General features: G+C 41.9%; 59 protein-coding genes and 1 pseudogene (2 of these 60 only partly in view). 22 read left to right on the forward strand and 38 right to left on the reverse strand.

Translation table 11 applies throughout. From position 1 onward, the window contains the following. From secF to BLU58_RS01400, 3 genes are all read right to left on the reverse strand, one after another. Positions 1-482 carry the 5' portion of a protein translocase subunit SecF gene (gene secF / locus BLU58_RS16710; protein ID WP_255404531.1) on the reverse strand. It extends 436 nt beyond the left edge of the window, so 482 of the gene's 918 nt are visible here — the first part of the coding sequence; the start codon lies at positions 480-482; the stop codon falls past the left edge of the window. Then, positions 472-1,704, reverse strand: a complete 1,233-nt coding sequence (gene secD / locus BLU58_RS16715) for a protein translocase subunit SecD (RefSeq protein ID WP_255404532.1) — start codon at positions 1,702-1,704, stop codon at positions 472-474. The genes secF and secD overlap by 11 nt, the downstream gene beginning before the upstream one ends. A gap of 107 nt (positions 1,705-1,811) precedes the next feature. Then, entirely contained in the window at positions 1,812-2,111 is a 300-nt protein-coding gene (locus BLU58_RS01400; RefSeq protein WP_093290440.1) for a post-transcriptional regulator, read from the reverse strand. A 154-nt stretch (positions 2,112-2,265) separates the two neighbouring features. Between BLU58_RS01400 and spoVB the strand changes: the two genes are divergently transcribed. Then, positions 2,266-3,855 (forward strand): stage V sporulation protein B, encoded by a 1,590-nt coding sequence (gene spoVB / locus BLU58_RS01405; RefSeq protein ID WP_093290441.1) that lies wholly within the window; start codon positions 2,266-2,268, stop codon positions 3,853-3,855. 49 nt (positions 3,856-3,904) lie between these two features. On the opposite strand, the gene BLU58_RS01410 is transcribed toward spoVB, so the two are convergent. Further along, complete coding sequence (locus tag BLU58_RS01410; RefSeq protein ID WP_255404555.1) at positions 3,905-4,582, reverse strand: DUF421 domain-containing protein; 678 nt, start codon at positions 4,580-4,582, stop codon at positions 3,905-3,907. Positions 4,583-4,841: 259 nt separating this feature from the next. On the opposite strand from BLU58_RS01410, the gene BLU58_RS01415 reads away from it, so the two are divergent. Next, positions 4,842-5,237, forward strand: coding sequence for a TIGR04086 family membrane protein (locus tag BLU58_RS01415; protein ID WP_093290443.1), 396 nt, complete (start codon positions 4,842-4,844; stop codon positions 5,235-5,237). A 45-nt stretch (positions 5,238-5,282) separates the two neighbouring features. Here BLU58_RS01415 and yajC read toward each other — a convergent pair whose 3' ends face one another. The 9 genes from yajC to BLU58_RS01460 all read right to left on the reverse strand — a co-directional run bounded on the left by yajC (position 5,283) and on the right by BLU58_RS01460 (position 12,892). Then, positions 5,283-5,582, reverse strand: a complete 300-nt coding sequence (gene yajC, locus BLU58_RS01420; protein ID WP_093290444.1) for a preprotein translocase subunit YajC — start codon at positions 5,580-5,582, stop codon at positions 5,283-5,285. A 29-nt stretch (positions 5,583-5,611) separates the two neighbouring features. After that, entirely contained in the window at positions 5,612-6,751 is a 1,140-nt protein-coding gene (tgt, locus tag BLU58_RS01425; RefSeq protein ID WP_093290445.1) for a tRNA guanosine(34) transglycosylase Tgt, read from the reverse strand. A gap of 76 nt (positions 6,752-6,827) precedes the next feature. Then, positions 6,828-7,862: a tRNA preQ1(34) S-adenosylmethionine ribosyltransferase-isomerase QueA gene (queA, locus tag BLU58_RS01430; protein WP_093290446.1), complete on the reverse strand. Its 1,035-nt coding sequence runs from the start codon at positions 7,860-7,862 to the stop codon at positions 6,828-6,830. 193 nt (positions 7,863-8,055) lie between these two features. Continuing rightward, positions 8,056-9,060, reverse strand: a complete 1,005-nt coding sequence (ruvB, locus tag BLU58_RS01435; protein ID WP_093290447.1) for a Holliday junction branch migration DNA helicase RuvB — start codon at positions 9,058-9,060, stop codon at positions 8,056-8,058. 11 nt (positions 9,061-9,071) lie between these two features. Then, positions 9,072-9,707: a Holliday junction branch migration protein RuvA gene (ruvA, locus tag BLU58_RS01440; RefSeq protein WP_093290448.1), complete on the reverse strand. Its 636-nt coding sequence runs from the start codon at positions 9,705-9,707 to the stop codon at positions 9,072-9,074. After that, complete coding sequence (gene ruvC, locus BLU58_RS01445; RefSeq protein WP_093290449.1) at positions 9,707-10,210, reverse strand: crossover junction endodeoxyribonuclease RuvC; 504 nt, start codon at positions 10,208-10,210, stop codon at positions 9,707-9,709. Before ruvC ends, ruvA begins: the two co-directional genes overlap by 1 nt. A 67-nt stretch (positions 10,211-10,277) precedes the next feature. Further along, positions 10,278-10,850: a hypothetical protein gene (locus BLU58_RS01450; protein ID WP_093290450.1), complete on the reverse strand. Its 573-nt coding sequence runs from the start codon at positions 10,848-10,850 to the stop codon at positions 10,278-10,280. A 221-nt stretch (positions 10,851-11,071) separates the two neighbouring features. Then, entirely contained in the window at positions 11,072-11,869 is a 798-nt protein-coding gene (locus BLU58_RS01455) for a polysaccharide deacetylase family protein (RefSeq protein ID WP_093290451.1), read from the reverse strand. 195 nt (positions 11,870-12,064) lie between these two features. Then, entirely contained in the window at positions 12,065-12,892 is an 828-nt protein-coding gene (locus BLU58_RS01460; RefSeq protein WP_093290452.1) for a polysaccharide deacetylase family protein, read from the reverse strand. Between the two features lie 289 nt (positions 12,893-13,181). Here BLU58_RS01460 and BLU58_RS01465 point away from each other — a divergent pair, with 289 nt between their 5' ends. The 4 genes from BLU58_RS01465 to BLU58_RS01480 are packed head-to-tail and all read left to right on the forward strand — an operon-like array spanning position 13,182 to position 17,051. Further along, on the forward strand, positions 13,182-14,105 hold the full coding sequence (locus BLU58_RS01465) for a metal ABC transporter solute-binding protein, Zn/Mn family (RefSeq protein ID WP_255404536.1): 924 nt from the start codon (positions 13,182-13,184) through the stop codon (positions 14,103-14,105). Positions 14,106-14,123: 18 nt separating this feature from the next. Beyond that, positions 14,124-14,888 (forward strand): metal ABC transporter ATP-binding protein, encoded by a 765-nt coding sequence (locus tag BLU58_RS01470; RefSeq protein ID WP_093290454.1) that lies wholly within the window; start codon positions 14,124-14,126, stop codon positions 14,886-14,888. A 13-nt stretch (positions 14,889-14,901) separates the two neighbouring features. Next, complete coding sequence (locus tag BLU58_RS01475; RefSeq protein ID WP_093290455.1) at positions 14,902-16,173, forward strand: metal ABC transporter permease; 1,272 nt, start codon at positions 14,902-14,904, stop codon at positions 16,171-16,173. Continuing rightward, positions 16,173-17,051: a metal ABC transporter permease gene (locus tag BLU58_RS01480; RefSeq protein ID WP_093290456.1), complete on the forward strand. Its 879-nt coding sequence runs from the start codon at positions 16,173-16,175 to the stop codon at positions 17,049-17,051. Before BLU58_RS01475 ends, BLU58_RS01480 begins: the two co-directional genes overlap by 1 nt. Positions 17,052-17,104: 53 nt before the next feature. Here BLU58_RS01480 and BLU58_RS01485 read toward each other — a convergent pair whose 3' ends face one another. After that, entirely contained in the window at positions 17,105-17,296 is a 192-nt protein-coding gene (locus BLU58_RS01485; protein ID WP_072330497.1) for an alpha/beta-type small acid-soluble spore protein, read from the reverse strand. Between the two features lie 73 nt (positions 17,297-17,369). Next, positions 17,370-18,197 carry a sporulation protein gene (locus tag BLU58_RS01490; RefSeq protein WP_176786434.1) on the reverse strand — a complete coding sequence of 276 codons (828 nt, stop codon included), beginning with the start codon at positions 18,195-18,197 and terminating at the stop codon, positions 17,370-17,372. Between the two features lie 406 nt (positions 18,198-18,603). On the opposite strand from BLU58_RS01490, the gene BLU58_RS17100 reads away from it, so the two are divergent. Both BLU58_RS17100 and BLU58_RS17105 read left to right on the forward strand, forming a co-directional pair. Beyond that, positions 18,604-19,017 (forward strand): collagen-like triple helix repeat-containing protein, encoded by a 414-nt coding sequence (locus BLU58_RS17100; RefSeq protein WP_218122167.1) that lies wholly within the window; start codon positions 18,604-18,606, stop codon positions 19,015-19,017. Continuing rightward, the gene (locus BLU58_RS17105) at positions 19,014-20,120 is read left to right on the forward strand and encodes a collagen-like domain-containing protein (protein ID WP_218122168.1); all 1,107 of its coding nucleotides are present in this window, start codon (positions 19,014-19,016) and stop codon (positions 20,118-20,120) included. The genes BLU58_RS17100 and BLU58_RS17105 overlap by 4 nt, the downstream gene beginning before the upstream one ends. A gap of 227 nt (positions 20,121-20,347) precedes the next feature. Here BLU58_RS17105 and BLU58_RS01500 read toward each other — a convergent pair. Continuing rightward, positions 20,348-20,824: pseudogene (locus tag BLU58_RS01500) on the reverse strand (IS110 family transposase); the annotation flags it as partial. 3 nt (positions 20,825-20,827) lie between these two features. Between BLU58_RS01500 and BLU58_RS01505 the strand changes: the two are divergent. Next, positions 20,828-21,475, forward strand: coding sequence for an alpha-helical endospore appendage domain-containing protein (locus tag BLU58_RS01505; RefSeq protein WP_093290458.1), 648 nt, complete (start codon positions 20,828-20,830; stop codon positions 21,473-21,475). Between the two features lie 427 nt (positions 21,476-21,902). Here the strand turns inward: BLU58_RS01505 and BLU58_RS01510 are convergent, their stop codons facing one another. The 6 genes from BLU58_RS01510 to BLU58_RS01535 form a co-directional block, all read right to left on the reverse strand. Next, on the reverse strand, positions 21,903-23,333 hold the full coding sequence (locus tag BLU58_RS01510; protein ID WP_093290459.1) for a hypothetical protein: 1,431 nt from the start codon (positions 23,331-23,333) through the stop codon (positions 21,903-21,905). 196 nt (positions 23,334-23,529) lie between these two features. After that, positions 23,530-29,601 (reverse strand): delta endotoxin C-terminal domain-containing protein, encoded by a 6,072-nt coding sequence (locus BLU58_RS01515; RefSeq protein WP_176786435.1) that lies wholly within the window; start codon positions 29,599-29,601, stop codon positions 23,530-23,532. Positions 29,602-30,018: 417 nt separating this feature from the next. Further along, positions 30,019-30,876: an NAD+ synthase gene (locus BLU58_RS01520; RefSeq protein ID WP_093290461.1), complete on the reverse strand. Its 858-nt coding sequence runs from the start codon at positions 30,874-30,876 to the stop codon at positions 30,019-30,021. A 3-nt stretch (positions 30,877-30,879) separates the two neighbouring features. Further along, positions 30,880-31,725 carry a nitrilase-related carbon-nitrogen hydrolase gene (locus tag BLU58_RS01525; RefSeq protein ID WP_093290462.1) on the reverse strand — a complete coding sequence of 282 codons (846 nt, stop codon included), beginning with the start codon at positions 31,723-31,725 and terminating at the stop codon, positions 30,880-30,882. Between the two features lie 53 nt (positions 31,726-31,778). Then, complete coding sequence (locus BLU58_RS01530; protein WP_176786436.1) at positions 31,779-32,723, reverse strand: phosphotransferase; 945 nt, start codon at positions 32,721-32,723, stop codon at positions 31,779-31,781. A 22-nt stretch (positions 32,724-32,745) separates the two neighbouring features. Then, a complete protein-coding gene (locus tag BLU58_RS01535) occupies positions 32,746-33,465 on the reverse strand; it encodes a LysM peptidoglycan-binding domain-containing protein (protein ID WP_176786437.1) in 720 nt (239 codons plus the stop codon). 168 nt (positions 33,466-33,633) lie between these two features. Here BLU58_RS01535 and BLU58_RS01540 point away from each other — a divergent pair, with 168 nt between their 5' ends. From BLU58_RS01540 to BLU58_RS01565, 6 genes are all read left to right on the forward strand, one after another. Further along, entirely contained in the window at positions 33,634-34,443 is an 810-nt protein-coding gene (locus tag BLU58_RS01540; protein ID WP_093290465.1) for an SGNH/GDSL hydrolase family protein, read from the forward strand. Next, positions 34,440-35,369 carry an ABC transporter ATP-binding protein gene (locus BLU58_RS01545; protein ID WP_093290466.1) on the forward strand — a complete coding sequence of 310 codons (930 nt, stop codon included), beginning with the start codon at positions 34,440-34,442 and terminating at the stop codon, positions 35,367-35,369. The genes BLU58_RS01540 and BLU58_RS01545 overlap by 4 nt, the downstream gene beginning before the upstream one ends. Next, complete coding sequence (locus BLU58_RS01550) at positions 35,366-36,349, forward strand: ABC transporter permease (RefSeq protein WP_093290467.1); 984 nt, start codon at positions 35,366-35,368, stop codon at positions 36,347-36,349. The genes BLU58_RS01545 and BLU58_RS01550 overlap by 4 nt, the downstream gene beginning before the upstream one ends. 311 nt (positions 36,350-36,660) lie before the next feature. After that, a complete protein-coding gene (locus tag BLU58_RS01555; RefSeq protein WP_093290468.1) occupies positions 36,661-37,935 on the forward strand; it encodes a Tle-like phospholipase domain-containing protein in 1,275 nt (424 codons plus the stop codon). 122 nt (positions 37,936-38,057) lie between these two features. Then, positions 38,058-38,702: a hypothetical protein gene (locus tag BLU58_RS01560; RefSeq protein ID WP_143123656.1), complete on the forward strand. Its 645-nt coding sequence runs from the start codon at positions 38,058-38,060 to the stop codon at positions 38,700-38,702. 344 nt (positions 38,703-39,046) lie between these two features. After that, the gene (locus tag BLU58_RS01565) at positions 39,047-40,198 is read left to right on the forward strand and encodes a nucleotide disphospho-sugar-binding domain-containing protein (protein WP_176786438.1); all 1,152 of its coding nucleotides are present in this window, start codon (positions 39,047-39,049) and stop codon (positions 40,196-40,198) included. A 61-nt stretch (positions 40,199-40,259) separates the two neighbouring features. Here the strand turns inward: BLU58_RS01565 and BLU58_RS01570 are convergent, their stop codons facing one another. Next, positions 40,260-41,078, reverse strand: a complete 819-nt coding sequence (locus BLU58_RS01570) for a sugar nucleotide-binding protein (RefSeq protein ID WP_093290471.1) — start codon at positions 41,076-41,078, stop codon at positions 40,260-40,262. Between the two features lie 244 nt (positions 41,079-41,322). Beyond that, complete coding sequence (locus BLU58_RS01575; protein WP_093290472.1) at positions 41,323-41,529, reverse strand: hypothetical protein; 207 nt, start codon at positions 41,527-41,529, stop codon at positions 41,323-41,325. A 206-nt stretch (positions 41,530-41,735) separates the two neighbouring features. On the opposite strand from BLU58_RS01575, the gene BLU58_RS01580 reads away from it, so the two are divergent. After that, positions 41,736-42,188: a hypothetical protein gene (locus tag BLU58_RS01580; protein WP_093290473.1), complete on the forward strand. Its 453-nt coding sequence runs from the start codon at positions 41,736-41,738 to the stop codon at positions 42,186-42,188. Positions 42,189-42,305: 117 nt separating this feature from the next. On the opposite strand, the gene BLU58_RS01585 is transcribed toward BLU58_RS01580, so the two are convergent. After that, positions 42,306-42,659: a hypothetical protein gene (locus BLU58_RS01585; protein ID WP_093290474.1), complete on the reverse strand. Its 354-nt coding sequence runs from the start codon at positions 42,657-42,659 to the stop codon at positions 42,306-42,308. Positions 42,660-42,945: 286 nt separating this feature from the next. Beyond that, positions 42,946-43,398 carry an ACT domain-containing protein gene (locus tag BLU58_RS01590; RefSeq protein ID WP_093290475.1) on the reverse strand — a complete coding sequence of 151 codons (453 nt, stop codon included), beginning with the start codon at positions 43,396-43,398 and terminating at the stop codon, positions 42,946-42,948. Between the two features lie 190 nt (positions 43,399-43,588). On the opposite strand from BLU58_RS01590, the gene BLU58_RS01595 reads away from it, so the two are divergent. Then, complete coding sequence (locus BLU58_RS01595) at positions 43,589-44,065, forward strand: low molecular weight protein-tyrosine-phosphatase (RefSeq protein WP_093290476.1); 477 nt, start codon at positions 43,589-43,591, stop codon at positions 44,063-44,065. Positions 44,066-44,241: 176 nt separating this feature from the next. Here the strand turns inward: BLU58_RS01595 and BLU58_RS01600 are convergent, their stop codons facing one another. The 11 genes from BLU58_RS01600 to BLU58_RS01650 form a co-directional block, all read right to left on the reverse strand. Next, positions 44,242-44,526 (reverse strand): ferredoxin family protein, encoded by a 285-nt coding sequence (locus BLU58_RS01600; protein ID WP_072330529.1) that lies wholly within the window; start codon positions 44,524-44,526, stop codon positions 44,242-44,244. After that, positions 44,523-45,833, reverse strand: coding sequence for an FAD-dependent oxidoreductase (locus BLU58_RS01605; protein ID WP_093290477.1), 1,311 nt, complete (start codon positions 45,831-45,833; stop codon positions 44,523-44,525). Before BLU58_RS01605 ends, BLU58_RS01600 begins: the two co-directional genes overlap by 4 nt. Positions 45,834-45,886: 53 nt before the next feature. Next, positions 45,887-46,954: an electron transfer flavoprotein subunit alpha/FixB family protein gene (locus tag BLU58_RS01610; RefSeq protein ID WP_093290478.1), complete on the reverse strand. Its 1,068-nt coding sequence runs from the start codon at positions 46,952-46,954 to the stop codon at positions 45,887-45,889. 13 nt (positions 46,955-46,967) lie between these two features. Next, positions 46,968-47,801 (reverse strand): electron transfer flavoprotein subunit beta/FixA family protein, encoded by an 834-nt coding sequence (locus BLU58_RS01615; protein WP_093290479.1) that lies wholly within the window; start codon positions 47,799-47,801, stop codon positions 46,968-46,970. Positions 47,802-47,843: 42 nt separating this feature from the next. Next, on the reverse strand, positions 47,844-48,206 hold the full coding sequence (locus BLU58_RS01620; protein WP_093290480.1) for a hypothetical protein: 363 nt from the start codon (positions 48,204-48,206) through the stop codon (positions 47,844-47,846). A 308-nt stretch (positions 48,207-48,514) separates the two neighbouring features. Then, positions 48,515-49,825: a GTPase ObgE gene (gene obgE, locus BLU58_RS01625; RefSeq protein ID WP_093290481.1), complete on the reverse strand. Its 1,311-nt coding sequence runs from the start codon at positions 49,823-49,825 to the stop codon at positions 48,515-48,517. A 25-nt stretch (positions 49,826-49,850) separates the two neighbouring features. Continuing rightward, entirely contained in the window at positions 49,851-50,576 is a 726-nt protein-coding gene (locus BLU58_RS01630) for a Spo0B domain-containing protein (RefSeq protein WP_093290482.1), read from the reverse strand. A 195-nt stretch (positions 50,577-50,771) separates the two neighbouring features. Next, entirely contained in the window at positions 50,772-51,080 is a 309-nt protein-coding gene (gene rpmA, locus BLU58_RS01635; RefSeq protein WP_072330541.1) for a 50S ribosomal protein L27, read from the reverse strand. A gap of 26 nt (positions 51,081-51,106) precedes the next feature. Beyond that, positions 51,107-51,436, reverse strand: a complete 330-nt coding sequence (locus tag BLU58_RS01640) for a ribosomal-processing cysteine protease Prp (RefSeq protein WP_093290483.1) — start codon at positions 51,434-51,436, stop codon at positions 51,107-51,109. Next, entirely contained in the window at positions 51,436-51,747 is a 312-nt protein-coding gene (gene rplU / locus BLU58_RS01645) for a 50S ribosomal protein L21 (protein WP_093290484.1), read from the reverse strand. Before rplU ends, BLU58_RS01640 begins: the two co-directional genes overlap by 1 nt. 168 nt (positions 51,748-51,915) lie before the next feature. Further along, positions 51,916-52,326 (reverse strand): hypothetical protein, encoded by a 411-nt coding sequence (locus tag BLU58_RS01650; protein WP_093290485.1) that lies wholly within the window; start codon positions 52,324-52,326, stop codon positions 51,916-51,918. 177 nt (positions 52,327-52,503) lie between these two features. Here BLU58_RS01650 and BLU58_RS01655 point away from each other — a divergent pair, with 177 nt between their 5' ends. From BLU58_RS01655 to BLU58_RS01665, 3 genes are all read left to right on the forward strand, one after another. Beyond that, the gene (locus BLU58_RS01655) at positions 52,504-53,448 is read left to right on the forward strand and encodes a TDT family transporter (RefSeq protein ID WP_093290486.1); all 945 of its coding nucleotides are present in this window, start codon (positions 52,504-52,506) and stop codon (positions 53,446-53,448) included. 145 nt (positions 53,449-53,593) lie between these two features. Beyond that, a complete protein-coding gene (locus BLU58_RS01660) occupies positions 53,594-53,977 on the forward strand; it encodes a hypothetical protein (RefSeq protein WP_093290487.1) in 384 nt (127 codons plus the stop codon). Between the two features lie 39 nt (positions 53,978-54,016). After that, positions 54,017-54,421, forward strand: coding sequence for a hypothetical protein (locus BLU58_RS01665; protein WP_093290488.1), 405 nt, complete (start codon positions 54,017-54,019; stop codon positions 54,419-54,421). 77 nt (positions 54,422-54,498) lie between these two features. Here BLU58_RS01665 and BLU58_RS01670 read toward each other — a convergent pair whose 3' ends face one another. Beyond that, the gene (locus BLU58_RS01670) at positions 54,499-55,467 is read right to left on the reverse strand and encodes a peptidoglycan recognition protein family protein (RefSeq protein ID WP_093290489.1); all 969 of its coding nucleotides are present in this window, start codon (positions 55,465-55,467) and stop codon (positions 54,499-54,501) included. A 253-nt stretch (positions 55,468-55,720) separates the two neighbouring features. Between BLU58_RS01670 and BLU58_RS17235 the strand changes: the two genes are divergently transcribed. Together BLU58_RS17235 and BLU58_RS17110 are read left to right on the forward strand one after the other, a co-directional pair. Next, entirely contained in the window at positions 55,721-55,939 is a 219-nt protein-coding gene (locus tag BLU58_RS17235) for a DUF6022 family protein (protein ID WP_369813677.1), read from the forward strand. Positions 55,940-56,198: 259 nt separating this feature from the next. Continuing rightward, on the forward strand, positions 56,199-57,671 hold the 5' portion of the coding sequence (locus BLU58_RS17110) for a collagen-like domain-containing protein (protein ID WP_143123657.1). It continues 462 nt past the right edge of the window; only the first 1,473 of its 1,935 coding nucleotides appear in the window; its start codon is at positions 56,199-56,201; the stop codon falls past the right edge of the window.

Genomic DNA, 57,671 nt, shown 5'->3' on the forward strand with positions numbered 1-57,671 from the left:
AACGTAGCTACCGTTGCCATCGCAAATCGATACTCAAAGCGGAAAGCGATGTAAATCCCAATAATGGCACAGGCAATCAGTACACCGATGATGGCATTACGCGCCAGTTCACGCCCGATAATCGGGTCTACTTTCTGTTCCTGCACTGTTACCTTCACATCAAATTCCTTTGACAAATCCCTTGCGAGTTTATCGATTTTCGGCTTATCTAAAATACTTTCCGTACGAAATACGACAATTTCCTTTTTGTCCCCAGCCGCACGTGCATTCGGATGCTTAAAGCCATTGTTCTCTAGAACGCTTTTTGCCTTTTCCACATCAACGTTTTGCTTTACCGTAAAATCAAGGCGTGTACCACTCACAAAGTCTACGCCTAGATTTAATCCTTGGACAAAGAGGGAACCAATCCCGATTAAAACGATGATGAGAGAGGCTAATAGGAACGGTTTGCGGTATCGAACAAAATCAAATTTATAGTTCACCAATCTCATCCTCCTTCACACGGAACAGCACAGGATTTTTCACTAGATTTGAATTAACTAAGAGTGACATCAACCAACGCGACAATCCCACTGCGGTCACAAAACTACACAAAATCCCGACGATCAATGCTACCGAGAATCCTTTTACCCCAGCCGTACCAAAAGCAAATAAGACGGCACCGGCTAAAATGGTCGTGAAGTTCGCATCAAAAATCGTTAAGAATGAGCGCTTGGAACCTGCCTTCAATGCACTCTTCATCGTACGACCCACACGTAATTCTTCACGGATACGTTCTGACATAATGATATTGGCATCTACTGCCATCCCAATCCCTAAGATAAAGGCGGCAATCCCCGGTAGGGTAAGAGTTACTTTTAAGAAAGCAAAGACAACCAAGTTTAGGTATGTGTATGCGATCAGCGTCATAACAGCCACAAGACCTGGTAGACGATAAAAACCAATTACAAAGAAAAAAATCATGAGAACAGAGAGTCCACCTGCTATTAAGGTATCTCTCATCGATTGATGTCCCAAACTCGCATCAACGGCGAAGCTCTGCACTTCTTGAAGCTTGATCGGAAGGGCCCCCGCATTTAGAAGGCTTGCTAATTCCTTAGCCTCTTCTGGAGTCTTCTGTCCACTGATGGTTGCTTTCCCACCACTGATCACATTTTGAACGACAGGGTTACTTAACTCTTTTTCATCCAAATAGATTGGTAAAGGTTGCCCTATGTATTTCTTCGTAACCTCTTCGAATTTTTTTCCATCTTTAAATTCAATGGCCACAACAGGGCTATTGTATTCATCAAAGCTTAATTTGGCGCTGCCTGGCTTCAGGTCGGCCCCTTTAATAACAGCTGTTTTTCCTGTTGGATCCCGGAATGTTAATTCAGCTTGTTTCCCTAAGAGTTCCCGGGCCTTCGCAGGATCCTTTACCCCTGCTAACTGCACCCGAATTCGATTATTTCCTTCAATCGAAATCTCAGGCTCAGACACACCTAGTACGTTAATTCGTCGCTCAAGTGCATTTGCTACATCAAGGAGAATGGCTTTATCTACTTTTTGATCTTTGGGTGCTTCATATAAAACTTCAAAGCCCCCTTGCAAGTCCAACCCCTTTGTAATTTTGTTCCACACTGGAAGAGCGGTCGTACCAGCAAGAGCGAGGATCGCCACGACGATGATGATAAAAATCGCTACTTTTCCTTTTTTGACCTTCATGGACTGTCCTCCTTATTCCATTACCAATTCCTATTATCCCAAGTGAAGCCCTGAGAGTCAATTGTGAACAAAGAAAGCCATCAGCATGGCTGATGACCTTCAAGACTTTACTCACTTTTATAGATATTATGTAGCATTAACCAGTTCATAAAGCGGCTCGCTTTTAAAGACATAATATCGTTCACTAAGCGGTTTAGTCTCGGGGTGCCCTGACGATGTTCATCTGAAACACAAGCCCATATTTGTTCGGGTGTTACATTTTCATATCCATATAAATGAAACTCAGATGCTTTACTTCTACAAAGATCTTCGAGACATTCATCTAATTCCTCTGATGTTAAATATTGAATCGCATCTTCATCTTCTTCGAAGTCATATTCCTGTTCAGGCAAAGCCAGTATCGACATCGTATCCCTCCAATCTTACTCATTCGACATCTTTTGAATGTATCAATTCTGCATGCGGAACCTTCTTTCCTTCTATCTACGAAAAAGAGTCATGAGCCTATCGGACAAGGCATAACTTGTACTAAAACGTAGTGGACGGAAGAAGGGAGTTACCATGCACAAACAGAGCTTCCTCGCTGGCACCCTCATACTAGTAGGGGCTGGATTTTTAACGAAAATTCTTGGCTTTATCTATCGAATTGCTTTATCTCGTCTGATCGGGGACGAAGGAATGGGCCTTTTTCAACTTGCTTTTCCGATTTTAATCTTCGCAGTTGTCATCACTTCTGCTGGAATCCCCGTGGCGATCTCAAAGCTAGTATCCGAAGCTGAGGCTAAAAATGAAGAGCACAAGATCCCACACATCATTATTGTAGCAGGGATTGTAGTCGGAATCACCAGTACAATCGTTACCAGTTTGGTATTTGTCTTTGCTCCAATCTTAGCAAAAACCCTACTAACTGATCCTAGAACACTCTATGCCCTTTTGGGAATCACTCCCATCATTCCTGTTATCGCCGTATCCAGCATCTTCCGCGGTTACTTCCAAGGTCGACAAAATATGAGCCCGTATGCACTTTCTCAAATTATCGAACAAGTAGTGAGAATCTTTACTGTCCTCATGTTAGCTAAATATTTGTTACCATACGGTGTAGAGTATGCCGCTTCTGGGGCGATGATCGGAATGGTGATCGGAGAGTTTACAGGGATGTTATTTCTCTATTATCGATATCGCAAAGATCCAAAACGCCCTATTTTACGCCAAATATGGAAAAGACGTAAAAACCAGAAGGACGAAAAAAATATTGTGAGTCGATTCAACACGATAACCGACTTCTTCCGGGTCGCTGTTCCCGTTACATTGAGTAGGACCATTGGTTCCCTTACCTATGCGGTAGAGCCTATTATTGTATCACAAAGTTTAGCCATTGCTGGGATCGCTGCTGCCACCTCTACAGCCCTATACGGTCAACTGGAGGGGATGGCGTTACCGTTAGTCTTCTTCCCTGCTTTTATTACCTATGCCTTAACCGTCTCCCTTGTTCCAGCCATAAGCGAGGCCGCAGCACAAAATAACACCACCTTAATCGAGCGAAGGCTGCAACAAGCGATCCGACTTTCTTTCATTATCGGTGCTCCCTGTACCATGTTGGTCTATGTGTTAGCAGAACCACTTGCTACCTTGCTCTATCATCAACCCAGTGTTGGTCAAATGATACAGATCATGGCTCCCATTTCTTTATTCCACTACTTACAAGGCCCTTTTGCAGCTGTGCTTCAAGGGTTGGATAAAGCAAATATCGCAATGCGGAATTCCATTATCGGTGCTGTCATTAAAATGGTATTTATCTGGCTTCTCGCCACTCAGCCATCACTTGGCATTATGGGTGTGGCCATCGCTATCAATATCGGCATATTCGTTGTAACCTGCTTGCATTTTCTTAGCATCATTAAATTTGTCCCCTACATGATTAATGCTAGGGAACTAGTAAAATTGAGTATCAGCATTGGTGGGATGGGGTTCGTCTGTTATTACTTAGGGACCCAGGCTCATAGCCCATTATTACAACGCATATTATTAACCATCTTATGTGGATTCGGAATCTACCTCATTTGCCTCGTTCTCTTTTCCTTAATTCGAAAAGATGACGTGGCTCGCCTACCATATGTAGGAGCTTGGGTGGCTCGATTCCTCCCGAGATAAATAATCATGCCTTTGCTTAAAATGATTCTTCTCATCTTAGGCAAAGGCATTATGTATCTCTTAAATCGATATAGATGTTTCCGTATTGATCAACACTCGCATAAAATACATTTTTAAAGTCTTTTACTCCCTTTTTTCGTAACTCTTGCTTAAGCCATATATGATTGTATCCGGAATCCGTCAGTTCTTGCTCCTGCACCCTTCCTTCGATAATAACGGGGATAGGCATGCGAAATGGGCGCAACTTAGAGCCATCATTTTGCACATCCCCCTTCGTTAGTCGGGCCTTTTCTACTTTAGGAAACACACTTAATTTCCCTGAAGTCTCTAATATCGCAATCTCTACATCCGATACATCAGGAATGTCTTTTTCACGTAATTGCATTAATAAATCATCAAGATTATATCTTGTTTTCGCCATCATGGAGTCAATAATTTTGCCATCCCTGACGATAACAGCAGGCTCTCCTTCAATCAGGTTGCGCGCTTTGCGACTCTTGAGCAACAAGTATGACATCCCAATCTGTAATAAAACTAGAGCAAGAATGGGTACAATGGCATCCACAAGCGGCCTTTCAATATCATCTAATACGATTGCACTTAGATCCGCGATCATAAAGGATACAATTAAATCGAATATCGATAATTTGCCAATCTCTCTTTTGCCCATTAGTCTCATCATGAGAAAAAGAAAGACATAGATGAAGATAGTGCGTAGTACGGACATCCAGAGCAAGTAGTCTCCTCCTTTCAGGTGATAATCAGATTCGCTAACCCGGAGCATGACACACTGCCCACGTTCCAATTCCTTTACTGGTTTATCTAAAAGTCTTGTTGTTATTTTGACCGTAAGCCGAATTTTTATGATCCCCTGACACTGTGATTCCAATTCCTTTTGATCAAATTCCTACTATGAAAATAGAATCATATATGAATGGACTTGCTCATAAATTGTACAAAGATGAATAGAAAGGAGAGGTATCCTTATGAAAACAACGATCTTTCATTCCAATCGCACTGGCTTAAACTCTCCGTGGATCATGGGTCAATGTGTAATTTGGTCATCTGTGCTCATTCTTTCTCTTAGTACAGCCGTCGTACTCCGCTACACGGATCTCCAAACCAGTAGCTTGCCATGGATTACGTTTCTGATTAACGCTAGCTCGATTTTTACAGGCGGTCTGATTTCTGGAAAACGAACGGAACGAAATGGCTGGATTATGGGAGGGATTCAAGGTATTCTCTATACGCTTATACTGATGATCATCGGATTTCTCGCCTTTGATACCTCACTACGTGTGGAGCCGTTGATCTTTGGTATATGCTCATTTGGGCTAGGCGCATTAGGCGGGATGATTGGGATTAACCTATCCAAAAAATAAAAAGCTATTTATCTCCTTTGATCGGAGAAAATAGCTTTTTATCCTTTACTTTTCTTCTTCAGTTGTAGTGGCTGTTACCTCTGCACCAACGGTTTTCTTTTCATTGATCGCAGCACGTTCAAAAACAAGACGAGTATTGTCGTTTACTTTAATGGTAATCGTCTGATCATTTAAATCGACGATCGTACCATGAAGGCCGCCAATCGTTACAACTTTATCTCCCTTGCTTAAAGAAGCAATCATAGCATTACGCTGTTTACGACTCTTGTTTTGTGGGCGGATTAGCAAGAAATAGAAAATCGCGATTAGCAAGACGGGGAAAATAAATGCTTGGTACTGTTCCATAGGTATTCCTCCTAAATGTGGTTTGAAATCTAAAATTTTTGGACCGGATTTAAGGTACCATAGTACTTCATCATAAATTCATTACGAAAATCGAGAAGACGATCTTCCATGATGGCTTGACGTACTTGGTGCATCAAGTTAAGTAGGAAATACAGATTATGGTACGTTGTCAATCGAAGCCCAAACGTTTCATCTGCCTTAATAAGATGACGAAGATAGGCACGAGAATAGTTGCGACAAGTGTAACAATCACAATTGGGATCTAATGGACCGAAGTCACGCGTAAATTTAGCATTCCGCACGACAAGCCTACCTTCACTCGTCATCGTAGTCCCGTTTCTCGCGATCCGAGTAGGTAACACGCAGTCAAACATGTCAACCCCCAGAATAGCTCCTTGAATCAGAGCTTCCGGCGAACCGACTCCCATTAGATAACGAGGTTTGTCCTTAGGAAGAAGAGGTGTTGTATATCCTAGGATCTCAAACATCATCTCATGTGGTTCTCCTACGCTTAACCCGCCCACCGCATAGCCTGGCAGATCTAAGTCTACTAACTGACGAGCACTCTCTTCGCGAAGCTCGCGGTATTCGCCTCCTTGGACAATACCGAATAACGCTTGATCCTCTGGGCGGCTGTGAGCTTCTTTACATCTTTTTAGCCACCTGTAAGTACGTTCAGTCGAGTTTTTCACATATTCATACTCTGCCGGATAGGGAGGACACTCATCAAAGGCCATCATAATATCCGCACCGAGGGCATTTTGAATCTCCATCGCTTTCTCAGGAGATAAGAACAGCTTCTCACCGCTCAAATGCGAACGAAACTGAACCCCTTCCTCGGTAATCTTACGCAGATCACCTAGGCTAAAAACTTGAAATCCACCGCTATCAGTCAGAATCGGACGATCCCAGTTCATGAACTTATGTAATCCACCTGCTTCTTTTACAATCTCATGACCAGGACGAATAAATAAATGGTATGTATTACTCAAGATAATCTGTGCATCCATCTCTTTTAACTCTTCGGGACTCATTGTTTTCACCGTCGCCAGAGTACCTACTGGCATGAAGATCGGGGTTTCAATGACACCGTGTGGAGTATGAAGCCTTCCAAGTCGTGCACCAGACTGCTTACATTGCTTCAACAGTTCGTAACGTACAGCCAATATTCTAGTTCCTTCCTAACTTATTATCCATTATAACGAAAAAACCTTTACCACTGCCAATATTATAGAAGACAAGCTATCATATAAGCAACATCGCATCTCCAAAACTAAAGAACCGATATCGCTCCCGCACCGCTTCTTCATAAGCATGAAGCAAGATATCCCGACTGCTAAAAGCACTTCCCAGCATTAATAGAGTGGATTGCGGCAAGTGAAAATTCGTCAATAACCCATCTACTATCTGAAACTCATATCCTGGATAGATAAAGATATCCGTCCATCCACTACACGCTTGCACCTCTGACGCAAATCTTCCCGCGATAGTCTCCAAGGTACGAATCGAAGTCGTTCCGACAGCAACCACTCGCTTTCCTGCTTTTTTTGCTTCTCTGATAGTGGATGCTGTCTCTTCGTTCATCTCATAATACTCTGCATGCATCTGATGCTCTTCGATTTTATCTACCGTGACAGGTCGAAATGTGCCTAATCCCACATGAAGGGTAATAAAAGCAACTTGTACACCTTTTTCGCGAATCGCGGTCAAAATCTCATCTGTAAAATGAAGCCCTGCCGTTGGAGCGGCCGCAGAGCCGATCGAACGGGAGAAGACGGTCTGATAACGTTCAGGATCATCTAATTGTTCATGGATATAAGGAGGCAAGGGCATCTCGCCTAATTGAGTAAACAAGGCTTCTATATCATCTACTTGATACTCTAAACGAAACACACGCCCCCCTGCCACTTCGGTCGATTCCTCCGCAATAGCTCGCAGTTCTCCATTTCCAAATTGGATAACCGACCCTTGCTTTACTCTCTTAGCTGGCTTCACTAGAGCTTCCCAGCGATCTGTGCCCATCGGTTGCAGCAATAAAAGTTCAATCTTCGCCCCCGTATCTGCTTTCGTCCCAATGAGTCGTGCGGGCCGAACCCGGCTATCATTTAAGACCAGTACATCCCCTGCTTCTAGATAGCTCACGATCGCAGGAAATTGCGAATGCGTTAACTTCCCTGTCTTGCGGTTTACGATCATTAATCGAGAAGCGGTTCGATCGGATAATGGAGTCTGTGCGATTAGCTCTTTGGGTAACTCAAATGTAAAGTCTGCTACGTTCATATATGCTCACTCCAAAATGTCATTACAAAAATACGAAATCCATTTCATAGCGTAGTTATATTGGAACAATCCTAGGTCCTATATCTACTCACAGCTCAAATTGTGAGCCTGCGAAAATGTGGAAAAGCAAGCCGCTATGGGTAATTACATTGCCCCTAATCTGTCTCGAATTAACTCGTTTCATCGTCAAACCTTAGTTTTCAGGCCACTGTACTCCAAAGTGCTCACAGCAACGCAACGTCACCATCCGACCACGAGGAGTTCTTTGGAGGAAGCCGATTTGCATAAGATAAGGCTCGTACACGTCCTCGATGGTACTTGGCTCCTCGCCAATCGTAGCGGCGATGGTATCCAGCCCCACGGGCCCTCCGCGGAATTTCTCGATAATCGAGAGTAGCAATCGATGGTCGACATGATCTAGTCCCAGTCTATCCACTTGAATTCGGTCTAATGCATCTCGGGCGGCATCTCCGGTGATAATACCATCCCCTTGTACCTGAACGAAGTCACGTACCCGCTTTAGAAGTCGATTCGCAACACGAGGTGTCCCACGGGATCGAGTCGCAATCTCGAGAGCCCCTTCTTCTCGAATCCCTACTTGTAGCAAATCAGCCGCTCTCATCACAATAAAAGCTAACTCTTCCTGAGTATAGTACTCCAAACGGCTCACTACACCAAATCGATCTCGGAGAGGAGCAGAAAGCGAACCCGCTCTTGTAGTTGCCCCTACCAAGGTAAAAGGAGGCAGATCCAACCGAACAGAGTGGGCACTGGGTCCCTTGCCAATCATAATATCTAGTGCAAAATCTTCCATCGCTGGATATAGTACTTCCTCCACAGAACGATTTAACCTATGTATTTCATCAATAAATAGAAAATCATGCGGTTGTAAATTCGTCAAAATCGCCGCCAAATCCCCGGGACGCTCGATTGCAGGACCTGAAGTTGTGCGAATCTGTGCTCCCATCTCATTGGCAATAATATGAGAAAGTGTCGTCTTCCCTAGACCTGGGGGGCCATATAACAATACATGATCAAGCGTTTCACTTCTCATCTTGGCTGCTTCTATGTAGACTTTTAGATTCTCCTTGGCCCTAGACTGCCCGATATACTCCCGCAGAGATCGAGGGCGTAGACTAAACTCAACCATCTCATCCTCTTCTATCATCATCTTGCTTGAGATGATCCGCTCTTCCATCCGTCACCCTCCTATCTTTTTACAGACATTTGTAGAGCCAAACGAATCCATTCTCCCGTGGAAAGCTCTTTTTCAGTCGATTCTCTCGCCTTTCTTACAGATAACCTAGCTTCCTCTTCATGATAGCCTAGCCCCGTTAATGCTTCTACCACATCTCGCATATGGTGGTCATCATCCGTTGCACTACGAATCGGAGGCTCCACCATCTGGTCTGGCAACGACAAAGTTAATTGGAATCTACGATCCCAGCCTAATTTCTGTAATTTATCCTTCAAATCTAACACAATCCGCTGTGCGGTCTTCTTTCCAATCCCAGGTAATGCGGTTAGAAATTTCAAATCTTCTAACTGAATCGCCGATACAATCTGTCTAGGCGTCCCTCCTGCTAAGATCGCAATCCCTGCTTTAGGACCTATGCCAGAAACCTCTAGTAATAAACGAAATAAATCTCGCTCATCTGTTGTTTGAAAGCCATATAGTAAATGAGCATCCTCTCGGACTACCTGATGAGTATAGAGAAAGATCGACTCTTGCTCCTCATAGGAAAATGGATTGGTTACCGTGACTTGATACCCAACTCCACCTACTTCAATCGCTATATAGTCGGTTCCTCGGTACACCATCGATCCCCGTAAAAAATCAATCATCACGAAATTCCTCCTCGTCCTACTTGAGATATCGACTTGGAAGAATGTGCCTCACAGATTGCGATTGCCAGTGCATCTGCTACATCATCTGGCTTCGGAACCTTAGACAAACGGAGTAGCACCTTCACCATTTCTTGAACTTGGCGCTTCTCTGCCTTCCCATATCCCACAGCGCCCAATTTCACCTGCGAAGGGGTATATTCTGTAATCGGGATTCCTGCCTCTTCCACTGCTAAGATGATAACACCTCGTGCTTGAACCACAAGCAATGCATTGGTTACGTTTTTATTAAAAAATAATTTCTCAATCGCCACTACTTCAGGCTGAAAGCGATTTAATAATACCTTCATCGCATCATAAACCTGTTTCATTCGGGTCGGGATGGAGTAATGAGGCTCTGTTTGAATCGCACCATAGTCAACCGCCTCCAACCTACCACTTTTTTGGTCAATCACTCCATACCCCACAAGTGCATAGCCCGGATCAATCCCCATAATCCGCAAAAAACTGTCCCCCCTTGCGCCAAGCGAACACACATTCTAGGAATTTTCATTATATCATAACTTGAAGTTAATCTTCATACTCTTCGTAGTGATTCTCACCGTTTTGTCCCTTATCTTTCTTCTGCTCTACATTTCGATTAAAACGTTGTAAGTCCTCTTCTTTCATAGATTGGGCAAACATCATTAATTCGTTGCTCAAATCCTTTGTCTGCTTAATAGAGAGAAATGTACCATCCATTAACTTGACAGCAACTCCCTTTTTCACAGGTACCAATTCTACATGCCCCACATGCTTTTGATTCGTTCGTGACGCTTTTGAATACTCCCGTGTTAACCGTTCACGAAATGGCATAGATCTCTTTTCAATCGATTTTAGAGTTTCAAATAAATCCTGATAATCCAGTTCATTTCGTTCGTTAAAACGGATAACTCCTAATTCCGAGATCTGTGAAAACAATTCCGCAATCGTATCTCTCGAGAATCCCGTTGCCTCTTCAATCTCCACAGCATCATGTAACTGAATACTTGCTTGTAATAAGATCAATTGTTCATGATTCATGCCGATTATACGGTGATAACGTAGCAACATCTCACTCATACCATGCATAGATGTTAGCTCAGCCATTCCTATATTTGTCATGAGAAAACTTCCTTTCACCTAAAGAATGATCATCACCAAAATCATTTATTCTATACACCCATTCATTTTAATGTAACCTCACGTTCTTCAAAATGGGATTATATGAAAACATATGCAACGTTTCATTCTAAAAGGCATAAAAATGATCAAAAAAGAGGATTGATCTATGGTAAAAATAGATCAATCCTCTTTTTTGGATACACCCTCATACCAAACAGCACTTATTTTTTCCTTACTTTCTCATAAGGTGGTATCTTTAGTAACTCTTGTAATGGGACAATCTGATACTTTTCCTTACGGAGATATTCAATAATTTGGGGTAGAGCTTTAATCGAACCATCTAGATAAGGCTCTCCTCCACCCGAATGCAACAAAATAATAGAACCTGGCTTCACTTTTTCCTTTACCCAGTTAAGAATACGATCTGCACTCCTGCCGTCCCAATCTTTTGGATCGACATCCCAGTGGACTAATGTGTAATGATATCGAGATGCTACACGACAAATTTTTTCGTTGATCCTCCCAAAAGGGGGACGAACGAAGAGTGGTTTAATACCTAACTCTTCTTGTATGTATTTCTCATTTTTCAAAAGGTCATTCTCAATTTCTTTTTCGGAAATAAGCTGAAAATCACTATGATGCCATGTGTGGTTTCCTACTGTATGCCCATCCCTCACGATCCTCTTTAGTTGTTCCGGATGATTCACCGCGCTTTTTCCCATGACAAAAAAAGTAGCTTTCACATTATATCGCTGTAAGATATCTAATACTTTAGGAGTATATATGCCATCTGGACCATCATCAAACGTAATCACTACCTTCCTTTGGTTCTTAGGAAGGTTGAACGAATAGTAAACAGGGTGTTGATTCGCACAACCGCGAGCTGAAATATTTTTATTTGTTGACTTTTGGGGATCAGGGTTTCCTTCAGCATGAGTGGTATAAATAGTGAAATCAAGCAATAAACCCCACACCAGACTGATTACCAGGACTCCTAACAAACCTCTCCATTTCTTCATCTTACCACTCCTATCCTCATGTAGTATGAGACAGTAAGAGCAATTTCTTACATGAATTGAATAAAAAAGTCATGATATTTTTCTATCATAATTAACTAAAAATACCCTCTCTTCGTGAAAAGAAGACGTACAAAAAAAACACAATCCTTCAGATATCCCGAAGAGGACTGTGTTTAAACGACTTTGAGTTTATAGCTACTGATATGCCTTTATTCCGATAAGTTTATCCACCGTCACAAAGCTATAGCCTTTACTCTTAAGATCGCGAATCATTTCTGGCAAGGCTTTTACCGTTTCCTTGAGACCTTCATTTCCAGAGCTATGTTGAAGAATGATACCGCCAGGCTTGAATTCTTTATGGTAAGCTTCCATTATTTGATCTTTTGACTTATGATTCCAATCTAATGTATCCACACTCCACAAAATTACTTTCATATTTAACTGTTGCACTTTATCCCGAACTCCTTGATTAAATGCACCGTAAGGGGGGCGGAATAAAGTAGGTGTTTTCCCAATGACATTTTTAATAACGTCATTCGTACTCGTAATTTGTTGATTAATCGTCGCTTGATCCTTTTTTGTTAACTGCGGATGGTTCCACGAGTGATTTCCAATAGAATGACCTTCTTGATCAATTCTCTTCACTACTTCTGGGTGTGCTTTTACATTGTTACCACAGAGAAAAAACGTAGCAGGTACCCCTTCTTTTTTTAAGATATCCAAAACTTGATTCGTAAAATGAGTATCCGGGCCATCATCAAATGTAAAGGCAACTTGCTTGTGTAGAGATGATCCTTGACTCATTACTAATTTAGAACGAAGTGTATTCATTTCAGCAAGTAATTTATCATTTGTCGTCATTTTCACCGACGGTAACGTTCTCTCCGACATAGCTAATAATTTTTCTTGAGACAAGTCCTTCACAGGAATCAGGTTGGACTCTGCCGCCCCCACAAAATTCGTACAACCCGTTAAAACTACTCCACCTACCAGGATGGCCCCTATCGAACGAGCTATTTTCACCCTTTCACCCCTCTCTAAATCTCTAACCCCATGATTTTCGTTTAGTCTATTTATCTTCTATAATACCGTCCATCCTATCACATATCCTTTTTTTCTACAGCATTGAATTCGACAATTCTTTGATAAATGTATGCAATGATCATTGACAGAAGCATACAGAGATGACAGAATAGAGCTAATTGAATTTTGCCCTAGGGAAAAATTGATGACTATACCAAATAGATTTGATGAATAGCATATTTTATAGGTTGAGCAAACAATGTACTTACATAACTTAGGAGGAACTACCATGGTTCACAAATGTTTTCGTATCCTACTTATTAGTGCCCTATGCTTCACTTTATTAGTAGGGTGTAATCCGTCCCTTTCAAAATCAGAGAGCAAAAAAATTCAAGTTACCACGACTACTGGCATGATCGCCGATATCGTAAAAAATGTAGGAGGAACCCATACCGAAGTATCTGCACTGATGGGTACTGGAGTGGATCCACATCTCTATAAAGCGTCACAAGGTGATATTCGGAAACTGGATCAATCCGATCTTATCTTCTATAACGGACTTCATCTAGAAGGAAAAATGACAGATGTTTTAAACAAAATTGGTAAAAACAAACCTGTAACGGCTATATCCGACAAGATCGATCGATCAAAACTTCTCGAGATTGGTGCTAACTTACACGATCCACACATCTGGTTTGACGTACAACTATGGATGTCTGCTACTGAGGTTGTTCGCGATACCTTGATCAAACAAGACCCTAGTCATCAAGCAGACTATGCAAAACAAGCGACTGACTATCTAACCAAGCTAAAACAGCTAGATGAAGATGTAAAGAAACAAGTAAATAGCATTCCTAAGGAACAACGTGTGCTTGTAACCGCCCATGATGCATTTAATTACTTTGGAAAAGCATATGGAATCGAAGTAGTTGGCTTGCAGGGGATTAGTACCGCAGCAGAATATGGATTGAAAGATGTTCAAAACATGGTTGATCTCATTTCCAAACGAAAAATTAAAGCCGTTTTCGTTGAATCAAGTGTTCCTAAGAAATCGATTGAAGCAGTGGTCGAAGGATCCAAACAAAAAGGTCATGAGGTAAAAATTGGCGGGGAACTCTACTCAGATGCGATGGGTAAAGCAGGTACACCAGAAGGAACTTATATCGGAATGGTGCAAGCCAATGTCACAAAAATAGTGAATTCTTTAAAATAGCATCCTGGAGGGAATACGATGACAACGAAGACTCCACCTCTTTCGATCGAAAATGTATCAGTAGCCTATCATCGAAAGCCCGTCTTACGAAATATTACCTATCAGTCTCCAGAAGGAGAATGTGTTGGTATCATCGGGCCAAACGGGGCAGGTAAATCAACCCTGATTAAAGCAGCACTCGGACTTCTCCCACTAGCAGGGGGCGAGGTTTCGATTTATGGAAAGCCCTATTCACAGCAACGAAAATTAGTAGGATACGTCCCCCAGAGAGAGTCCGTTGATTGGGACTTTCCTACCAATGCGCTAGACGTCGTATTGATGGGGCTATACGGACAGCTTGGCTGGTTTCGCAGACCGAAGTCCGAGCATAAAGATCGTGCATTAGAAGCACTACGAAAAGTAGGAATGGAGTCGTTTGCGAAGCGACAAATCAGTCAACTTTCTGGTGGACAACAACAACGCGTCTTCCTCGCTCGCGCTCTTGCTCAAGAAGCTCAAATCTATTTTATGGACGAACCATTTGTAGGAGTCGATGCGGCAACGGAAAAAGCAATCGTTCAAGTCTTGCACGAACTAAAAGAGCAGAAAAAAACCGTTTTTGTCGTACACCATGATCTCCAGACCGTCTCGGAGTACTTCGACTCTGTGATGTTGCTCAATCTTCGCCTAATCGCATCTGGCCCTACTAATGAAATATTTACAACCGAAAACTTACAAAAAACATATGGAGGACGCCTCGCTATCCTACCACCGCAAACAAATGATTTGCTATCTACCCAATAAGGAGGAGTAACGGGTGTTAGAACTATTTCGTGATGCCAATGCTTTATGGGTTCTTGCCGGAACAACCTTACTTGGGATTAGTAGCGGCGTATTAGGAAGTTTCGCCTTTTTACGAAAGCGTGGATTGATGGGCGATGTACTAGCCCATGCGGCACTTCCTGGAATCTGTTTAGCATTTTTATTTACTGGATCGAAAAATCCACTTTGGCTCTTGATCGGAGCTACATTAACTGGTCTCTTAGCTTCTCTCTTTCTTAGCTGGATTACCCGATTTTCTAAGATTAAAGAAGATACTGCATTAGGATTGGTTTTATCTACTTTTTTTGGATTTGGCATCGTCTTGTTAACTCAAATTCAACACAGTGATTTTGGCAATCAAGCCGGATTAGATAAGTTTTTATTTGGTCAATCTGCATCTTTAGTTGGAGCAGACGTAGTGATGATGGGTTCCATTGCTTTGGTGTTAATCCTTTTGGCTTCTCTATTCTTTAAGGAATTAAAACTCTTATGTTTTGATGCAAACTACGGAAAAAGTCTAGGTTTCCCGATGGTAGGACTTGATTTTTTCCTCATGTTGCTCCTAGTCGTTGCTGTGGTAATTGGCCTACAGGCGGCAGGAGTGGTATTAATGGCATCTCTTTTGATTACGCCAGCCGCAACAGCTAGGTATTGGACGGAACGATTAGATCACATGATACTCATCTCTGCCTGTCTAGGGGCTCTATCTGGACTAGTCGGGACGATCCTTAGTTCCGTTGCCACTAAGTTATCGACTGGACCCCTTATTGTCTTGGCAGTCACCCTTTTGTTCTTTGTCTCCATGCTATGCGCACCGAAACGAGGTTTGATTGCAAAATGGTTACGCCTCATTCAAACCCGGCAAAAAGTACGCCAAGAGCAAATCTATGTAGCATGGAATCAACTGGGAAATCAAACTGTTACGTTGACTGCCTTATCGAATCAATCAAACCTATCCCCCGCTCAAATTCGCCGTTGGATCAAACAACAAAAGCGAGGTGGGCAAGTGATGGAGAGCGCCCAAGATACTTTTACCCTCTCGAATGCTAGTTGGAAAAAGGCAAATGACACAGCCTTGCTTCGGCTTTATATGGAGATGTGGCATATGTATGAAGATATTGAAACGGACTGTTCGATTCAGGATATCGAGCAATTATCTGACCTTCCTGAATCCCTTCGATCACAACTTCAATCCTATCTACAAAAACACATCCCAGAAGAAGATCAAACAAACTATTATGTAACGAGAAAGGCAGGGATGGAATGATGAGTAGTTTATGGATTATCCTGACTGGCGCTCTCATCGCTTCTTCCTGTGCGTTTCTTGGATGTTTCCTAATTCTCCGCCGCATGGCTATGTTAGGAGATGCCATTAGTCACTCCATCCTTCCTGGAATCGTCATCGCGTTTCTCGTCTCAGGAAGTCGTGATCCCTTGCCAATGTTTATCGGTGCAGCAGTCTTTGGACTCCTTTGCACCATTATCATTCAACTTTTGCGAAACCAAGGCGTACAGGCAGATGCTGCGATGTCGGTTAGTTTTACAGCACTCTTCGCCATCGGGATCATCTTAATCTCCCTTTTTACTCAACAAGTAGACTTAGATTTAGATTGTGTGCTCTACGGTGAGATTGCATATGTCCCTTATGATACATGGACATGGAGTGGAGTCGATATGGGACCTCGAGCGATGTGGGGAGCAGGAGCGGCCTTCTTGCTTAGTCTGATCATCGTAAGGTTATTTTACAAACAGTTTAAGCTTACATCCTTCGATCCAGCCTTAGCGATGGCGATCGGCATACCTGTAGCGATTTTCCATTACCTGCTTATGGGGCTTGTTTCGATCACAACTGTTGCTTCTTTTGAAAGTGTAGGCGCAATCCTCGTGGTAGCGATGCTTATCGTCCCCGCCGCCACTGCTTATCTATTAACAGAACGGCTTGGAGTTATGCTCGGATTAAGTGTACTTATCGGAGCCATCTGCTCAATCTGTGGTTATCTACTATCCGTCATGTTAGATGCATCCATCGCTGGATGTATGACGATGGTGGCAGGTGGGTTGTTCGCCCTTGCTTTCCTGTTTTCTCCTCAGCAAGGAGTCGTGACCCGTTGGTGGATTCGCAAGAAATTACGAGCTCAATTTTAAACGTTAGCAAACAAAACCCCCCACTACGAATCGAGTAATGGGGGGTTTTGCTTTTATTTATTCCGAGCAAGTTGTTGCTGAGCCAAGGCGACAAGTCGCTTGGTCATCTCTCCACCTACAGAACCATTGGCTCTGGCGGTAGTGTCAGCCCCTAATTCTACTCCAAATTCCTGTGCGATTGACTGTTTCATCTGCCCCAAGGCAGCAGCCGACCCAGGCACTACGAGTTTGTTGCTTCTTGACATCGCAATCAGCTCCCCTCATAGAACATTGGATGAGAACTCCTTGCACATTTAGAGTAACCGAATCAAGCTATTTTTATTCGTTTGACGAAAGCTCTTTTGTTACCTTATTTTGGATTAACTGAATTTGTTCTGCTAAGTACTCCGTCAAATGGATACCCTTATCTTCTATGTCTTCTTCATGAACCACAAAGCGAATTTTCCGCTCATTTACATCTAGCATCTCCATAATAGAGCGATAATCTGGCTTCTGCGTTTCAATTCGTAATACAAAATGCCCATTTCCGAGATGTACAAGTGATGCCTCACTAAGCCAATTCTTCATATCGTGCTGTGCAAAAAGAAACTCCTGGTAAAACGTCCGATCCATTGGATAATCCATGCTATTTGGCTCTACCGATGTCACTGAAAACCCTAAACGACTCATGGATTTAAGTACTTCTTCCACAAACGGATGGGGAGCTATCTGAATTTCATCATGATCACTCGGATCGATGGAATGTTCGATATCGATTCCTGTTTGCAAGTATACCTGAAAACAGTACGGGGAGACTTTTGGTTTAGCGAACAAAAAATGACCTTCATAGGGAAACGAAATCGGTGTTACATCTGGCAGAGTAAAAGAAAACGGAATTTCCTTCGTTTCTTTAGGTAATACCGTAATTTTGTCTGCTATTTCATGTGTGTGCCACAAGAAGTCCCGAAATCCACTTACTCCTACTCCTCTATCCCTCAGTCGAACTTTAAGCTGAAATAGGATACGATTTATTTCCTGCTGTACCGAGCTACCTTGGATTAAGACCCGACCATGGATGGTTTCCCCTTGTCGGTATTCTCCTTTTTCTAAGGTAGTATCAACCTTAATTCCACCGACGCGTATACTGGCAAGCAATTTCTTTAACAACCCACTAACCTCCTTTTCATCTACTGAGAACACCAGATATTACGTGAAGTTTGTATATATACAGAATCATCCTGACATCTATTCACTCAAGTAATCTCATTATACAACCAAATCTAATAGGCCTTTTTATCAAAAAAAGAACAAAAAAGGAACAAAGTACTGACGAAACCGTGTCCGCACTCTGCTCTATATCATCATATTAGGTCATATCTGCGCTATCTAGAACAAATAAATCCCTTTTCTATCTGATCCTGCTATGTTGAGGCATTTATCTAAAACATATAGGAGGACTCATTCCACATAAGATCGTTTCTAAATATATATTTACAACAGAGTGAGTATCGAATTGTGATTTATCTGAATACTAATGATAAGAGCATCTACTATTTAGATAAGGAGTGAAGAGATGTCACAAGCAAATATCCCCAATATTTCACCCAATATTTCCATCACAAGAGAAGATGCAGTAAACCTATTGCTATCATCTATTGCATTAGAAGAACTGGGCTTAAGTCATATTATTAATGCCGAAGGCGAAAAGCTCCAATACGTACTAGGAACCCTCCCCGGGGTATCCACCACTTTTCAACCCACGATTACGGACCTACTTACAATCAATGAAAGTGTTCGTGACACGATTAATGTAATTGGAAAGAAAGAATGGATTTTAAACGAGAAGTTAGAAAACGTGTTAGGAACAGATGTCACAAGGGGGCCGACGGGACCTCAAGGACCGGCGGGAACCACAGGCTCCTCAGGAGGCCCACCTGGACCTCAAGGAAATACGGGCCTCAAGGACCAAACGGACCTCAAGGCGTGACTGGACCTCAGGGCAATACGGGGCCTCAAGGAAGCACGGGACCTCAAGGGCCTACAGGGGCTGATGGGGTGGCTGGCTCTACTGGACCTCAAGGTAACACTGGACCTCAAGGACCTACCGGGACTTTTGTTACAGGTGATTTCTTATTTTTGGTTCAAGGGAACTCAGGCTCTGATGGTACTGTTCCACTAAACTTCGGAGATACACTCAACTTTATATCTGATACGTTAGAAATTACAGTAACACCTGGTTCTGCCAATGTGAGACTCGAAGTTCCTACGGGCGCAAACGGGGCTACGGGACCCCAAGGAAATACTGGGCCTCAAGGACCTACGGGCGCAGATGGCGCAGACGGCGCTTCGGGACCTCAAGGCAATACGGGGCCTCAAGGACCTACGGGCGCAGATGGCGCAGACGGCGCTTCGGGACCTCAAGGAAATACTGGGCCTCAAGGACCTACGGGAGCGGATGGCGCAGACGGCGCTTCGGGACCTCAAGGAAATACTGGACCTCAAGGACCTACGGGAGCGGATGGCGCAGACGGCGCTTCGGGGCCTCAAGGCAATACTGGACCTCAAGGACCTACGGGAGTTAACGGCACTACGGGACCTACGGGGGCTACCGGTCCAACAGGAGTGAATTCCTTAGGAAACTTCATTCAAATACGAAGAAATGCTGGCGGAGTTGTCCCTACCGGAACCCAAATCTTCTTTCAGTCTGTAGTCGCTCAGGGCGGGAATTTAGGTCCAGCCGTGGGTGGTACCGATCATATCAATCTTCAGCCACAAACCTCATATTTTGTTCTTTACAACATAGAATATTTCTCACCTTTTCAAAATGCCACTGTTACGTCTACTATCAATCTTATTACAGATACTACTGCACCGACGGGGACATTAGTTGCCAATAGTGTGACAAGGAATACGATGCCAGCCGGATTAACAGGCAGTACCCCACTTGCAAATAATATCTATGGGTTCATCGTGACTACCCCAAACCAAGCAAATCCGAGAATAGGCTTGGTGTTTGATATAAATCCGGGTCCCACTGGTGCAATGGAAGTACAACCGAACACTACAATCGATGTATTCCAACTATCATAACTCTCTATTCATTTGCCCACTAAAAACCACTATTCTGATGCTTGTAAAGAATGGTGGTTTTTATTCGTTTTTTATTACATTCTCCTATCGCGACCTTCACCCGATAGGCATATCACACATTATAATTACTATTCATACAATTAGTTAGGAGAAGATTCCTCCCTTTTAAAATCCGTGTAGTGTGATGACATGGGCTTCTACTCATTAGGTTGGAACCCCTGATTTTTTATTTCTGCTAGGATTCCAGCACAAAATACAGGATCAATCCCCGGGATGGTTTGAAGTGTGTTGGGTATCCCATCTAGTAGTTTTTGAATTGCCTTGTCTAGTTGCTTGATTTGCGCTTTAATACTGCAGATCGACTGAATAGAAGTTCCTAGAAGAAGATCACTTGAGTCCTCCACACACTTCGCAAGACGGTAAGAAGAACGTGCCGCCTTCTGAATCGACTTGGCTACATACTCTGGGTCAGAGAAACGGTTTCTACTTTTTTCTCTAAGGAAATCTGCTAGTTGCTCTAGCTCCATGGAGCCGATTTCTTCAAGTGTGAGCTTCTCCAGCAGTAAGTCCAATATGGCGGCGCCATATACCGAAGAAGCTTCTACTTCTATGGTAAATGAACTGCATTTGTAAGAGAGATGTTGAAGAAAGATTTGCTTCTCACGAACGAGAGTTTTTACGAGATGGTATCTCATTCGAGTTAATCATTGTCATCCATTGCATTAGAAGAACTTGGGCTGAGCCATATTATTAATTCGGAAGGAGAAAAGCTTCAATACGTTCTAGGGACTCTCCCTGGAGTGTCTACTACCTTTCAACCTTCTATTACCGACTTACTTACGATCAATACAAGTGTTCGTGACACCATCAATGTAATTGGGAAGAAAGAAAGAATCTTAAACGAGAAACTAGAAAATGTATTGGGAATCGATGTTACGAGGGGGCCAACAGGCGTTGCAGGATCGACGGGGGCTACGGGGGTCACTGGACCTACGGGAAGCAATGGAGCTAATGTGCCCTATGATACCATTACAACTCAGGTAGGTTCTAATATAGCACTCGATACCGGAAGTGGAGGAGCTACAGGGACCATCCATGTAGCAGGAGGGCATGTTTACAAAGTAATTTATAATGTAGGAGCTACTATTAATAGCCGTACATTTAATCTAAATTTCAACGGATCTCCAGTTCAAGGAACACAAACGCAAGTTTCCAGCAACGCTAATACTCCTTTCACTTCATCTGCGATTATTGAAGTTCCTCCAGGTCCTTCTGGGACTTTCACAGTTACCAATGCGAATGAGACCGGATTCAGAATACCACAATGTGGAATTACTGTGATTATGTACAAATAATCGAATCTGGATGTTTTTCCTATCCAAATTATGAAAAATATAAGCCATCCATTGACATGATTATCAATGGATGGCTTATAGGCATATCCTTATCTAAGGAGGGAATTTTTCTAACTACATTCCCCAATCTCCTCCTGATGATAGGGTGACGTTTTCATTATGAAGGAATTGTTGCACAAGAGCTATTTGTTTATCATCTTTTAACTAGCACTACGAGTATAGTATATATATTTATTTCGATAATGAAGAGAAATGTAGAAAAAGAAGATACCCCTATTTTCGGTTTGCGATATCTTCTTTTTCGTATTAGCTTGATGGAGCTGTCTTATACCTATATTTAGACGGGTATCCTAATTTAGAATGAGACAGATGGTATAGATTTTTTCTCTTATATACTTGTTGTACTAGAACCGAAACAGATTTATCTCTAACTACAACAATTACAACCACATGGTGTATCTGTATCTGCTATCTGTGTTTGTTCAACTGGTACATAGTGTCCATATGCATCTAGGCGCATTTCCTGTATTTCTATCCAATCGATTGAGAAGTCGGGATCTTCAGAGCTTATAAGCGGCTCTATATCCGGTACATGTGGATAAAAATCCAAAGTGTATATATTAAATCCTGATGAATCACAAAATAACATATAGTCTTGATCTCCTGGAGGCATAATAGAAATGGTTCCTGTTCCCATTGAACGAACGCGAACACGATGTGCTGCGGTATGATTAGGTAAACAAATTTCTTGAGAGACTGTAGTATCTCCGTCTAATAGATTTAAAATAGGTTTATTCGTGTTTTGTCCGAGAAAATTAACCGATCCGTCTACCGTCCAATTGAGAGACTTGTGTAAAAACAAAGGATTTTTCACTAAATTGCACTTTTGTAATGCGTTAAAAATGCGTAAAAAAATGGAAGTCACAAGGGATTTTTGGTGTTCCAAAAATGTCACTGTAGGTGCAAAGAAAATCCGTTCTATTAGAGAAAACTCTTTTTGTAACATCGTTATCTGTTGTAAATCCGTATATGTTGTATGTGACTTTAGTATTATATCTTGACCAGATACATGATAGAATGTTTCTAGTTGTTTCGATGCATCTTCTAAACTTGTGATAATTTGTGTGATTTCGTCAATATAAGGTTGTTCCGCATTTTGTATTTCTTGTTTTTCAGAGGCTGTTAAAGGACGTTTTTTCGTTAATGAAACATGACTGATTTTTGATAATTTAGATGATTGATTCACAAAACCAATCACCATCCCATCTTTCATATAGGGTTGTAGTGCCCCTACCTTAATTCTATATGTGCGGTAATGTGCATTTGTGGTGACTTGTTCTAAAGACGTCGGCATTGGTTCAGAAACAGATATGTTTACGGTGTCATTAAGTTGATTGATATAATTTGTTGATGCGAAAATGCACAGCTCAGCAGCTTGTAAACAAAAAACTGTCAATTCATAAGAGGTGTATGCTTGTAGTTTAGACGATGCTACCGTTTGATAAGCAACAGCTGGTTCTATAGAAGTAGCTGGCGGTAAAACTAAGTGAGGATTTCCATATTCTGAATCTCCTGCTGATATAAAAGTCCTACCACTCAGTTCCCATCCGGTACCGTTCGGCGTAATGTTCATTACTAAATTATTTGAATCTATTATTTTTTTTGCTTGAATGACTGTATTTTTCAAAATCCGTTTCTCGACTGCGTAACTATTAGATAACGATTCAATTAAATCCTGTAGATGATCAATCCAAAATCTTGTTGTCCCAGGCTTAAGGGTTATATGATCAGCTGAAGTAAACAGATTATCTACTAATTTTTGAATATCGTTTAATGTTGGTAAACAATGTGTATCCATATTCATATCTCCTTTGGTCTGTAATTAGATTCTGATGGAATACATGCATTCGTACCCATTTGCGTGTTGCCTCTGTCTAGTATCATTACAAATACTCCCTCCTCCTGATGAAATAGTAGGAGGGAGTGGCTGTGAAGAGTTCTAGATTGTACTCATATTGATTGTTTCTAACGCTGAAAATGATATAGATACAACACTACTGTGCAACATCGTAGATGGAGCCCCCTACATACGCATTCAGTCCATAGGCATACTGGTTAAAGTTAGGGTTATCAGCATTGACAATTTGGATTTCATCAAATTTTTGCGGGACAAGAGCATAGAGTTTAGTTCCCAATTGTAATGGTTGACTAGATTGTACGACACCTTTTAAGAGAAAGGCTATCGTCAGCATGCTTAGGTCAGAGTGGGGCTCAGATTCATGTTCTATTGTTAATGTAGCTTGTGCAGCGAGTATATTTGAGTCTTTCCATATCGTATAAACTGGAACTATATCATTTATAATATGCTCTGGAATGACATCTAGGACGGGTCTCTCTAGTGTATAGACAGTGCCCTCCATTAAATTAATCGGGGCTACGTCGTACAATTGGATTTCATCAAACCCTTGTGGGACTGGATCATAGAGATATTCTCCATAATGTAATGGTTGAGTAGATTGTGTGACACCGTTTGAGAGAAAGACTATATTCTGTCCTACCACAGGCAATAATGCGGTGAATGTTAAGCTAGCTTGCACAGCCAGTTCGTCCGCCTGTGTTGCTTTCCATAAGGTAATCGAGGCGTTGGGGTTATACAGTTGATGCTGCTCCGGAATAGTTTCTAGGACTGGTCTGTCCTGCGCATAGATTGTAGCCTTTACATCTAGATTTAGAAAGTCGCCGTAACCACTTATAATAAATATTTGATCAAATGAAGATCCTTGTGGCATAGGGTCATAGAGATATTCTCCATATTGCATTGGCTGTATGGAAACGAGTGAACCGTCTGACACAAAGTGTAGAACATCCCCGGGAACATTACCAGGACCATCTGAGGTTATTGTTAATTTAGCTTGCACAGCTGGAATGTTTGGTCTTGGGTTTTGCCATAGTAACTCTTGATACACTGCCTCGTCAATTCCCTTGTTGAAAGTATCTAAAACTGGGTTGGATTGTGATAATGGCGGTTGCGGTATTCGATAGAGTTCCCCTTCCACATTTGCAGATAGTATATTCGTCGTGTCAGAACTGAGAATTTGGATTTCATCAAATCCTTGCGAGACCACAGCATACAGATATTCTGTAAATTGAAGTGGTTGACTGAATTGTTGTACACCTTTTAAAAGAAAGGCTACGGTAAACGTATTTTCGGTCGCACTAATTGGACGTACTGTTAACTTAGCTTGCACAGCCGAAACGCTTGAATTTTTCCATATACTATAAGCCTGCAGATTATCAACAATATATTTTACAGGAAAGCTATCTATGACTGGGTCTTCTGGAGGAAAAAGTGCTTGAGGTATTTGATAGATCATACCACTCATAGTCCCATACAGCATATTCGTCGTGTCAGAAGTAACAAGTTGTATTTCATCAAATCCGGTCAGTATAGCGTTATACATATAGTTTCCATATTCCACTTGTTGACTGTATATCGAGGCACCTTGGAAGAGATAGTCTAGTCTAAACGTATTGTTTATCCAATTCTGTGGCATAAAATTAAAGCTAGCTTGCACAGCTACACCATTTTGTTTTTGATTTTTCCATATTGTCACCGCATCACTGTTAGTAGGAATAGTTTGTTGTGAAATGGTATCTATGACTGGGCTTGGAAATGGAATTGGTTTTTGTGGTACGTCATAGATGGTACCTTCCAAAGTTCCAGACAGCTTATACGTAGAGTCAGTAGTAACAATTTGGATTTCATCAAATCCTGCTGCGACAGGATTATAGAGATATTCTCCAAATTGCAAGGGTTGATCATCTTGTTTTTCACCTTTTAAATAAAAGTCTAGCCTAAACGGCGCGTTTGGTATGGGTTCACTTGGAATGATTTTGAGCTTAACTTGCACAGTCGGGACGGTTGGGTTTCTCCATATCCTATATACTGTTTCGTCTATCTGAACATAATGTGGCGGAATAGAATCTACAATATCTGGTGAGCCTGGAACATTGGGTTGTGCTACTCGATAGAGCGTACCCTCTACATCCCCGTCTAGTATATTTGTCGTGTCAGAATTGAGAATTTGGATTTCATTAAATCCTGGTGAGACAGAACTATAGGGGAAAGTTCCAAATTGCAAGGGTTGAGTGGAAAGTGTAGCACCATTTAAAAGAAAGGCTAACGTAAACGTATTCTTTGCCATATATTCTTTTGGCATAATTGTTAATTTAGCTTGCACAGCTGAAATGCTTGGATCTTTCCATAGACTAAACCGTGCATCAGTATCCTGAAAATCGTGTTTTGGAATGGTAGCTGCAATTTCTGATGGTTGTGGTAGTCGATAGAGTGTACCCTCTACAGTCCCCTTTAGTATATTTGTCGTATCAGAATTGAGAATTTGGATTTCATTAAATTCATTCGAGACAGAATCATAGACATATTCTCCAAATACCAAGGGTTGAGTGGATTGTGAGACACCATTTAAAAGAAAGGATAACCTAAACGTGTTATCTGCCATATAGTGATCTGGTGTAATGGTTACTTTAGCTTGTATGGCCGAAATGTTTGAATTTTTCCATATAGTAAACTGTGCATCGGTATCCTCAAAATCGTGTTCTAAAATCGTGTCTGCGTATTCTGTCCCTGATGGATTTTGTTCTTGTGAAAGTTTATAGATAGTGCCCTCTACCGATCCATGTAGTCCATTCGCCGTGTCAGAATTTTGAATTTGTATTTCATCAAATGTTTGCAGGATAGGATCATAGAGATATTCTCCGAATTGTAAGGCTTGAGTGGATTGTGTGACACCTTTTAAAAGAAAGGCTACCGTAAACGTGTTATCTGCCACATAGTTATCTGGTGAAATAGTTAATTTAGCTTGTATAGCCGAAATGTTTGAATCTTTCCATACGCTATAACTCGCGCTATCCATATCAAAATGTTGGTTCGAAATGGTGGCTGCGACTTCTGTTTGTTGTGGAAGAGGTGGTTGTGGTATTCGATAGACAGTACCGACTATACGCGCCTCTAGTGGATTCGAAATATCAGTAGTAACAATTTGAATTTCATCAAATGTTTGCGGGATAGGATCATAGAGAGTTTCCCCAAATCGTACGTTTTGAGTGGATTGTACGGAACCATTTAAAAGAAAGTCTACCTTAAACGTATTGTTTGTATAATACTTCGCTGGAACTATTGTTAAGTTAGCTTCTACAGCAGGTGTAGTGGTTGGATTTTTCCATATACTCAAACTCTGGTTTTCTACATCAATATGTTGCTCGGGAATGAGCCCTATCACATCTGATGTTTCTGGAAGAGGTGGTTGCGGTATTTGATAAAGAGTGCCATTTATATTTGCCTTTAGTATATTTGTTGTGACAGAATTGAGAATTTGAATTTCATTAAATCCTTCCTTGACAAAGTCATAAAGATGCGCTCCGAATTGCAAGGTTTGCGTGGATTGTGTGACACCATTTAAAAGAAAGGCTAGCTGAAACGTGTTATTCTCATAATATTGATCTGGTAGAATCATTACCTCAGCTTGCCAAGCCGTAACCTTTGAATTTTTCCATATACTAAACTGTGCATCAGTATCCTGAATATGTTGGTATGAAATGGTATCTACGACTGGGTTTGGCTTTTGAATTTTTGGTTGTGGTAGTCGATAAATCGTGCCCTCTATACTTCCATGTAATGAACTCGTCGGGTCAGAATTGATAATTTGAATTTCATCAAATCCTCTTCGGACAATATCATAGATGTATTCTCCGAATTGCAAGGTTTCCCTGGATTGTTCGACACCTCTTAAAAGAAAAGATAGAACAAACGTATTTTTCACATAATCATATGGCCTAATGGTTAATTGCGCTTGTATCCCACCCGACACATCTAGGTTCTTCCATATAGTAAAATTGGCATCATCATCCTGAAAATCTTTTTTCTCAATCTGATCTACGACGGGGTCCACAGGGACAGGTTTAGGTACAATCTCAAGACGATCAATTAATATTGCTGGATCGCTCGCCGCTCCTTGTGGTGATAAAGTCACAGTAACATCACCTGAGGGTACCTGGAGAAAATTCAGTGTCATATCTTGTAATACATAGTTTACATTATCACTTGCACCGATTACAAAAACTCGGTGTAATTCCTGTACATTTTCGTCCGAAGTACTAGGGAATAGTACAGGCCCCCTTAGGGTCGGATTGCCCGTTGCAGTCATAGAGAACATAACCTGGGCATCGTTTCCTGGATTGGCAAAACGTACTCGAAAACGATATTGACCGGCCGTTAGATTAGTAAGTTTAAACTGTAGACCATCACTAGTAAGTGGTACAGCATTGGCACCGTTTACCCATTCTTTTACAGTTGAAGGACGGTTACCGTTCAGAAGAGTTGCTTTTTCCGCAGGAATTCCTTTTCCGACTATCTCTTTTGTGTCTGTGTCTTGTTCACCAAATACATTATTTACATTTAAATCTTGTGAAACATAAGTGGCGATTAACCCTATTTTATCGGTATTCCTAGGGTTATTGGTTTGTCTAAACGCGTATAAAGCATTTAGTTTTTGGTCCTCGAGCACGATATTACAACTGGTTCTATATGAACCACCTGGACTAGGCTTACAGCTTTCTCCAGGTGGACATGGACCAGGAACACCATAATCACTATAACAACTACCAGGTAAAATGGGACCTATCTGAGCTGGACGATCCTCCTTACCAGCAGACCATATAGTTAGGCCTTCTCCATCAACATACATACTATATTGGGTTTGTGCATCAATCTTTAGTATAGGCATGTCAGATACCATTACTGACCCGGACACATCTGAAAAACCACTCGGTACAAAGCTGTCAAATTGTTGTTGATCTGTATAAGTTATCCTAACTTTATAAGGATAGTTATAAAAACCAAGAGTATCCGAGTCATGCTGTTTGTGTCCCCGACCGACAGAAAATTCGACTTGCTGTAAGTCACCATGAAAATAAGAAGGGGCATCATATTTTATCTGGTTATTATTATCAAAAATATCGTAAATCGTTACTGTTCCATCGGAGGCTTGGTTCTGTCCGACCATATCAGCAACTAGTACACGTGTTTGTTCTATTGTCATTTGATCACTATAATCATCCGGAAACATCGTTGGCCACGTTGCAACTACATCCAACACATTTAAAATCATTGTTCGAATATATACATTCTGTTTATTGATTTGAGCTTTAGTAGGAGAATCTTTTGAAACGGGAGGCATTTTGCCTTGATCTGTGGTGTTACTGTTTTTGCCGTAATAGCCGTTAAACTGTATCATAAAGTCATTTGTAGCCCTCCAGATTATATGCCTCATGTCCAGTTTAAGCTGATCCAATGTTTGATGCCAAGTATTATTGTTGTCCGACTTACTATCAACAGGATAAACAATGTCAATCCATTTTTCTAAAAATCTTATCCACGATTGGTATGCACCAAGTCTCATTGTTACTCCCATAGCAAAATAAGGTGCAGAAGGCACAGTCAAGTAATCGATCTGATTAAGCGATTGGTTTTGAGTAAGGTCTAACACTCCATCAGCGCCTCGAAAAATCTGTGCAATATTATCAAAATTACCTGGGGTCGGTACTTGAGGAGTTCTAACAGCATCATCTTCAGTACCTGTAAATTGTGCTCCTACAATCGCAGTTGCCAAAGTTTCCATTTGGTCTCTACATGCGTTTAAATAACCTGCCCACGTGACTTGATGTGTTTCAATCATTGCTTCCTGTATTTGTCTTGTTATTTCTTTATTGATTGTATCCATTAAATCTTTTGTTGTGCTGCTTCTCTTATTCGGCCAAAGCCAGCCTAGCAGGAAATTAAGAAGTGGTGCGACAAACTCGCCACCTGGAATTAATGAAGTACCTAATCCGATTCCGGCTTTAAATAATGTTAAATAATTAAATGCTCCTCCCTGAGCCAGGGCCATACCTTGTTGAAAAGCTGCGTACGAAAGTTTACCAGTCTTTTGGAATTCTTGCCACGCCGCTGATATGTCTTTAAATACATCGGTAAAGCTGTTTGTCTCTAATGGTGGATTTGCTAATGTGTTAAAGGGAATCAAAGGTGTTACTTGTACGGGGCCATTCATAAAATCCCTCCTGAAATAAAAAATATACATATATCATACAATCAGTTAGATATGATGTGTATATCTGTTGTGTCGTAGACAATTTTTTAAAGAAATAACAGAAAAACATGTCTAACTCACTGTCTGATATACTATACAAAACAAGTCTTTTTGGTGAAAAAAATAGTTTTATCCAAAAATAGGTTTACTTCCTGCTCGTATGATGTTAGACATGCGAATGTAGGAACCACACTAGATATCTACTCTCATGTTCTTCCTAATATGCATACATGTAGGCAAAAAGTGATCAAATCCCAATACGTATTCAAAAGAGTAACATCTAAAATTGCTTTGCTCCTGTGAAAAACATTGACCAAATTGAATTACCACAAATAAAAAAAGCCCTGAAATACTGCTTATATCAAGGCTTTTTTCTATCTACATGCCCCAATCTCGAAGATAACGGAAATCAATCCCCACTGTACGATTGGATACCTTTAGAATAACGGGCATCACTCGTTTAAATTGGTTGCGGATGATTCGCTTGTTGACCGCATTGATGAGGGCATCGGAAAAACCTTGCTTATGAAGTGCTTTGCGATCCCATTTTAAATCTAACATGTGATATAAGACACGATCCATGTCAAAGTAAGAAAAGCCGATCTCCCCTTCATCTGTCTGGTTTTCCCATAAATCCGCACTAGGAGGCTTCGATAAGATGGAGTTAGGAACCCCCAAATAACGAGAAAGTTGACGAACCTGTGTTTTATATAAATCCCCGATCGGATTAATCGCAGAAGCCGAGTCTCCAAATTGGGTACCGTAGCCAAGTAAAAGTTCCGTGCGATTGCTTGTACCTACCACAAGGGCTTCATAGTAAGCGGATAAATCATATAAAATCGTCATTCTTTCCCTAGCCATTTTATTTCCTCTACGAAGGGGGCTAGCATCAGGAAAACTTTCAAAGTACGCATCAATCTGAGGGGTGATATCCACTGTGAGTGACTGTACGCCTGTATCTTGAATCGCTTCCGCAGCATCATCTAGGCTATTTTGGCTACTCTGTTTATAAGGCATCCGAACGGCGATTACATTTTCAGCCCCAAAGGCCCTCACTGCTAAATAAAGAGACAGGGCAGAGTCAATTCCTCCTGATAATCCCAAGATCACACGGCGAAAGCCTACTTTGTTCACTTCTTCACGTAAAGCTGTAGTCAATATCTGGGTAGTTAGTTCTTCATTGAGAGATAGATACGGAGCTTCTGTTAATTGATCCGTTAACCATTGTGTAGACATGTCCTACTCTCCTCTACGATGTTGTTGAATTCGAGTAAGTTCTCGAACCACGAGATCTGTATTTTCATCACGTAAAATAGGGGTTGTAAAACGGGCCTGTCGAACCATATCGAGATCTAAATCAAAGGTCACAAGAGATTCTTCAAAAAGAGGTCCCTGAACCAATGTATCTCCAAATGGGTCCACTGCGGTAGAATTACCAAAAAAGGTGATCCCATCCTCCGTTCCGACACGTTGTGTACAAGCGATACACATTCCATAAAATTGAGCTTGGCTCGTTAGAATCAAGTCCCATGAGTCCTGTGTTCCCAATCCTTTAGCGTGTACACCACGTGCTGGAGAATTAGCAAGTACAATCAGAAGCTCTGCTCGATCCTGAGCAAGGAGATACGGAGCTGATGGATGCCACATATCTTCACAGACTAGCATCCCCACACGACCAAACTTCGTGTCAAATGCTCGAATCTTTTCTCCTCGACCAAAATAACGTGCCTCATCAAACATTCCATATGTAGGTAGATATACTTTGCGATGTACGGATTGAATACTGCCATAGCTTGCATAAATCGCCGAATTGTACAAGATGTGATCGGGTGAACGTTCTACGATTCCAAAAGCGATATCGATCCCCTTCGATTCGGAGACAATTTCTTGTACTTCCTCACTATCCACAGTGCAAGCCACATCGTAAGTTAAGTCGAGCAGATTATATCCCATTAAGCTTAACTCTGGAAATATAAGCAACTCGACTCCTTCTTCTTTTGCCTGTTTCATTATCTGTTTGTGAATTTCAATGTTTTTAGCCACATTACCCAAATGTGGTCGAATTTGAGCTAATCCAACTTTCATTCTAAGATGCCTCCCTAAGGCGAACTATGGGTGATTTGGCCTTTATCATACCATTACCAGTAACGCAATTGCGAGAGAAACTCCCGATGGTGCTCGATATCATCAATAATTCTTTCCAAGTAAGGGCCTGTATAATCGAGGCGATAACCGGGCTTCTTTTCCAACACTCCTATCGACTCGCGAAAAAATTCATTGGGAAATCCATACATCACTTTGATAAAATATTTCTCCCAATCTGATAAAGGTTGGTGGTGTTCATAACATGCCATCATCTCAATCCATAGCGCTTGATCCCAATGGTTTTCGGTTAAGATCCGGGTGCTAATCTGCCATAGATCTCCCCACTGGGCATCATAGCTTGCTGTATCGAAATCGATTAACCACGCCCGATCCCCTTCGATCATCCAATTATGACTTGCTAAATCGCGATGGCATAGATGATGATGAAGATGAGATTGTTCGTTCATTTCGTAAAATGTAGGTGTATATAGCTGATTCCATGCATTTACGCCCATCCGATACATCTCGTAACCCGCTAGCCGCATCCATTTTTCAGTCTTACCTGTCGATCGATCGTATTGATACAGATACTTTTCAAACTTCTTTAGACGTTGTCCAAGTCTCTCCCATAAAAGGAACGCCGTCTGACGAGTAGACGGCGTAGTACATCCACGTCCCACTTGATGAAATCGAGCTAGTTGTTCTAATACGAGCTTGCTTTCTTTGCGAGACCGATACTTACATGTTTCCCCGTTAATGTATGTGGTTAATGTTAACCCATCTCCTGCATGTATAAACCTAGGCATATCATCAAACCCACGATGCCTGATCTCTCGATCAACTTGACTCCACCACTCTTGTTGGTAAGCCGAACGACATTGCTTCGCTACCCATGTTTGTTCCTTTGTATAAATGAGCCATATTTTTTTCCCTTTTTCCATGTCGATAACCCGAGTCTGAAGAGCTCGTTCCATTTTTCGCAAGCTTGGCTGGGACATATTAACCCTTCCTTTATCTGAATTAAAACTCTGCAGAAGAGCTCTCAAAAGCATCATTTTTATAATCAGGTTCTTGATTCATCATCATTTCAGGTTGCCAGTATGCTGGCTGATGATTACCGTATGGAGTCCAAAACGGATATGGTGGTGTCGTCATGGCTGTTTGGGGCGGATAAGGCTCAGGTGATCCACAATCAGAACAAGGATAGTTTGGATACGGTGTAGATGCATGTGAAAGATGCGGGTAGGAATAAAATCCGGGTTCAGTTGGATAAAATGGTGCAAACTGATTAGGGTGAGAAGGCGGATAGGCATAAACAGAAGAAGACTCCCATTCATCTAATGACACTTCACTTGATTCATCATAGTCGTCATACTGATCATAACGAGCTGGTTCGTTTTGATATTGGTTGTAAAATGGAACATCCTCCACCCGAATTGGCTTTGCAATCGTTAATTGTAGATCTCGTGGCGAACCAACTGGTCGCTCTGTAAGTGGCCACTGAGCATCCATTGGCTTCTGAGGTTTTAATGATTCGCGGTCGGTTCTGTCTTTTAGATAATCTCTCTTTACAGGGGAAACAGGCACTCGCCCCGACGGGATTCGAACCTTACTACCAACTTCCAACTGTTCTGGCTCCATAATATTGGGATTTGCCTCTAGTACTCGCTCTAGCGGAACATTATACTTTTGTACCAAGTCCCATAACTGTTCTCCAGGACGTACGATATGAATTTTCAAACCCGGTACCTCCTCTATTGCAAATGGAATATTCTATCCTATGCGCCTATGGGCTATTAGTTGCCTTCACATCATCGACAGACGATCATTCAAGAAAATATATTCATTTTTCAAGGGTAATATGTAAAACTAAAGTTAGTAACGAATCTATATTTAGGAGGATAATGTATGCATTCGAATCATCGCCTGAGGTGGATTAGTATCTTTGCCATCGCTATCGCCTCATTCTCCATCCTATTAATTGGTTCCATCCTGTCTCTTATTGAGCTTTTTAGGCCTCAAGTATCCGACCTCCAATCGTCTACTTCCCAAAAAGTAGCCTCGCCGACCAGTCCTACTATCGGACGAATCGTCAGCATAGGTGATTCCCTCACTCGAGGAATCGGAGACGATAGCGGAAAAGGATACATCCAACTTTTTCGGGAGCAACTACAAAAATCAAGCAAAGCAGAAGTAAGCCTTGTCAATTTAAGCGTTAGTGGTGCCACTTCGACTGATCTTCGTAAACAGATCTCGCAACCTGAAACAGCTACCTTGCTAAAAAGTGCCGAGATCATCCCTTTCACCATCGGTGGAAACGATCTATTTCGAGGAAGTGGTCGCCTTGAAAATACGGATCCCAAAACGGTAGAAAAAGCACGCCTTACCTATCAAGAAAACATGGACTTCATCCTAAAGGAAATTCGCAAACAGAATTCTAAAGCAACAATCTTCGTTTTTGGCTTGTATAATCCATTCGGTGACTTATCCGAAACCAAGCAAACCAATGAATTCGTTGCACAATGGAACCAAACAGCACAACAAGTGATCGCCAAGTATGATCGCGTTGTTTTTATTCCTACATATGATTTATTTCAATTAGATCCAAGACGATATCTTTTCACAGATCACTTTCATCCAAATCAACACGGGTACCAGCGCATGGCAAATCGGCTCACTCAACTGGTAATCGATCAAGAAGGGATGGAAACAAAATGAACCAGACAACCTCCCCGGTACTCGAGGTAAAGAAGCTAGGCAAGCGGATTGGAAGACGAAAAATCGTGGAAGACATTACGTTTGAGGTACAACAAGGAGAAATTTTTGGATTTTTAGGGCCAAATGGCGCAGGAAAAACCACAACCATCCGTATGTTAGTTGGGCTCATCCGTCCAACAGAAGGAACGATTCACATCGGAGGATACCCCTTACAAGACCAATTTATCGAAGCCATCTCCCAAGTGGGATGTATCGTGGAAAACCCAGAGCTTTACCCGTATCTCACCGGCCGTGAGAACCTAGAGCACTTTGCCCGCATGATGACAGGCATTACAGTCGATCGGATCAATGAGATTGTTCACCTCGTAGAATTAGATGAGCGGATTGATGAGCTGGTAAAAACGTATTCACTCGGAATGCAGCAACGTCTTGGAATCGCACAAGCATTACTTGGTTCCCCTAAGATACTCATTCTGGATGAACCCACTAACGGTCTAGATCCCGCAGGCATTCGCGAACTACGGGCATTTATTCGCAAACTAGTCCACGAACAAGGGATTAGTGTATTCATCTCCAGCCATATCCTGCATGAAATTCAGCTCATGTGTGATCGGGTGGCTATTATCAACAAAGGGAAAATCGTTTACACCGGACCTGTACAGGAGCTTGTCCACGAAGAAGAAACCCGCATCGAGTGGAAATTAGACCCGCTTCCATCAGGGGCAGACGCCCTCCAAGAACTATCCTTTGTCCGTCCTATCGAACAGACAGAAGAGCATCTGTATGTGTATATGCCCCTAGACCGCATTGCCGAAGTAAATGAGCAACTTATGGCGAAGCAGATCAAGGTAACGGGAATTCGTCCTGTACAAGCTACATTGGAGGACTTATTCTTACAACTGACAGGAGGCGAAACCAAACCATGATGGGACTTGTCTATAATGAAATGTTAAAAATGGTTCGGAAAAAACGACTTTGGGTCATCCTCGGGATCCTAGTGATCCTAATCCCGATTTTTACATATGCTCAGGCACAAACACTCGAGAGGGCAGCTAAACAAATTGGAACAAGCGACTGGAAAGTGATCCTAAAGCAACAGATTATCGATCAACAAAACCGCTTAACATCCAGCCGATTACCGGAAGAATGGAAAGCATTTATCAAACTGAATATCCAGCAACAAGAGTATTATCTAAAAAATGATATCAATCCAACGGCACCTGGTGCTCCTACGTTTATGCGAAAATTTGTCGAGGAATCTGTTTCACTCTTTCTCCCATTATTAGTCGTCATCATCGCAGCGGATCTGGTTTCTTCTGAACACTCAAGCGGAACGATTAAATTACTCCTTACAAGACCCGTTCGGCGTTGGAAAGTACTATTTAGCAAATACATCTCCCTACTCTTTGCCACATCCTTCATCGTACTTAGTACAGCCATATTAAGCTATCTGCTCTCTGGGGTCATTTTTGGATACGGGGGTTGGGACCTCCCTGTATTATCCGGATTCCAAGAGAAAAACGGGGCTTTAATGACCGAGTTTGTCCATCTCATCCCACAATGGAAATATCTCCTTATGGCATATGGGCTTTCTTGGCTCGCCTGTATCACCGTTGCAACCGTCTCCTTTATGGTGTCCGTCTTGGTACGAAGCACCGCATCCGGCATGGGCATTATGCTCGCGGCCGTCATCTCAGGAAATTTGCTCATGCAGCTCTCTCCTACGTGGGGAGCGATCAAATATTTTGCCTTCACCCAACTACGTTTAACCGACTATCTCTCAGGCCGCCCCATTCTCATCGAGGGAATGACACTACCACTTTCCATCGGCGTACTCGGAGCCTGGTCCGTTATAGCCCTGATTGTTGCATTTGTAGCGTTTTCGAGACGTGATGTATTGGCCTAGTCGGTTTCGATCTGCAAGTGTCCACGAAAAAACACCCCTGTTTAGTCGATCACCTAGGCCAAACAGGGGTGTTTTATTGTAGTAGCAGGTCGAATCCCTCTATTCCTTGCAAACTTTGAATCATAGATTTGTGATGGTATTATTGAACATTTTTAATGTTGTCGAAAAAATTTATTTCCTATAAAATAGTTGGATACGTCATATAAATTGCAAGGGCTAGACTACTTAGTGAAAATCAGAGGCTTGCGATTGGAAAGGGGAGAATTTTCCGCTAAGAATAGGAACTATAACATTTCTTAGTGAAGTAACTTATGCGAAATATAACAAAATATGGAAAATCATTACTTATTCAACTTGTATTCTTATTAGGATTCATGCTCTTAGGACAAAGCATTGCAGTAGCAGAAGGGATCGACCAAACGCCCATAAACGGAGAGTTTAACACCGAAATCGCAGGTACCTCCACAGTAAAAGAGAAAGGTTTTTTAGAGGAAGCAGGAGATTGGCTCTCGGATAAGTGGGATTTTGTTTGGGAGGGAGCTAAAGATATAGCCGCTGGAATTTGGCAAGAAATATGTGATGTATTTAATTTCATTGCTAGTTTTGTCATAGAAATTATTGGCTTTGTTGTAATAGGGATGGGTGTTTTGCTGACTTGGGGTATATTTAAAGGGGAAAAGAATGCGTTTACTGATATGTTTCAACGCGTTGGAGAGTATCTAGTAGGTATAGATCGTAATAATCCTCATGGGAAGTTAAGTGATGTGAAAGCGACTGATAAGCAATTGGCATATGCGGCAGATATGGTATATAAAGACAATATTACTAAAAAGAATTTAGAAAAGCTGGGTGAGGGATGGGAGCTTGGGCCACAAATTGATTCTATGAATGGACTACAAGCAAAAACATTCGTCAATGAGGAAACGAAGGAAATTATAATCTCATTTAGAGGAACAGAAGGATTAGGTGACTATTTTTCAGATGCCATCCTAGCAGCAGGCCTTGATTCATATGTACCACAATCAGGAGCTGCTATACAATTTGTGGAACAGTTACTGAATAATCCCGACTTTAAAGGATATCGATTTGCTTTAACAGGGCATTCCCTTGGTGGATATATAGCTAATGAGGCCGGAATGACCTACCGGATACCCACAGTAGCTTTTAATGCCCCCGGTAAAAACCTCTATCCTAATATAAATGCTTCACTGGCTACAGGTTATGCAGGTGGAGCGGGAACATATGCAATTAATATGAGTGATTATCGGAATCGTAGACAAGCTTATAACGAAGCCGCCGGTAACTTTGATGGCTTAATTAGGAATTATAACTCCTATGAAGACGTAGTCGGCTCGGTAGGATATCGCCCCGGAGAAACATATGTAATAGATCGAAAGGGCGAAGTTACCCATAAGAAGGGTTTGGATAATAACATTGCGAAAGGGATCGAATCAAGTATCAATAATGGAGTAATTGAAAACCATGCAATGTCAAACTTCACGGGAGAAGTGGATGGAAAGCCTGTCTCTACTCCTATTGCTTCCATCTACAAGAAAAACAACGGAAATATCGTTCCAAGAAAATGATTTGAGGATGTGATAATATGCTAGAGATATGGAGAACAAAAAAGTTATACCTTGGTTTATTAGTTGTTTTCATGGTGATAGCACTCAGTGGATGTGGCTTTCTCAGAGAAGACCTTTCAAAAATGACTCCAGAAGAAGAGCAGAAGGTGAAGGAACAAGCTAGTCAGTATATTAAGGGGAAATACCATAAAGAGTTCACAGTTCAAGAGATCTCTAAGAATCGTGTCACAGGAGCTAGCTATGATGTGAGTGGTACAATTCAAGATGGAAAAAATACTCCCGTTATTGTAATGTTAGAGGCATCGAATGAGCCTATAGATACTTATATTCATACGTTGTTTTCAAATGAATTGACACCTCATATAAAGAAAGTAGCTAGCCAGATCTTTGATTTGAGATCAATGGAAGACAATCTTACATATAACTATAGGGATGGTGTAGAAAGAAAATATAAGAGTGAAATACCTTCTGTACTAGAAGTGCTGAAAAAAGGAGATAAGGATTTATATTTACAAACTAGCCTTAGAGTATACGAGAAAAGCGACCAAGCCAAACAAGAAATCTCAAGCTTTCTACAATCGTTAAAAGAGATGAATTTCAACAAAGTGATAATTGTGGTTTATGTGTACGATAATGCCTTAAAATCAGCTTCGAAGAAAGAGGACGTTGGTAAGTATTTGCTGTATAGATACAATATTACTCCCGATGATATTCAAACTATTGATGTCAATAATCTAGAACCATATAAAACAAAAATCAAAGAATAGTCTTGATAAATTGAATGTAATTTTTGTGCATGTGAAGATACATTATTAACATAATGGCATGTAAGTCTCATTCGTATTGAGAGGATGGGACTTTTATGTACATTATACTATCCAACATTTTTTCTTTTTGGGGGCTTACGGCTTGGCGAACAGGCTAAAAAAAGAGGAATTAGCCTATATGCCCTATTGATCTCAGGAATGCTATTGTTAGTGATTCAGTAATTTATACTGTCAACAGAAAACTAGACGACTTCATATTACAGGTATTCTCAAAGATTTAGTTGAAATATATAAGTTAAAGTAAAGTAAATTTTTTAAGACTCTCAATGGGGGGATATCTGTATATGAAATATCTATTCTTTATGATGCCAGCATTTGGACATATGAATCCTACACTAACAGTGGCAGAAGAATTGGTGAGACGAGGAGAAGAGGTAGTTTATTATATAACGGATGACTTTACAGATAGTGTTAAAAAAGCAGGGGCCGAGATTCGAGTGATTGATCCTATTTTCAATCCTTTACACTACTTCCAAAAAAAGCATCCAGAAGTACTGCAGTCTTTTACGAAACCTCCTATTCACTTGATGACGCAGTATATGAACGAAGCCCGCCTGAGGGCCCACGAATTAATTGATCAAGTGAAAAGCGAGAAAGCCGATGTAGCCATTTACGATCCAATGTGTGTTTGGGGAAAAGAAATGATTTATACTCTCGATCTACCTGCAGCTACCTTTTATAGTAGCTTCGCATTTCACAAAGAGGCACCTACTCTACAAAAATGGGTTGAGCAACATCTCCATCCTGAAGAGAAGCAAATTTTGCACTTGTTTACCGTTGCCGAAAAACTAAATATCGTATCAAATCCTAAACAATTTCAATATGATGCAGAATTCTTCGATCATCGTTATGCATTTGTTGGGCCTCTCATCTCCGATCGACATGTTACAACCGATCTTCCCTTAGACCGTCTCAACTCTCAACCCACACTCTTCATCTCTCTCGGAACGATCTTAAGTAATGCTGAGTTTTATCAAAATTGCTTTGAAGCCTTTGGAGACACACATTGGCAAGTAATCTTAAACGTAGGACCCAGAACCCGCACGGAAGAGCTGGACTCCATCCCCAAAAACTTCATCATTCGACCTTTTGTTCCTCAGCTAGAAGTCCTTAAACATACTGACGTCTTCATATCTCACGGAGGGATGAATTCCATCATGGAGGCTCTATGGTTTGGTGTTCCTACGGTTGCTATTCCTCAATCATCCGATCAGCCACTTGTTGCCGAACGTCTTACCCAACTGGGCCTCGGGGAGTCCATCCAACCTGATCAAGTTACCCCGGAACAATTGAGAGAGTCTGTAGACAGAGTAAGCCAATCAGAGACTGTTCGAGTAAATCTTCAAGCAATGAGTCACTCCATGCGGAAAGCAAATCCAGTTCAGCAGACGGCAGATCTACTGCAATCACTTGCCAAGCAACAAGCGGTGGTATAACCAACCCACATTTCTAGTTAACAGGATCCCTTTATGGGTGGATCCTGTTAACTTTTCATTTTTATTGAAATAAGGACGAAATAATATCGGAATTCGTATATCGAAGCACTCTAGGAATATCCTCACGATTAGATTCTATCTGAAAGTAAGCCACATCCTCTTTATCTAGGAAGAAACGAGGCTCCAATATACTCTTCTCAACCCCTAATTGATGTAAGATCTGTTCATAAAACTGACTTTGCATCATTCGATCGATAGAAGCTAAGTGGAATACCCCTTTTACATCGTTTTCAATCATAAACCGCACTTGTTTAGCTAATAAAACATCTAGATGATGATTGCAAACCAGATTGCTAAATACTTCAATGACTTTCTCATCTTTCAAACTTTCTTTGATTTGATTCAGCCTAGGTGAGTTCTTCCCCCATATCATCGGAATTCGAATCGTAATAGCCCTCTCGCCCAACATTTCTTGAAGCATACTCTCACATTTCATTTTGAACTTCCCATACTCCGATTCAGCTATCGGGGTATCCGCTTCTGTATAAGGTCTTGAGAAATCTCCATCAAATACATTGGTTGTCGAGAAATAGTACACTTTCGTATGTTGATTTTTGATACTCTTAGCCAATTCCTCGTGAAACGTAAGTTGATGATCATAATCGCCTCGTAAACAGGAGATCACCACGTCCGGTTTTACCGTATCCATGAGCTCCCTCATCTTATCGATGTGCTGAACTTCTAATGAAAACTGTTTATCATGAGGAAGACTAGTAACGTTAGAAGTATATGTACCGTATACATCTAATCCTTCCACTAACTCATCAATTAGGGCTCGTCCCACAAGTCCGCTCGCACCTAGAACCAGTATTTTTTTCATCTGTTATGCCTCTTTTATTCTATATTTATCTGAGGATATCTCTTGTCGGATATCTCTTACTAATTTTTCAAAAAAACGTTCTTGATAACCTGCTCGCATAGAAAGAGTCATTTCCTTTGCTATAGGAACTAGCTCAGCTTGTTTGATATTCTTCAGCTTATTGATTCGTTGTTTCTCTAAAACGTGTGTGGAACGGCATCGCCTATAGTCTTCTAGGGTTAACCTCTATAATACTACTTTTTCCTTATAAAGGCGTTTCCAACTGGGTCGTACAATTCTCCTCCTTGATATTTTCTAAAGCAACTATGTATTTTGTAATAGTTTCCGTAAATGTTCGTAGCCTGCTAATCGTGATACCGGGATCCTGATAAACGTTCCGTTCTGCCGACTCCCCTACTTTAGAAAGAATATTCCATTTTTCTTCTAGAAACGTAAAGTTATGTGTCTGCATGAAAATTCCTCCATTTTAAAAGTAAGATTTAATCATCCCTGACAAAACTATATCATGATTCTTGATCTGTAATCAAAAATTTTAAGTATAACCTATAAATTCGAAAATAAAATAATATAAAATTTTATTAAAATGTTTACAAAAAATGTATTTGTGTTACAATATGATTGTTTGTATATTAGGAACAGAATAAGGGGTTGTCAGGGATGAAGGGGAAACGTTTCGTAGCTGGGATCATTACTTGTAGTGCTTTAGTCATAGGGACAGGATTTGTCGCTCCAACTACCACTCTAGCCGCTGGAGTCGAAAAAAATATTCAAAGCGGATGGGAAGATGCTTCTTTTCAAGTAGAAAACATATCCTCCTTACCACAAGAAGTTTCAAACCAAGTAGACGTGACAAATAAGGCTATCACCATGGTGAAGCATGGCAGAAAAACATATGTATACTTATCACTTGGTACCCAAGGCGCGTTATATCATTTTACTGTGAACTCTGCCATTATTAAAAATGGTAAACTTTTCGTTACTGCCCGGGCAAAGATGGCTGCTTATAAATATGTAGCAAGCCCAGAGTATGAAGTGATATCATTCGATAACACTAAATATACGATTAATGAAGTAGACGGATATATTCATGTCATCAACAAATTGAACTAATTCTTAGTGTGAAAATAAAAAAGGAGCGGTAGATAATCTAGCCGACTCCTTTTTAACAAGGGTGTAATAAACTCTTATCTTTTCATCTCATCATTCATAAACCATAGGAATGCTTATTCAACTATTCGAACTAGCTTCCTCCTGCTTTTTCCTCGATTGCAATGCCCAAAATCTCCGATCAATTTCCTTCGATTTCTCATAATGCAGATCCTTTAAGAAATCGAGATCATCCTTCATAACAGTAAAATCCTCTTTCGTATCTAGTTTCAATGCGTAAATGTCTTCACTGTTTCGGATAACTTGTTCTTGAATGATGTTACTTACCTTAGCAACAGTATCCACCTTTTCTTCTAGGCGATCCAATCGAGTGTCCATCTTATCTAGACGAGTCTCCACTTCATCAAAGCGCTTATCAATACTTGTTTTCATATCCTGAAAACTATTGAGAATCATCTCTAAGGTTGCTTCCACAGGTTCTCCTCCTTGACTAACTATTCTTTCTACAACGCATCATCGCTCTCATCTATTGTTTTATTACGATTACCATCAATCATTCGTGAAACGATCCATTTTATGTGAGAAATTTTGTCAGTTCTCATTCTATCACAGGGAGTAAGGAACATCTAGAACATTGAATCAATTGCCGAATAGCAATATCAGATACTCTAGAACCCATGCTTACTGAACAAAAGCTGTAGATACGTGTTTCTAAAGGCGGTCACCTACAAAGAGACCATGTACTACCGATATCCAAATCCTACTCCACTCCTATAACCGTCACCCGCTGTACACCCTTTAACCCACGAAGCCGATCTACTAGATCCTCTAAATCGGAAGCCAAATTAGTTAAATCCACTGACATCGAAACAGATGCTTCCCCTTGGAGAGGAATGGTTTGGTGGATGGTGAGGATGTTTACTCCTGTACCAGCTAGAAAGCTCAGGACGTGAGATAACACACCTGCCTGATCTTTTAGTAGAAAAACAAGAGTCACCATCTTGCTGTGGTTCAAGCTTTGAAATGGAAAGATAGAATCTCGATATTTATAATAGGAACTACGGCTTAGTCCCAGCTTGGCTACTGCTTGTTGAACTGTATCAACCTCACCTGACTCTATCAGTCGCTTTGCTTCCAATGTCTTTTGTATCACTTCAGGCAATTGATTATAACGGACCAATACGAAGCGCTCTTCATCATCTCTCTTGTTCACAAGATAACCTCATTCATTCCTTTTTTCGTAATCTATGTAGATATAAAAAAACATCACCATCTATTTTTCCAGATAGTTTGTTTTATTCAAATTCAATTTATCTCGCATATTGTATCGTTTCTCTTAGTCTAAGGCAATCTTTTTGGTAATATAAGAACATACGATTCTCACATCAAAGGAGCAATGAGTTATGATATCTGTACTATTCGTCTGCTTAGGAAACATATGTCGCTCTCCCATGGCAGAAGCAGTATTTCGGCATGATGTAATCAAAGCGGGCCTTGAAAATAAAATTCACATCGATTCTGCTGGTACAGGGGACTGGCACATAGGTGAACCACCCCATCAAGGAACGATTTTAAAACTAAAAGAGTATGGAATCTCTTCACAAGGAATCTATGCACGTCAAGTAAAAAAAGATGATTTTGATCAATTCCAATGGATCATCGGCATGGACACATCGAATGTAGAAAACCTACATAAAATCGCCCAAACCACCCATTCACATGTATATCCATTTATCCAGTTCATCCCCAGCACACCCTACGAAGGAGTCCCAGATCCTTGGTACACAGGCAACTTCCAAGAAACGTATGATCTCGTCCAACAAGGGTGTAAAAAATTATTAGATGAGATCGTATCAAAACATGGATTAAGCAAGAAATAAGCTTACTATTAAAGCACACACTCACCAGTAATCAGAACAGACCGGGGCCATGTATCTGACCACAGCTCACTATTTTAGCTGTGGTCAGATGTATGGCCCTTAGTCTCACTCCATTCAACAAAACCTAATAAACCAAGCCCTCAAATCACACAGAGCTTGGCCCCCTAGTAACTTCCCTAACCTAACTTATAACTCATTCCGTATCCACCCTGCGGATATACCCACTCAATATTATAGGCTGGACAAGCAATCCGACACGTTCCACACTCAATACAGTTCTCATAAGCAACCGTCGTTATTTTCTGACTAGGATCCCAGTCATACACATCAGCCGGGCAAAAAAAGTTGCAATCCTTCGTCGTGCAGTCGACACACACATCGGTTTCTTTAATTGTCAGATGGGAGACATCGTCACATTTAAAACGAATCGTATACAGTTTATCCGAAAGATTTTGACTCATCCGTTCATCGACCTCCAGCCCTTATATCCTAATTTTAGTAAATTGATCATTCCACCAGCCGCTTCCTTTACTCTCCGAACCGCATACTTCTGCTTCTCTGCTTTCGGTACTCCATCTACTAAAAACATATTATACGCTGCATCATTTAGTGCCCTCGGCAGTCTGCTAAACAATAATTCGGGGTCTTCTTCTTTTAAAAGCTGATGCATCCCCTTGTATTTTTGTAAATCCTTCATGATAAATGATGCCTTTACTGACTCATCGTACATACGAAGACTTCTAGCCGAGAAATCCTCTTTTGTCTTGGCGGCTATAATGGCTTCTCCTGCTAAACGACCTGACGACATGGCTAAGTTCGTACCTTCTCGGTGAACAAAGTTAACTAATTGGGCCGCATCCCCTACCAGACACCATCCATCTCCCGACAATGGAGGCACAGAATAATAACCTCCTTCTGGGATAAGGTGACCTGAGTACTCCAACGTCTCTCCACCTTGAATCAACTTTCGAATCATCGGATGCTGCTTGACGGATTCCAAGATTTGATAAGGTTTCATTCGCTTATCACGCAGATGATCTACCATAACTCCTACGCCAAGGGAAATGGTTTCTTTGTTGGTGTATAGGAAGCCCATCCCAGCCATCCCAAGTGATGTTTCGCCCATAAACTCGATGGTAACCCCTTCGTTGCCCTCCACCTGAAAGCGATCTTGAATCTTCTCACTCGGAAGCGCGATAATTTCTTTCACAGCAAGGGAGACTTCATCTGTTTTCCACTCCCTATGCACACCTAAGGCTTTGCCTAATAAGGAATTCACTCCATCTGCGATGACAACTACATCCGCATATAAATCTCCATCATCTCGATCCGTCCTTACTCCGACCACTCGATTTCCTTCTCGAATCACATCTAATGCCACAGTTTGATAGATGGGCAAAGCCCCTGCTTCTACTGCTTTATTAGCAAACCATTGGTCAAACTTAACCCGCAACCCTGTAAAACAATTATACGGATCTTTATATGCCTCATTTCGATGACCAAAAGTAACCATAGACTCCTTACCCATCATCCAAATTCGTTGCTCAATAATATTACGCTCCATCGGGAAATTTCGTTCTTTCCAAAATTCTGGAACCAACTCTTCCACTTGTTTCCGATATAAAACGCCACCAAAAATATTCTTAGCCCCAGGGAATTCGCCACGTTCGAGCAACACAACACTAAGCCCAGCCCTCGCCATCGTAAGAGCTGCTGCTGTACCTCCTGGCCCAGCGCCCACTACAATCGCATCAAATTTTTCGTTCACTTGCGATCACTCCTCCGCTTCTTATCTCGAAATCCTACTACTTCTGATTCTGATTAGACTTTGAAAGCCATAGTGGGATCTTCTTTCGCCGCTTTTCTCTTTTTTACCTCTGCAGTGATCGCAGGAACAATTTGAAACAAATCCCCAACAATGCCATAGTGAGCAAATTGGAAAATCGGTGCATTTTCATCCTTGTTAATCGCAATGATCACATCCGACCCAGCCATTCCTACTGTATGTTGCACCGCTCCGGAGATTCCAATCGCAAAATATAACTTCGGCCGTACAGTATAACCTGTCTGGCCAACTTGGTGTTCATGGGCAATCCAACCCGCATCCACACAGGCACGACTTGCCCCCACCTGCCCGCCTAGCTCATCAGCCAGTTCTTTCAGTAGACGAAATGGTTCTACTCCTCCGAGCCCACGTCCACCTGACACGATGATCTCTGCTTCTTCTAAGTTAACAGTCCCAGTCTGCTCGATAAAGTTAACAACTTCTGTCGCAATCTGCTCCCCTTCTGTCGGGTTAGCAATAAGTACTATGTCCCCCTTCCGTTCCGGATCACGCGGCAAAGCTTGAAAAACTCCCGCTCGAGCCGTTGCCATCTGAGGTCGATATTGTTTACACAGAATCGTAGCCATCATTTTCTCAGAAAAAGCCGGACGACTTGCCAATAGGAGCCGGGATGGGTGCGGCTCTACATCCAATTCAGTCGTGTCAGCAGTTAGCCCAGTCGGAAGATGAGTAGCGATCGCCCCCGCCAAATCTCTCCCAGTTCCTGTAGCGCCAAATAAGCAAATCTCAGGCTTATACTCTTCGATCAGCTTTAGGGTGATTCGGCTATAGGGCCTAGTACGATAATCACGAAGTTCAGAACCTTGGCAGAGGAAAACACGATCTGCTCCGTAATAGATAGCCTCCTCTGCTAGGTGCTCCACTTGATCTCCAATGACAAATGCCATTAAAGGAACTTCCAACTTGTCTGCTAATTTTTTTCCAGCACCAAGCAACTGCCAAGATACTTTCTTCGCAATCCCATTACGTTGCTCTACAAAAACAAGAACTCCACGATACTGAGACCAATCCGGCATCTGCTCATTGTTTTGCTCCGTTGACATCGTTTCTCCTCCTTCAAGCCCAACCTAGTTTCTGAGCTAGTTCACTACCCCATAACTTCTCCATCAGTTGCTCTGCTATTTGCTCGGGGGCTTCACCCGAAATTTTCTCTCCATCAATTTTCCGGACCTCTGGAACCCATGTCTTACTTACAATGGTAGGGGAGCCTTTTAGACCAATTTTGCTGATTTCAATGTCAGGAAAGTCATTGGTTGTCCAGACTGTAGGCTTGAATCTTGCCGCCCGAATCATCCCCGGCATCGGAGCCCTGCGAACTTTATTTAATTCCTTTAGCGCTGTTATTAATACCGGAAAAGACGTCTCAACCACTTCAATCCCATCTTCTAACTTACGCTCCACACGAACACGTCGCTTCTCTGGGTCCACATGAATCACTTTTCCTACATAAGTAAGCTGCTCTAGATCTAAGCGACATGCAATCCCTGGCCCCACCTGACCGGTATCTCCGTCCAGTGTCTGCTTTCCACAGAACACCATGTCAATGGATCCCCACTCGTCAGCTACTTTTTCTAATGTTTTTGCTAACACATACGATGTTGCAAGAGTATCTGCTCCTGCAAATTTACGATCGGTGACCAGTACAGCTTCATCAGCTCCGAGTGAGATACATTCTTTGAGGGATTTTTCTGCAGGAGGAGGTCCCATTGTGACCACTGTAACGCGTGCTCCTATTTCATCTTTAATCCGCAACGCTTCCTCTAATCCGTGTAAATCATAGAAGTTTACAATGCTTGGGACACCTTGGCGGATTAAGGTATTTGTAACCGGGTCGATCCGGATCTCTCTACTGTCTGGAACCTGCTTGATGCAAACAACGATATGTAGCATTTGGCTACCTCCCATTTACGCATTGGGTATGAGTGGGTGAAATCAGGCTCGTTGCATACGAGATAAATGACTCATCTCTTGAACAAATAACTTCTTCGTTAATACATCCCGCTTCGAGTGACTCACCAAAATTTGTGATATCTTGAACGCAACCTCAAACGGGTGAAGAACGTCCGTCTCAAAAAAAGGGCTCAGATACCAAAACGGTTTCTCAGGGCAAGTTGGATAAACAGATACCTTCCAACCTCGTTCCTGCTTTCTTTCACACCAAATAAGTGCAATTAACCAATGAGTTACTCCTTCATAGATCGCTCCTTCACCCCGAGATAACATTCCTTTGTCATGAACGCCAATCGAGACCGCTTTCTTATCATAAAAATCCATTAAAAGGGGTAACTCGTTCATCCGCTCTCCCTCCGATCAAACATAATCATCACTATAACCATACTATTCAGTTTTTAGTTGATTAATCCAACCACAAACCCTACTACTAGCTTTGATCAAAAGTACAAAGAACCAAGGAAACAGTTTATTCACTTGATATGTTTCCTAGTGAAGGGAGATTCAGGCACACACTATACATCTATTTTACACTAAATGAACGTTATAATTAACAGAAGATATGATTATTTTTGAATTAGCAGTTTATCATTCCTGCTAGAAGTGATAAAAAAAGGACCATCCCACATTGGAATAGCCCATCTCCCTATGAATCAATCAACGTAGTCCAGGTTTTCCGTAAACTCGAACTCCATTTCACCGATTCGAATGGTGCTTCCTTCTTCCGCGCCACGTTGCCGTAACTCCGCTTCCACACCCATATCTTTCATAATTTTACTAAAACGCATCAATCCGTCATGATAGTTAAAGTTTGTCATCAGGATTAATTTTTCAATCTGCGTTCCCTCTACAACAAAAACTTCATTCTCTCTTCGGATCGTAAACGGAACCTCTGGTGCTTCTGCTTTATACAGTTTACGCCCCACGGGTCCAGCCGAAACTTCTTCCGGTTGCTTGGCAATCTCTTCTTCGACTTTGTCTAACAGATTAGCAGCGGCAAACAACAGCTCACGCAATCCCTTCTTTGTCGCAGAAGAAATAGGGAAAATAGGCACATCTTCGCCTAACTGCTCCTTGAAAAATGCCAACTGCTCCTCTGCATCGGGAAGATCCATTTTATTCGCCGCGATGATCTGCGGACGCTTTTCCAGATCCTGATTATATAGAACTAACTCTTTATTAATTTGCAGGTAATCTTCGTATGGATCTCTACCTTCTGAGCCTGCCATATCAATCACATGGATTATCACCTTAGTACGCTCCACATGGCGTAAAAATTGGTGTCCTAAGCCAACTCCTTCGTGAGCGCCTTCGATCAAACCCGGAAGGTCTGCCATGACAAAACTACGCCCATCTTCTACCTGAACCACTCCTAAATTAGGAGCGATCGTGGTAAAGTGATAGGCCCCGATTTTCGGACGAGCGGCAGAAACCACAGAAAGCAGCGTCGATTTCCCGACACTTGGATAACCAACTAATCCAATATCTGCAAGTAGCTTTAACTCTAATTCGACCCAACGCTCTACTCCTGGCTCACCATTTTCCGATATAGAAGGAGCCGGGTTAACAGGTGTAGCAAATCGCATATTTCCTTTTCCACCACGACCACCTTTTACGATAACTGCTTCTTGACCGTGTGCCACTAAGTCAGCGATTAGCTCTCCCGTTTCGGCATCGCGCACCACAGTCCCAGGGGGCACCCTTACAATTTTATCTTCTGCACTTGCCCCGTGCTGGGCTTTGCTACGTCCTCTTTCGCCTGCTTCGGCTTTAAAGTGGCGTTGGTAACGAAAATCCATCAAGGTACGCAGACCTTCATCTACTCGGAAAATGATATCTCCACCGTTACCTCCGTCGCCACCAGCAGGCCCACCATTGGGGACATATTTTTCACGGCGAAAGGCAACTTGCCCGCCACCGCCATCCCCACCTTTTACATAAATCTTGACCTGATCTACAAACACGTTCTTCACCGTCCTATGTACAGTGTCACCAAATATGCTGGATCATCATTCTCTGTTTTTTTCTAGAGAGGGAAATTTTCCCTCCTAATTTACTAACCCGTTCTTCTAGACGATCCCAAGCATCTGTTACAGGAAGCACAATCCTCTTATGGTCATAATCGTATACTTCAAATGTCACATATACAACTTGCTCCTCTTCCGATAAAGTAAGCTGGATTTGCGCCCAATCATACTTACCTTGTCCAACTTGATCGAACCAATCCGCTACACTTTTAATCATCTGTAGCAAATCCTCTTCCTCAGGTAAAGAGATGCGAATATCTTTGCTGATATCCACATGCCACTTCCAGTTGGTATGCTCTACCCCGATGGTTAAAAGAAAAGTCGCTAATAAAGGAGATTGAAACACACCAATATGCTTTTCTTTATTTACGTCTTCGGCTAATTTTTTTAGATATCTATAATGTTCCTCTTCTTTCTTCATCTGGAGAAAGAAAATCATCATCTGTATATGATTTGCCCAATCATGGCGAATTCGACTCAAAATTTTTTTAAGCTTCTCTGCTTGGGCCGTCTCTCTCTTGGTTTCGAGCTTATACCGAATCATAAAAGCACCCAGAAGCCAGCTTAAGAGTGCCAAGGTAAGGTACACGAAATCCACCCAGCTCTCCCAAGTTACAATCGTCCAACTTATGAATACTATACCCAATGGTAAAAAAGGTAAAATGATCTCTTTCATTCGCTCTACCAAGATCGCCGTCTCCCCTCAACTACTCTATACTCTCAAAGCTTGTACATGTAAAAAATTGTACTCTAAATTTACAATATTCGCCACAATACAGAGCAAATAAATCGAAATATAGCAAGGAGAGTGAGAATTTGTCGAGAAGAATCAAGAGAAATGAAAAACCCTGACCGTTCTAGGCCAGGGTGATATTCCGAACCATTAAGCTTGAGTAGCAACTACTTCCTGCTCAACTGTTGGATAAATGCTTACACGTTTGCGGTCACGACCCAAACGCTCAAACTTCACAACACCGCTTGCGGTTGCAAACAAGGTATCATCTCCACCACGTCCAACGTTTTGACCTGGATAGATCTTGGTACCACGTTGGCGAACTAGGATGTTTCCAGCAAGTACAAACTGACCATCCGCACGCTTCACACCTAGGCGTTTTGATCTACTGTCACGACCGTTCTTTGTAGAACCTACCCCTTTTTTCGATGCAAAGGCTTGAAGATTTAGTTTAAGCATGTATTCCACCTCTTTTCGATTATGAGTTATTTGTTAATCCATCTTACATATCTAGGATATGAATCAGCAATATCTCTGAGCGAAATCACCATAGCTTCGACAAGCAAGATAATCTTCCGTTCCACTTCAGGAGCAAGTCCTTCTGGAATCCGAAGATCTACTTTCCCATCACCATCATCAGGTTGATGCACTCTCACACCCGTTAAGGTCTCGATAGCATTTACCTGACCAAAAACGATGCCTGAAACGGCTGCACAAACAATATCAGATCCGTGCTCTGCAAAGTTAGCGTGACCGGTTACAAGTACCCTCTTAACGTCACCATGGTCGTTTCGTTCAATCCGTATTCGAATCATTAAGCTTCAATGTTTTCGATTACGACTTTAGTAAATGGCTGACGATGGCCTTGTTTTTTCTTGTAATTTTTCTTCGGCTTGTATTTGAACACCGTGATTTTTTTACCACGACCGTGTTTTACCACTTTACCGGTTACTTTTGCATTTGCAACGATTGGAGCACCGACAACCGTTTCACCGTTTTTGTTAACGAGAAGAACTTTGTCAAACGTTACTACTTCACCTTCAGCTGCATCCAACTTCTCGATGAATAGAACGCCGTCTTTCTCCACACGATATTGTTTACCACCAGTTTCGATCAAAGCGTACATAGTTTACCCTCCTCTTTATCAGGACTCGCCAAGGTACGGAAAGGGTATATTCCCTATTTACAATCCGATCCTGCGCGGTATCGTTAGCGTTACACAAATCGAACGCTTAACATACAAGCGATATCTTACCACAGCTGGTCCTTAGTGTCAAACGGTCTTATACTGGAGTCAACCCATAGCTACACCATAAGAAACGATGAACACGGCAAGACTGACAGCAAACAAAATGGTCGTTCCTTTCGCCATCCGAGAGCTAAATCTATCTAATGAAGCCAGATAGTTTACGAATGCATAAGCAACCGAACAAATAAGTCCCGTAATAGCGAAACCCCATTGCCCAATTATGCATGCCGATAAAACACCTCCTATAGCATGTAAGACATACGATACGATCCGCGAGTATCTCCCCATCTTACTGGCTATCCAATCGGCCAATAATGATACTGGCAATGCATAGATAAAGTAAAATGGATATACGTAAAAGAAGAACAAATCAAGGGGAAAATAGCCATCTGAACATATAACTAGTACTGTAACAAGCGATAGCAACAGGGACACGAATAACTTTCTAACGAACATAATCTTCCTCCTCCAAGGTGGAGACTCTGTGCATCTCTGCCCTCAATAGGCATCTCTAAGTAAAGCATACAACACAACCTTGATAACCTATAGTAGAATGAATGATCATAGGAGCACTCACTTAAAAGCTAGAGTCTACATCATCCTTACGAAGGAATCTTAGAGGAGAAATAGTTGATGATTAACAAGTTACAATCCATCCCGATTCCGATCAGTGGTTTGATCTTAGCATTATTTTCAGTAGCAAAACTGCAACTTAGCTTTCACATTAATTGGCTTGCCTATATAATGATCGCACTTGGATCTATCTTTTTAATTGGTATACTTTGCAAAATCTTTTTCACACCAAGACACATACTCCATGACTTACAAAATCCTATGATCGCTGCTGTATCCCCCACATTTCCAATGGCTGTGATGGTACTCTGTAGCTTTTTTATGGAACAAAGCATCCTTTGGAAAATCATTTGGGGGATTGCGGTGATCGTTCATCTTGCATTAATGGTTTATTTTATCTATCGCTTTGTATTACGAACCGAGGTAACCATGATTCATATCTATCCAAGTTGGTTTATTATGTTTATCGGGATGGCGATTATTCCGCTCACCGCAGGTAGCCTAGTACCGTCGATATCAACCGTTATCTTTTGGGTATCTATGGTGTTCTATCTTATTTTACTACCACTCATATTCATTCGCATTTTTGTGATGCGTGATTTAGAAATGGCTACACTACCGCTTATTACAATCTTATGTGCACCCGGATCGCTGTTACTAGCCGCATATTTAGTGCATTTTGAAACGAAATCAGTAAACTTTGTTTGGGCACTTCTTATTCTTTCACAAGCTCTATACGTAAGTGTACTATGGCAACTACCCAAGTTATTACATCTATCATTTTATCCTAGTTATTCGGCATTTACATTTCCACTCGTTATTTGTGCTACTGCCCTTACCAATACACTAAAATATTTAGGTTTTAACGGAACAGTAAGTCATACGCTTAGCATCATGGAAACGATTCTTGCAAGTGCCATGGTTATGTATGTAGCTATTCGTTATAGTATGTTTCTAATCACACAAATGAAGCCGAAACAAGTAATACAGTCACAGACAATGTGATTAAAAAGGAAAATACTCCAACCCTTTACTATCGCTGGATTGGAGTATTTTCCTTTTTAATTCATCAAATAAACTAAAAAATATAAAATTTTAATGATATAATTTAATAGCTTGAATCTATATTCTTTTCTACGGAGGGGTCAACATGAAGTTGAAAAGGGGAATCTGTGCAACCTTTCTCACATTTATTGTGATTCTAACCACACCATTCACTGTATTGGCTGGGTCTGGAGAATGGGACTATGTAGGCGGTGATGCCTTCTCATACTCCAGTCGCGTCTTTTATTCTGGTGGGGGAGACTTCAAATTTTGCCTCAGAACTGGAAGCCCCACTGGTCGATATGTTTTGTTTGAAGACGATGCAGGTGGAGCAGATGATTATGTGGGTGAGAAAACATTGAAGGCGGGTGAGTGTGCCGTCTTTCGTAATCTGAATCGCTTTAAAGATGGAGACAACCATAAGGCTGAATTTAAAGTCATCAAAAACATTAACACTACAAAATGGGCCGGAGTAGATGCCTGGGATTAATTTCGGTTGACAATAAGAATGGAGATGAGGGAGACTAGCATGAAATTGAAAATGATTGGGACAAGTTTTCTGGCATTCTCTTTTGCTTTAATTATGCCCATAACCGTATTTGCGGGACCTGGAGAATGGGATTATTTAGGGATGAGCGAATTTAAATGGAACAAGGACCTGAAAAAGTATGTTACAGGAACAAAGCCCTCTCATGGTGGGGATTACAAATTTTGTGTCAGTTTAGAGGGAGTTCATGAAACTGAGAAAATTGAACTATGGGAATATGATCCTGATAATCCAGATGATCACATCCTGACGATCAACTTACGTGATGATCAATGCCATGTCGTACACGATGTCGGACGTTTTATTGATGGAACCAATAAAACAGCAGAATTTTATCTTAGAAAGAGTAGTAATTCGTATGGGGATTATGGTTGGTTCTATGATTGATTCATAACGAACAGAGGCACTTGAAGGTTAAATGATAAAGAGACCCCCCTTTACACAAAAAGAAAGGGGGGGTCTCTTTATCCAAACAATGCCCGCCATGTCTTTGGGCCTACAACCCCATCTTGTTTAAGCCCTTTTCTTTTTTGAAATGCCTTCACTTCTCTCTCTGTCTTAACACCAAACACGCCGTCCACTACCAACCCACCTAATTTCCGCTGGATCGTTCTCACTACATCCCCCTTTGAGCCTCTTCGAATCAATTTTCCGGGATATATATTAGGATTATTAAACATCGATTTCCATGTACTAGGCCCTACCACTCCATCCACTTGTAATCCATGGGCTCTCTGCCAATTCCTTACGGCTTTCTCTGTTACAGGGCCAAATATTTGATCTGCTTTTATACCTAATTTTTTCTGAATATGCCCTACAACTGGCCCCCTTGTCCCTTTCCGAATGAGATAGCCCGGATAATCGATTTCGGTGTAACCTGGTTCCGGGATTTGTGGATTACTACCATCCCCACCACCCACGATCTTCTGAACTTCGCCAACAAACCACTGTTTATTAATAGAGCTTCCTGGGCAAGTTTTACTGCTCATCTCATTATGAAACTTGATTTTCGCACCTCTAAACTTCACAAAGTAGGCAGTTAATTGAAACAAGGCAGTGCTCTGTGGAGGTTGAAAAGGATCATAGCCTACATCAAAATTGCCTACTGTCTCCACCATGAATGGGTGGATGCCATCTGAGTCTGAATCATTGTAGCCAGTAGCACTAGCCGGAGGGAGATTAATATCTCTACCTAAGACGAATGTCCCATCAGGAAACAAAGAAACGTGTTGTGCAATCGTGATAAAACCTCTCCCTAAATGGGCAGATCTCATTCCGTTTTGTAAGGTAAGATAATTAGTTCCGTTAAAGCTTGAATGATTGGGTTTCCATGTGTGATGAATATGGATTTCTGGATGTTTCGACAAATCATTTTCGGTAATATACTCAATTAACTCATCCACCGTTACCATCTTCCCATATGTCCATGTCATCGATCTATCTCTTCCTTCTCATGTTTTTTCTTGATGTCATCCAAATAGAGTAGATTCTTAGTATTGTGGTTACTAGTATCCCTATCTACTAGTAAAGGTAGAACTCCATTTACTAGATTATTCAATTTCTCTTTTTTGGTTAGGGCAGATTCTTTCTCCTAATTTAGATAAAATAGAAAAGTAAGTATAAAAACAATGAAAAAAGGGGTCAATGTCATGAACAAATACCATTCACTTCTTGATTACAACAGCCATGTTGATATATACATCGTTGCTGAATGTATCAAAACCTACGTCAAACAAAACTGATCACACCCAACTAAAGGTTCCCCGACCACCCCAAGTATTCTCGATACCAGAAACTTCACATGAAGAGATTGTGGAAGCCCTTTCCAAGATGTCTACTCACTTTAAGCAGTCACGGGAGTTTCAGGTGGAGTACGCAGATTATATGAAAAATAATCGATCCTAACTATACATCGAAAGAAGGTGCCATCAACTTGGCACCTTCTTTTGCCCCCGTAATCCTTCCCACGTTCGCAATCACCTAAACTTATACACTTATGAGGTGGATTTTCGCTGGTTTTCAATCGGAAATTCGCTGAAACCGGAAATAAATACTATATTAGAATATATATTTAAAATATTTCCATTTTTAACTAAAGTCATTTAGTCTCACCTTCAATGACTTTGTACATATGGATATAAAGATACCAAAGGAGGAAGAATGCATGTCAAATGCTTATATTAGGCATCATCGTCATGGTCATCATTGCAATCCTTGTCATCATTGTAAATCTTGTCATTCTTGTAAACCTTATAATCCTTGTAAACCTTATAATCCTTGTAAACCTTATAATCCTTGTAACCCCTGTGATCCTTGTCATCCTTGTGATGGACCTCAGGGACCCCAGGGACCCATAGGCCCTCAGGGACCTGCATCTACTGGATCATCAGGAGGGATTACTGGACCTCAGGGACCTCAGGGACCTACCGGACCTCAGGGAATTCTTATTACAGGTGATTTCCTATTTTTAGTTCAAGGGAATTCAGGAGCTAGTGGAAGTGTTCCACTCGGCTTTGGAGATATACTAAACTTTTCATCTAATACACTGGAAATTAACGTAATTCCCGGTTCTGCCAATGTGATATTAGAAGTTCCCACAGGCACTAACGGAACAACAGGACCTCAGGGACCTCAAGGGGACGTGGGACCTACCGGACCTCAAGGAGACGTGGGACCTACCGGACCTCAAGGAGACGTAGGACCTACCGGACCCCAAGGGGACGTGGGACCTACCGGACCTCAAGGAGACGTGGGACCTACCGGACCCCAAGGAGACGTGGGACCTACCGGACCTCAAGGAGACGTAGGACCTACCGGACCCCAAGGAGACGTAGGACCTACCGGACCTCAAGGAGACGTAGGACCTACCGGACCCCAAGGAGACGTGGGACCTACCGGACCTCAAGGGGACGTGGGACCTACCGGACCTCAAGGAGACGTGGGACCTACCGGACCTCAAGGGGATGCGGGACCTACCGGACCTCAAGGAGACGTGGGACCTACCGGACCTCAAGGAGACGTAGGACCTACCGGACCTCAAGGAGACGTGGGACCTACCGGACCTCAAGGAGACGTGGGACCTACCGGACCCCAAGGAGACGTGGGACCTACCGGACCTCAAGGAGACGTAGGACCTACCGGACCTCAAGGGGACGTGGGACCTACCGGACCCCAAGGAGACGTGGGACCTACCGGACCTCAAGGAGACGTAGGACCTACCGGACCTCAAGGAGACGTAGGACCTACCGGACCTCAAGGAGACGTGGGACCTACCGGACCTCAAGGAGACGTGGGACCTACCGGACCTCAAGGAGACGTGGGACCTACCGGACCTCAAGGAGACGTGGGACCTACCGGACCTCAAGGGGATGCGGGACCTACCGGACCTCAAGGAGACGTGGGACCTACCGGACCTCAAGGAGACGTAGGACCTACCGGACCTCAAGGGGACGTAGGACCTACCGGACCTCAAGGGGACGTGGGACCTACCGGACCTCAAGGAGACGTAGGACCTACCGGACCTCAAGGAGACGTAGGACCTACCGGACCTCAAGGGGACGTGGGACCTACCGGATCTCAAGGAGACGTAGGACCTACCGGACCTCAAGGAGACGTGGGACCTACCGGACCTCAAGGG

It is taken from the genome of Thermoactinomyces sp. DSM 45892 (assembly GCF_900107305.1).
Classification (GTDB): Bacteria; Bacillota; Bacilli; order Thermoactinomycetales; family Thermoactinomycetaceae; genus Baia.

Coding starts and splice junctions, on each gene's coding strand:
- secD (WP_255404532.1), bottom strand. CDS start 1,704: ATGAAGGTCAAAAAAGGAAAAGTAGCGATTTTTATCATCATCGTCGTG.
- BLU58_RS01400 (WP_093290440.1), bottom strand. CDS start 2,111: ATGTCGATACTGGCTTTGCCTGAACAGGAATATGACTTCGAAGAAGAT.
- spoVB (WP_093290441.1), top strand. CDS start 2,266: ATGCACAAACAGAGCTTCCTCGCTGGCACCCTCATACTAGTAGGGGCT.
- BLU58_RS01410 (WP_255404555.1), bottom strand. CDS start 4,582: ATGTCCGTACTACGCACTATCTTCATCTATGTCTTTCTTTTTCTCATG.
- BLU58_RS01415 (WP_093290443.1), top strand. CDS start 4,842: ATGAAAACAACGATCTTTCATTCCAATCGCACTGGCTTAAACTCTCCG.
- yajC (WP_093290444.1), bottom strand. CDS start 5,582: ATGGAACAGTACCAAGCATTTATTTTCCCCGTCTTGCTAATCGCGATT.
- queA (WP_093290446.1), bottom strand. CDS start 7,862: ATGAACGTAGCAGACTTTACATTTGAGTTACCCAAAGAGCTAATCGCA.
- ruvB (WP_093290447.1), bottom strand. CDS start 9,060: ATGGAAGAGCGGATCATCTCAAGCAAGATGATGATAGAAGAGGATGAG.
- ruvA (WP_093290448.1), bottom strand. CDS start 9,707: ATGATTGATTTTTTACGGGGATCGATGGTGTACCGAGGAACCGACTAT.
- BLU58_RS01450 (WP_093290450.1), bottom strand. CDS start 10,850: ATGACAAATATAGGAATGGCTGAGCTAACATCTATGCATGGTATGAGT.
- BLU58_RS01455 (WP_093290451.1), bottom strand. CDS start 11,869: ATGAAGAAATGGAGAGGTTTGTTAGGAGTCCTGGTAATCAGTCTGGTG.
- BLU58_RS01465 (WP_255404536.1), top strand. CDS start 13,182: ATGGTTCACAAATGTTTTCGTATCCTACTTATTAGTGCCCTATGCTTC.
- BLU58_RS01470 (WP_093290454.1), top strand. CDS start 14,124: ATGACAACGAAGACTCCACCTCTTTCGATCGAAAATGTATCAGTAGCC.
- BLU58_RS01480 (WP_093290456.1), top strand. CDS start 16,173: ATGAGTAGTTTATGGATTATCCTGACTGGCGCTCTCATCGCTTCTTCC.
- BLU58_RS01485 (WP_072330497.1), bottom strand. CDS start 17,296: ATGTCAAGAAGCAACAAACTCGTAGTGCCTGGGTCGGCTGCTGCCTTG.
- BLU58_RS17100 (WP_218122167.1), top strand. CDS start 18,604: ATGTCACAAGCAAATATCCCCAATATTTCACCCAATATTTCCATCACA.
- BLU58_RS01510 (WP_093290459.1), bottom strand. CDS start 23,333: ATGGATACACATTGTTTACCAACATTAAACGATATTCAAAAATTAGTA.
- BLU58_RS01515 (WP_176786435.1), bottom strand. CDS start 29,601: ATGAATGGCCCCGTACAAGTAACACCTTTGATTCCCTTTAACACATTA.
- BLU58_RS01520 (WP_093290461.1), bottom strand. CDS start 30,876: ATGTCTACACAATGGTTAACGGATCAATTAACAGAAGCTCCGTATCTA.
- BLU58_RS01525 (WP_093290462.1), bottom strand. CDS start 31,725: ATGAAAGTTGGATTAGCTCAAATTCGACCACATTTGGGTAATGTGGCT.
- BLU58_RS01530 (WP_176786436.1), bottom strand. CDS start 32,723: ATGTCCCAGCCAAGCTTGCGAAAAATGGAACGAGCTCTTCAGACTCGG.
- BLU58_RS01540 (WP_093290465.1), top strand. CDS start 33,634: ATGCATTCGAATCATCGCCTGAGGTGGATTAGTATCTTTGCCATCGCT.
- BLU58_RS01545 (WP_093290466.1), top strand. CDS start 34,440: ATGAACCAGACAACCTCCCCGGTACTCGAGGTAAAGAAGCTAGGCAAG.
- BLU58_RS01550 (WP_093290467.1), top strand. CDS start 35,366: ATGATGGGACTTGTCTATAATGAAATGTTAAAAATGGTTCGGAAAAAA.
- BLU58_RS01555 (WP_093290468.1), top strand. CDS start 36,661: ATGCGAAATATAACAAAATATGGAAAATCATTACTTATTCAACTTGTA.
- BLU58_RS01560 (WP_143123656.1), top strand. CDS start 38,058: ATGACTCCAGAAGAAGAGCAGAAGGTGAAGGAACAAGCTAGTCAGTAT.
- BLU58_RS01565 (WP_176786438.1), top strand. CDS start 39,047: ATGAAATATCTATTCTTTATGATGCCAGCATTTGGACATATGAATCCT.
- BLU58_RS01570 (WP_093290471.1), bottom strand. CDS start 41,078: ATGAAAAAAATACTGGTTCTAGGTGCGAGCGGACTTGTGGGACGAGCC.
- BLU58_RS01575 (WP_093290472.1), bottom strand. CDS start 41,529: ATGCAGACACATAACTTTACGTTTCTAGAAGAAAAATGGAATATTCTT.
- BLU58_RS01580 (WP_093290473.1), top strand. CDS start 41,736: ATGAAGGGGAAACGTTTCGTAGCTGGGATCATTACTTGTAGTGCTTTA.
- BLU58_RS01595 (WP_093290476.1), top strand. CDS start 43,589: ATGATATCTGTACTATTCGTCTGCTTAGGAAACATATGTCGCTCTCCC.
- BLU58_RS01600 (WP_072330529.1), bottom strand. CDS start 44,526: ATGAGTCAAAATCTTTCGGATAAACTGTATACGATTCGTTTTAAATGT.
- BLU58_RS01610 (WP_093290478.1), bottom strand. CDS start 46,954: ATGTCAACGGAGCAAAACAATGAGCAGATGCCGGATTGGTCTCAGTAT.
- BLU58_RS01615 (WP_093290479.1), bottom strand. CDS start 47,801: ATGCTACATATCGTTGTTTGCATCAAGCAGGTTCCAGACAGTAGAGAG.
- BLU58_RS01620 (WP_093290480.1), bottom strand. CDS start 48,206: ATGAACGAGTTACCCCTTTTAATGGATTTTTATGATAAGAAAGCGGTC.
- rpmA (WP_072330541.1), bottom strand. CDS start 51,080: ATGCTTAAACTAAATCTTCAAGCCTTTGCATCGAAAAAAGGGGTAGGT.
- BLU58_RS01640 (WP_093290483.1), bottom strand. CDS start 51,436: ATGATTCGAATACGGATTGAACGAAACGACCATGGTGACGTTAAGAGG.
- rplU (WP_093290484.1), bottom strand. CDS start 51,747: ATGTACGCTTTGATCGAAACTGGTGGTAAACAATATCGTGTGGAGAAA.
- BLU58_RS01650 (WP_093290485.1), bottom strand. CDS start 52,326: ATGTTCGTTAGAAAGTTATTCGTGTCCCTGTTGCTATCGCTTGTTACA.
- BLU58_RS01655 (WP_093290486.1), top strand. CDS start 52,504: ATGATTAACAAGTTACAATCCATCCCGATTCCGATCAGTGGTTTGATC.
- BLU58_RS01660 (WP_093290487.1), top strand. CDS start 53,594: ATGAAGTTGAAAAGGGGAATCTGTGCAACCTTTCTCACATTTATTGTG.
- BLU58_RS01665 (WP_093290488.1), top strand. CDS start 54,017: ATGAAATTGAAAATGATTGGGACAAGTTTTCTGGCATTCTCTTTTGCT.
- BLU58_RS01670 (WP_093290489.1), bottom strand. CDS start 55,467: ATGACATGGACATATGGGAAGATGGTAACGGTGGATGAGTTAATTGAG.
- BLU58_RS17235 (WP_369813677.1), top strand. CDS start 55,721: ATGTTGATATATACATCGTTGCTGAATGTATCAAAACCTACGTCAAAC.